Source organism: Streptomyces sp. NPDC002564 (assembly GCF_042889645.1).
Lineage (GTDB): Bacteria > Actinomycetota > Actinomycetes > Streptomycetales > Streptomycetaceae > Streptomyces.
The window spans coordinates 590,989-648,659 of record NZ_JBIARE010000002.1 but is presented as its reverse complement, the minus strand read 5'-3'; the positions used below and the strand labels follow the sequence as shown (position 1 = coordinate 648,659).

The following is a 57,671-nucleotide window of genomic DNA, read 5'->3' as shown; positions in this document are numbered from 1 at the left end:
GTTCTCGACCATCAGCATCGTGTCGAAGACCGCGCCGGGGCCGCCGACGGCCTGGATCTCGGCGAGGCCGGTGTGCTGGTGGGAGATCAGCGAGGCCTGGCGTTCCTGGAGCCCGGCGAGGAGGTCGAGGACGGGGCGGCGCGCGTCGAGGCGTACCCGTACCGGCAGCGTGTTGATGAACAGGCCGACCATCGACTCGACACCGGGGATCTCCGGCGGCCTGCCCGCCACGGTCGTGCCGAAGACGACGTCGGTGCGCCGCGCCAGCCGGGCGAGGACCAGCGCCCACGCGCCCTGCACGACGGTGTTGACGGTCAGCCCCCGCGAGCGGGCCAGCTCGGTGACGGCACGGGTCGCCGTCCCGGACAGGCGGACCGAGCGCTCCTCGGAGAGGACGAGCCCTCCCGCGAGATCGGCGGGGGCCACCAGGGTCGGCTCGTCGGCCCCGGCGAGCTCGTCGTGCCACGCGGCCCGCGCCGCCTCCTTGTCCTGCCGGTCCAGCCAGGCCAGGTAGTCCGCGTACGAGGAGGTCCGGACCGGGACGGGGACGGGACCGGGCGCCGCGTAGGCCGCCGACACCTCGTTGAGCATGACCGGCGTCGACCAGCCGTCGGCCACCACGTGGTGGCTGGTGACGACGAGCCGGTGCCGTTCCTCGCCCAGCCGGATCAGGAGCAGGCGCACCAGCGGCGGGGCCGCGAGGTCGAGCCGCCGCGCCGCCTCGTCCTCGGCGAGCCGGTCCGCTTCGGCGAGGGCGTCGGAGGGGTCGAGCTCCGACACGTCGGTCTCGCGCCACGGCAGTCGTACGTCGCGCGCCACGATCTGCACGGCGTCGCCCGACGCGAGGCGCCGGAAGCCGGCCCGCAGCGCCGCGTGCCGCGCGACCAGCGCCTCCCAGCACTGTCGCAGCCGCCGCGCGTCCAGCGGCCCGTCGACGGCGAGCACCCGCTGGCTCTGGTAGGCGTCGGGGCCGCCCTCGTCGTAGGTGGCGTGGAACAGCATGCCTTCCTGCAGGGGCGACAGGGGCCATACGTCGGCCAGCCCCGGGACCTCGGCGGTGAGCCCGTCGACGTCGGCCTGCGTCAGGACCGCCCCGACCAGGGGGAAGTCGGAGGGCGTGCGACCGCCCGCGGTGGGGTCGGCAGCGTGGGCCGCCAGCCCGGCCAGCATCGCGGCCCAGGTCCGGCCGAGCCGCTCGGCCTGCTCCTGTGCCAGTGCGCCGAAGGCCCAGCTGAGCCTGAGTTGCAGCTCGGGTCCGTCGGGCGTCTCGCGTACGGTCGCGTCGGCCTCCACGGTGTGGGGCAGGGGCATGTCGGGGGCGACGGTGCCGCCGATCGCGGTCTCGCCGCTCAACTGCCAAGCACCAGAGGCGCCTTCACCCGCACCGGCCGCCCCGAACCGGCCCATGTAGTTGAAGCCGACCTCGGGCGAAGGACAGTCCTGCAGCACACGGGCAGTGTCCGAGTTGAGATGACGCAACAACCCATGACCCAACCCATCACCCGGAAACGCCCGCACCTGCTCCTTGACCGCCTTGAGCAGCACACCGGCAGCAGGCCCACCCGCCAAAGCCTGAACAAGATCGATGCCCGCCACATCGGTCCGCACCGGACGCGCACCGGTGAACCAACCCACCGTCCGCGACAGATCCACATCCCCCAGCGCCTCACGACCATGCCCCTCGACATCCACCAGAAGCCCAGTCACCGCCCCGGGCCGCCAATGCGCCACCGCACCCGCCAAAGCGGCCAGCAGAACGTCGTCCACACCACAGTGGAACGCCGACGGCACCCGCCCCAGCAACACCTCCGCCTGCGCACAAGGCACGGTCCAGGCCTGTTGGCGCAGGGTGGCGACGGTATCGACCGTCGGGTCCAGATCCCGGTCCGCCAGGGGCTGTTGGTCATCGCCGAGGAGGGTCAGCCAGTCGTCGAGCTCCGCGACCCGGCTCTCGTCCACCGCCTGCGCGGCCAGCAGCTCCGCCCACTGACGGAAGGACGTCCCAACAGGCTCCAGCTTCGGCACCCGCCCCTCGGCCACCGCCTCACAGGCCGCCCGCAGATCCGGGACCAACACCCGCCAGGACACCCCGTCCACCACCAAGTGATGCGCTACGAGGACGAGTTGACCGAGCCGTCCGGGACCCGCGTCCACCCACACCGCACGTATCATCACGCCCGCCACCGGGTCCAGCCGCCCGGCCGCCTCCCGCGCGGCCCGCACCGCGATCCCGTCCAGCTCCCCGGCCCCGGCACCCGTGGCATCGACACGCGACACCAGCGAAGCCACGTCGACCGAGCCCCGCTCGCCCACGATCAGCTTCGCCGCACCCGGCACGCTCCGCGCCCGCACCATGTCGTGCGTGTCCAAGAGCGCACCCAGTCCGGCCGTCAGTGTGTCCAGACCCAGTCCTGCCGGGGCCCCGAGAAGCACCCACTGCGCGAACTCGGCGCTCGTGGCCCGCTCCCCCAGGGCGCGCATCACCGGGGTCCACGGCACCTCGCCGGTCCCCGTGCCGGTCTGTGGCGTCCCCCGTCCCACCGACTCCACGACTTGCGCGAGCCGTTCCGGGCTCTGCTCCGTGAACACCTGGCGGGGCGAGAGGACCAGCCCTGCACGCCGGGCCCGCGAAGCCAACTGCATCGAACTGATCGAGTCCCCACCCAGCTCGAAAAAGCCGTCCTCCACCCCGACCCGCTCAAGCCCCAACACCTCCGCGAACAGAGCACACAACACCCGCTCCCGCTCCGAACACGGCCCACGACCCGACACCCGCTCCCCAAAGTCAGGAGCCGGAAGCGCCGACCGATCCACCTTCCCGTTCACCGTCAACGGCAACCCGTCCAACACCACCACCACAGCCGGCACCATGAACTCCGGCAACCGGCCCCCCACGAACACTCGCACCTCATCACCCGACACACGCCGACCCTCATCACCCCCACACGCCCCCTCCGCCACCACATAACCGACCAGACGCTTCTCACCGGGACCGTCCTGACGAGCCACCACCACGGCCTGACCGACGGACGCGTGTTCGGCCAGGGCCGCTTCGACCTCGCCGGGTTCGACGCGGAAGCCGCGGACCTTGACCTGTTCGTCGGCGCGTCCCACGAACAGCAGCTCACCGTCGGCCGACCAGCGCACCAGGTCGCCCGTCCGGTACATGCGCGCGCCGCCGTCACCTCCGAACGGGCACGCCACGAACCGTTCCGCCGTCGCCCCCGGCCGTCCCGCGTATCCGCGCGCCAGACCGGCCCCGGCCAGGTAGAGCTCTCCCGTCGCACCGGGCGGGACCGGCTGCAGAAAGACGTCGAGCACGTACACACGGCGGTGGGGGAGCGGGCGGCCGATCGGCAGGGTCCGCCCGGCCGTCGCGCCGGCCGGGAGCAGGTGCCAGGTGGCGCAGAGGGCGGTCTCGGTGGGCCCGTACAGGTGCCGTACGGCAACGTCGGGGCACGCCTCACGGACGCGGGCCACGGCACCCGCGGGCACCACGTCCCCACCCGTCAACACCTCACGCAAACCCGCGAAACACTCCGGGGACTCCTCCGCAAGCACCCGGAACATCCCCGCCGTCACATGCAACGACGACACCCCACCCGCCACCGCCACACCCACAGCACGCCCATCCACCACACCCACAGGCGCCACCACCACACGCCCACCCACCACCAACGGCACCCACACCTCGAACAACGACACATCAAACGCATGCGGCGCATGCATCAACACCGCATCCCCACACCCCACCGACCAACCACCACCACCCACCAGACCCGCCACAGCCCCATGCGGGACCGCCACCCCCTTCGGCACCCCCGACGACCCCGACGTGTACATCACGTAGGCCAGATCACCCCCACCGACGTGGACATCAGGGCCTTCGGCCGGGCAGGTGCCGGTCTCCGCGACGACCTGCGCGTCGTCCACCACCACGAGTCGCCTGCCGGCCACCGCGCGGTCGGGCACGAACCGGCTCGTGTCACGGGTGCACACCACGGCCGCCGGGTCCGAATCCTTGAGAAGAAGCTCCACGCGCTCCGCCGGATACTCCACATCCACCGGCACGAACGCCGCCCCCGCACGCCACACCCCCAACAACACCACCACCAGATCCACCGACCGCTCCATCACCACCGCGACCCGATCACCCCGCCCCACCCCTGCACCCACCAAAAACGACGCCAACCGACCCGCCGCCGCATCCAACTCGCCGTAGGACAACGACCGCTCGGCATCGACGATCGCCACCGCGTCCGGCGTCCGCCGTGCGTGGCGTGCGATCAGTTCGGGGACGGAGACCGACGGCGACGGGGAGTTGGTGTCGTTCCATTCGTCCACCACCAGGGCCCGTTCGGCCGGGCCGGTCACGTCGATCCGGCCCACCGGGGCGGAAGGGTCGGCCACCATCTGTTCGAGGACGCGCGTCAGCCTGGCGACGACCGAGCGTGCGGTGGCGCCGTCGAAGAGGTCGGGGCGGTGGTCGAGCTTGAAGCCCATGCGTGCGCCCTCGGGGGCGACGACCAGGGTGAGCGGATAGTGGGCCGCCTCCTCGCCGCCGAGGAACCGGATGTCGAAGGTGTCGGGGGCCGGCTCCTCCTCGGGGGGACGCGGGTAGTTCTCGTACACGACGATCGTGTCGAAGGCGGCGCCCGGGCCCGCGAGGCGCTGGATCTCCGGGAGTCCGAGGTGCTGGTGGGGCATGAGGGCGGCCTGACGCTCCTGGAGGGCCGTGAGCATGGCCGACACGGGCTGCCCGCCGTCGAGGCGGACGCGGACCGGGAGCGTGTTGATGAACAGGCCGATCATCGACTCGACGCCGGGCAGGTCGGCGGGGCGCCCGGCCGCCGTCGCGCCGAAGACCACGTCGGTGCGGCCGGAGAGACGGGCCAGGACGAGGGCCCACGCGCCCTGGACGACCGTGTTCACCGTGAGGCCGAGGCCGCGGGCGAGCCAGGTAAGGCCCTGGGTCAGTTCCTCGGAGGCGTAGCTGATCAGGCTCTCCGGGGGCACGGGCGTGCGGGCCGGGTCGGCCGGTGCGACGAGCGTCGGCTCGTCCGCCCCGGCGAGCTCCGCCTGCCAGGCGGCCCGCGCGGCCTGCTTGTCCTGGCGGTTCAGCCAGGCCAGGTACTCCCGGTAGGAGGTCGTGCGGGGCAGGCCGCGGGTGTGGCCGCCCGCCGCGTACACGGCGGGCATCTCGTTGAACAGGACCGCCATGGACCAGCCGTCCATCACGACGTGGTGGCTGGTGACGACGAGCCGGTGCCGCTCCCGGCCGAGCCGGACGAGGAGCAGCCTGAGCAGCGGGGCGACCGCAGGGTCGAAGCGCCGGGCCCGCTCACGCGCGGCGAGGCGGTCGGTCTCGGCGACGGCTTCGTCCTCGCCGAGGCCGGAGGCGTCCACCAGGTGCCAGGGCAGTGTCGCCTCGCGGGCGACGACCTGGACGGCCTCGCCGGACTTGCGGCCCCGGAAGCTGGCCCGCAGCGCGCCGTGCCGGGCCAGCAGGGCCTCCCAGGTGCGGCGCAGCCGGTCCACGTCCAGCGGGCCGACCAGTTCCAGCATCCGCTGCCCCTGGTAGACGTCCGGTCCCTGGTCGTCGAAGGCGGCGTGGAACAGGAGCCCTTCCTGCAACGGCGACAGGGGCCAGACATCCTCGACTTGGGAGCGGGTCATCGTCTCTGTCTCCTCACGGCGGCAACGGCGTGCGGCGCCGGCCACGGCAGCGGCTGGTTACTTCTCGGGCGGTCGGAGGTGACGGGCGGAACGCGTCTCAGGCCGAGCCGTCGCCGTCGAACCTGCCGACCCTGCCGACCTCATCGACGTCGTCGATGTCATTGATGTCGCCGACGTCGTCGGTGCCTTCGGTGTATTCGGTGTCGTCATGGGTGTCGTCGAACTCGTCGATCTCGTCCTGTGCGAGGTCGAGGAGCGGGAAGTCGGACGGCGTGTGGCCGCCCGAGGCGGGCGCGTCGGTGTGGGCGGCCAGGCCGCCCAGCATCTCCACCCAGGTCAGGCCGAGCCGCTCGGCGTCGGCGTCCGCCACCAGGTGCCCGGGCCAGCTCAGGGTGAGCGTCAGTTCGGGACCGTGCGGGGTGTCGTGGACCATCGCGCCCGCGTCCAGGAGCCGTTGCAGCGGCGTGTCCGGGTCGGACGACCCGCCGATGGCGGAACCGCCGGTCAACTCCCATGCCCCGGCGGGGCCTTCGTCACCACGGGATGCGAAGCGTCCCATGTAGTTGAAGCCGATCTCGGGGGCCGGCCGTGCACGCAGGACCGGGCCGGTCTCGGGGTTGAGGTGGCGCAGCAGGTCGTGGCCGAGACCGTCACCGGGAATCGCCCGCGCCTGTTCCTTGACGCCCTTCACCAGCGCTCCCGCGGCGGCCCCGCCCGCGAGGGCCTGTGCCAGGTCGATGCCGGTCGTGTGCACACGTACCGGATGGGTGCCGGCGAACCAGCCGACCGTCCGTGACAGGTCGGCCTCGCCGATCGGCTCGCGGCCGTGCCCCTCGACGTCCACCAGGAAGCCCGATGCGCCGGAAGCCGTCTCCGGCCGCCAGTGCGCGACCGCGCCCGTCAGAGCGGCCAGCAGGATGTCGTCGACGCCGCAGTGGAAGGCGCTCGGGGTGCGGTCGAGCAGCGTCGCGACCTGGGCCGGCGGCACCGACCAGGTCCGGTGCCGCAAGGTGCCGACCGTGTCGAGGTACGAATCCAACGGCCGCCGCGCCAGGGGCGTTTGACCCTGGTCGAGGAGGGCCAGCCAGTCGTCGAGCTCCGCGACCCGGCTCTCGTCCACCGCCTGCGCGGCCAGGATCTCCGCCCACCGGCGGAACGATGTCCCGACAGGCTCCAGCTTCGGCACCCGCCCCTCGGCCACCGCCTCACAGGCCGCCCTCAGATCCGGGACGAGCACCCGCCAGGACACCCCGTCCACCACCAAGTGATGTGCTACGAGGACGAGTTGACCGAGCCGTGCGGGCCCCGCGTCCACCCACACCGCACGTATCATCACGCCCGCCACCGGGTCCAGCCGCCCGGCCGCCTCCCGCGCGGCCCCCACCGCGATCCCGTCCAACTCCTCGAACCCGGCACCCGTGGCATCGACACGCGACACCAGCGAAGCCACGTCGACCGAGCCCCGCTCGCCCACGATCAGCTTCGCCGCACCCGGCACGCTCCGCGCCCGCACCATGTCGTGCGTGTCCAGGAGGGCGGCGAGGCCCGCCGCGAGGACATCGAGGCCCAGCCCGGCCGGGGCGCGCACGATCGCCCACTGCGCGAATCCCGGCCGTGCGGCCCGCTCGCCCAGCGCCCGCATGGGCGGCGTCCAGGGCACCTCTCCCACGCCGATGTCGGCGGCCGTGTCCGCCGAGTCGGGCACCTGCGCCGCAACCGCCAACCGTTCCGGGGTCTTCTCCTCGAACACCTGGCGGGGCGAGAGGACCAGCCCCGCGCGCCGCGCCCGCGAAGCCAGCTGCATCGAGCTGATCGAGTCCCCACCCAGCTCGAAAAAGCCGTCCTCCACCCCGACCCGCTCAAGCCCCAACACCTCCGCGAACAGAGCACACAACACCCGCTCCCGCTCCGAACACGGCCCACGACCCGACACCCGCCCCCCGAAATCAGGAGCCGGAAGCGCCGACCGATCCACCTTCCCGTTCACCGTCAACGGCAACCCGTCCAACACCACCACCACAGCCGGCACCATGAACTCCGGCAACCGACCCCCCACAAACACCCGCACCTCATCACCCGACACACCCCGACCCTCACCACCCCCACACGCCCCCTCCGCGACCACATAACCGACCAAACGCTTCTCACCGGGCCGGTCCTCGCGGGCGATCACGGCGGCCTGCCGGACCCCGGGGTGGGCCGCCAGGACGGCTTCGACCTCGCCGGGCTCCACACGGAATCCGCGCACCTTCACCTGCTCGTCCGCACGCCCGACGAAGGACAGCTGCCCGTCGGCCGTCCAGCGGGCCAGGTCCCCGGTCCGGTACATGCGCCCGCCACCGTCACCCGCGAACGGGCACGCCACGAAGCGTTCCGCCGTCAAGCCGGGCCGCCCGACGTAACCGCGGGCCACACCAGGACCCGCGACGTACAACTCCCCCGTGATGCCGACCGGCACCGGCCGCAGGAAGCCGTCCAGGACGTACGTCCGTACGTTGCCCAGCGGGCGGCCGATCGGCGGTGGCCCGTCACCGGTGCCGGGGGCCACGGGTCCCGCGGTGGCCATGACGGTGGCCTCGGTGGGCCCGTACGTGTTCCACACGCTCGCGTGCGTGGTCCAACGGCGCGCCAGTTCCGCGGTCAGCAGCTCGGCGCCGAGGACCCAGTTCCGGATGCCGGGGACGGTCGAGGGGTCGAGCACCGCCAGCAGGGACGGCACGACGCTCGCCGTGCTCACGCCGGTCGTCCCGATCATCTTCGCGAGGGCCGACGGCTCGGCGCGCTCCTCGGCGGAGGCGATCACCAGGGTCCCGCCACCGGACAGCGTCACCGCCACATCCAGCACCGCCGCGTCGAAACTGAACGACGCGAACTGCAGCACCGACACACCCTCGGCAACCCCCAGCACCGGCCCCATCGCCGCCACCAGATTCGCCACACCGTCATGCGCCACGGCCACGCCCTTCGGCCGCCCCGACGAACCCGACGTATAGATCACATAGGCGAGTTGATCCGGACGCACCGAAACCCGAAGCGGCGCATCCGACTCCCCCGACAGGGCCCGCGCCGTCCGGGAGTCGTCCAGCCGCAGCTCGATGGCCGCACCCGAGGACAGCTCCGACAGCGTGTCGCCGAGGCCCACAACCACCTGCGCACCACTGTCCGCCACCATGAACGACAACCGCTCCGACGGATACTCCGGATCCAGCGGAACGAACCCACCACCCGCCCTCCACACCGCGAGCTCAGCCACGACCATGTCGACGCCGCGCGGCAGGCACAGGGCCACCCGCGACTCCGGCCCCACACCGAGCCCGGCCAAGTGCCGCGCCAGACGATTCGCACGGGATTCCAACTCCCCGTACGAAAGCACCCCTTCACCACAGCGCACCGCCACGGCCTCGGCACTCCGCTGCGCGTGCGCGGCGATCAGATCCGGGACCAGACCCGGAGAACGGGGCACGTCAGTGGCGTTCCACTCCTCCACGACCAGGCGGCGTTCCGGCGCGTCGGTGACGTCGATCCGGCCCACCGGGGCCGACGGATCGGCGGCGATCCGGCGCAGCACGCGGAGCAGGCGCCGGCCCATGGCGGCGGCGTCCTCGCGGGCGACCAGGTCGGGGCGGGAGGTGACGCGCACGTGCAGCCGGTCGGTGGCGAGGACGCCGAGGGTGACCGGGTAGTTGGTCGCCTGGTGGCCCGCCGTGGCGGCAAAGACGGGTTGGCCGGGCGATGCCGGTGCGCCTGCGGCGGCGGGGTAGTTCTCGAAGACCACGAGTGTGTCGAAGACCGCTCCGGGGCCGGCGATCTTCTGGATCTCGGCGAGGCCCAGATGCTGGTGGGGCATGAGCCCGGCCTGGCGTTCCTGCAGCGCGGCGAGCAGGTCGGCCACCGGCAGGGCGGGGTCCGGGCGGACGCGGACCGGGAGCGTGTTGATGAGGAGCCCGATCATCGACTCGGCGCCGGGGAGATCGGCGGGGCGGCCCGCGACGGTCGCGCCGAACACGACGTCCGTGCGTCCGGCGAGGCGGGCGAGGACCAGCGCCCAGGCGCCCTGGACCAGGGTGTTCATCGTGAGTCCGTGGGCGCGGCCCACTTCGGTGAGCGCCCGGGTGTCCTCCTCCGAGAGGCACAGCGAGGTCTCCTCCGGCAGGACGAGGGCGCCGCTCGGGTCCGCGGGAGCCACCAGTGTCGGTTCGTCGGCCCCGGCGAGGTCGGCCTGCCAGGCGGCCCGCGCGGCCTCCTTGTCCTGGCGGCCGAGCCACGCCAGGTACTCGCCGTAGGAGGCCGCGCGCTGGAGCCCGGACGGGTCCCCGGACGCCGCGTACACCCGGGAGAGTTCGTCGAGGAGGACCGGCATCGACCAGCCGTCCATGAGGAGGTGGTGGGAGGTCACGACGAGGCGGTGGCGGGTCGCGCCGAGGCGTATGAGCAGGAGTCGCAGCAGGGGCGGCACGGTGAGGTCGAGGCGTTGGGCGCGCTCCTGGGCGGCGAGCTTCTCCACCTGGTCGCTCAGGTCGGGTTCGGGGAGGCCGGAGAGGTCGGCCTCGCGCCAGGGGAGGGTGACGTTGCGGGTGATGAGCTGGACCGCTTCGCCGGTCTTCCTGCGGTGGAAGCTGGCGCGCAGGGCGGCGTGCCGGCCGAGGAGGGCCTGCCACGAGAGGCGCAGCCGGTCCGCGTCCACCGGTCCGGTCGCGTCCAGCATGAACTGGACGGCGTAGACGTCGGGACCCCGGTCGTCGAAGTCCGCGTGGAACAGCAGCCCTTCCTGGAGGGGCGACAGGGGCCACACCTCGGCCAGGGCCGAGCCGTGGGCGGCGGTTGAAGACTTCACCGGGACAGGCCTCCCTCGAGCTTCGCTGCGATCGCTTGGAACTGGTCGACCTCGTCCTGCTCCAGGTCGAGGAGGTGGAAGTCGGACGGCGTGTGGCCGCCCGCCGTGGGGTCGGCGGTGTGGGCGGCGAGCCCGGCGAGCAGGCGCAGCCAGGTCCGGCCGAGCCGTTCCGCGTCGGCCTCGGTCAGGAGCCGTCCGGGCCAGCTGAGCGTGACGGTGAGTTCGGGTCCCCGGGGGGTGTCCCGGACGACGGCGAGGCCCTCCAGGACGTGCGGGGCCGGGGTGTCCGGGCCGTCGGTGCCCCCGGCGCCGGTCTGCTGCCAGGGTGCTGCCGGTCCGTTCGGCGTTCCGGTGGCGAACCGGCCGAGGTAGTTGAAGCCGATCTGTGCGGCCGGTGCGGCCGCGAGGACCGGGGCCGTGTCCGGGTTGAGGCGGCGCAGCAGGCCGTAGCCGAGTCCGTCCCCGGGCACCGCCCTGACCTGCTCCTTGACGGCCTTCACCAACGTACCGGCAGCCCTGCCCCCGGCCATAGCGGCGTCCAGGTCCGCGCCGGTCACCTCCAGCCGCACCGGGTGTGCGCTGGTGAACCAGCCGACGGTCCGGGACAGGTCGGTGCCGTCCAGGGGTTCGCGGCCGTGTCCTTCGATGTCGAGCAGGAGGCCGGTGGCGGTGTCGGGGCGCCAGTGCGCGACGGCGCCGGCCAGCGTGGCGAGGAGCACCTCGTGCACCCCGCAGTGGAAGACGGCGGGGGTGCCGGTCACGAGCGTCTCGACCTGCTCGTGCGGCACGGACCACGAGCGGCGGCGCAGGGTGCGTGCGGTGTCGATGGCGGGGTCGGGGGCCCACCGTGCGAGGGGGCGGCGTTCCTCGCCCAACAGTTGGAGCCAGTGCGGGAGTTCGGCGGTGCGCCGGTCGTCGGCCGCCTGCGCGACCAGCAGCTCCGACCAGCGGCGGAAGGACGTGCCCACAGGCTCCAGGACGGCCGGCGTGCGGCCCTCGGCGGCCGCCTCGCACGCGGCGCGCAGGTCCGGCACGAGGACGCGCCAGGACACGCCGTCGACCACCAGGTGGTGGGCGACCAGGACCAGCCGTCCCGTACGGGCGGGCCCGGCGTCGAGCCACACCGCGCGGATCATCGTCCCGGCGGCCGGGTCCAGCAGCCGTGCGGCGTCGTGGGCCGCCCGGTCGGCGAGTTCGTCCATGGCGTCGTGCGCGGTGGCGTCGACGCGGGAGAGCAGGGTGGTCGCGTCGACGGTGCCGCGTTCGCCGACGAGCAGCCGCTGTTCGCCGGGCATCGTGCGGGCGCGCAGCATGTCGTGCGTGTCCAGGACGGCGGCCAGGCCCGCGGCGAGGGCGTCGAGGCCGAGCCCCGGCGGGGCGCCCAGCGTCGTCCACTGGGTGAATCCGGGGCCCGCGATCCGCTCGCCGAAGGCCCGCATGACCGGGGTCCAGGGCACCTCGCCGACGCCGTCGTCGTCCGTCGTGCTCCCGGGGTCCGCGGGCTCCGCGACCTCCGCGAGACGCTCGGGGGTCTTCTCCTCGAAGACCTGCCGGGGTGTCACGAGGAGACCGGCGCGGCGGGCCCGCGACACCAGCTGCATCGAGCTGATGGAGTCGCCGCCCAGCTCGAAGAAGCTGTCCTCGGCGCCGACCCGCTCCAGTCCCAGCATGTCGGCGAACAGAGCGCACAGGATCTCCTCGGCGGGTGTGCGCGGGGCACGGCTCGTGGCGCGGCCGCCGAAGTCGGGTGCGGGCAGGGCGGAGCGGTCGACCTTGCCGTTGGCGGTACGCGGCAGCGCGTCGAGGACCAGCACGGCGGTCGGCACCATGTACTCCGGCAGGAGTCCGGCGGCGTACTCACGCACGGTCCTGCCGTCCAGTGTCCCGTCGGCGGCGACGTAGCCGATCAGGCGGCGCTCGCCGGGGCGGTCCTCCCTGGTCGTCACGGCGGCCTGGCGGACGCCGGGGCAGGCGGCGAGGGCCGCCTCGATCTCGCCGGGTTCGACGCGGTGGCCGCGGATCTTGATCTGGTCGTCGGCGCGGCCCGCGAAGACGAGCTCGCCGTCGTGGGTCCAGCGCACGACGTCGCCGGTCCGGTACATCCGCTGCCCGGGGGTGAACGGGTCCACGACGAAGGGGTTGGCGACGAAGCGCTGCGCGGAGAGGCCCGGGCGCCCCAGGTATCCGCGGGCGAGCCCGTCCCCGGCGACGTACAGCTCCCCCGGCACGCCCACCGGCACCGGCCGCAGGGCCGCGTCCAGCACGTACGCCCGGGTGTTGGCGACCGGGCGGCCGATCGGCGGCGGGGCGTCGTCGTCCCGGATCAGGCCGGCCGTGGAGATGACCGTCGACTCGGTGACGCCGTACTGGTTGTACATGGCCCGGCCCTTCGACCAGCGTCGGCGGACCTCGGCGGGCATGGCCTCGCCGCCCGTGATCAGCAGGCGCAGCTCGGGCAGTTCGTCGGCGGGCATCTGCGCGAGGAAGCTGGGCGGGATCGCGGCGTGGGTGATGCGCCGGGTGCGGACGAGGCGGACCAGTTCGTCGCCGGAGATGTCGAGCCGGGTCGGGGCGAGCACGAGGCACGCGCCGGCGCAGAGGGCGGGCCAGATGTCCGCGAGGGACACGTCGAAGCCGGGGGAGACGAGTTGCAGGACGCGGCTGTCGGAGTCGACGGCGTAGCGGCGCATGTTCTCCGCGACGAGGTTGCGCAGGCCGTGGTGCGAGACGGTGACGCCTTTGGGGGTGCCGGTGGAGCCGGACGTGTAGATCACATACGCCGCATGATCCGCCCGCAACGGCGCCAACCGATCACCATCCCCCACCGGTCCCGACCCACACCTCCCCACCAACCCAACCGTCTCCGCATCATCGACCACCACCACCCGTCCCCCGAACCACCCCGGCACCACCCCGAAAAACTCCTCCACACACACCACCACCGACACACCCGCATCCCCCAACACAAACCCCACCCGCTCCACCGGCAGACCCACATCCACCGGAACAAACACACCCCCCGCCAACGACACCGCCAACAACGCCACCACCAACACCCCAGACCGCTCCCCCACCACCCCCACCCGCACCTCAGGACCCACCCCCACACCCACCAAAAACCGAGCCAACCGAGCCGCCTCCACCCCCAACTCCCCATACGACAAACCCCCACCACCCCACACCAACGCCAACCCACCCGACCCACGCCCCACCACCCCACCGAACAAATCGGGGACCAGGGCGTCCGGTACGGGTGCCGTCGTGTCGTTCCAGTGCTCGACGACGCGGGCCCGTTCGGCGGGCGAGAGGACGTCGATGTCGGCGAGGCGGATGCAGGGGTCGGCCGCCACCTGTTCGAGTACGCGGGTCAGGCGCTCGGCGAGAGAGCGGGCCGTGGGGTGGTCGAAGAGGTCGGTCGCGTAGAGGATCTCGCCGTCGAGTCCGGCCGGGGCGCCGCGTTCGTCGCGGCGCTCGACGACGGAGACCGCCAGGTCGAAGCGGGCGGAGAGCTCGGGCGGCAGGGGCGCGGGGGTGACGTCGACGCCGGGGAGTTCCCAGGTGACCTCGGGGACGTTCTGGAGGGCGAGCATCACCTGGAACAGCGGGTTGCGGGCGAGCGAGCGGGTCGGGTTCAGCTCTTCGACCAGGCGCTCGAACGGGACGTCCTGGTGGGCGTAGGCCGCGAGGTCGGTCGCCCGTACGCGCTCGAGGAGTTCCGCGAACGTCGGGTCGCCGCTGACGTCCGTGCGCAGGACGAGGGTGTTGACGAAGAACCCGGCCAGGTCCTCCAGGGCGGCCTCGCCGCGGCCGGCCGCCGGGGTGCCCACGGCGATGTCCTCTCCCGCCCCGAGGCGGGAGAGGAGCAGGGCGACGGCGGCGTGGACGACCATGAACATGGTGGCGCGGCCCTGCCCGGCGAGTTCCACGAGCCGCGCGTGGGTCTCGGCGTCGGCGGCGACCGGCACCAGGCGTCCCCGGAACGACGGCACGGCGGGCCGTGCCCGGTCCACGGGCAGGGTCAGCTCCTGCGGAAGGTCCGCCAACGCAGCACGCCAGTAGGCGAGTTGTCCGCTGAGCACGCTCGCCGGATCGTCCAGCTCACCGAGCATCTCCCGCTGCCAGAGCGCGTAGTCCGCGTACTGCACCGCCAGCGCGTCCCACCCCGGCCCGCGCCCCTCGCACCGCGCCGCGTACGCCACCTCCAGATCCCGTGCCAGTACGCCCATCGACCAGCCGTCCACCGCCACGTGATGCGCCACCACCGACAACACGCACTCGCCCGGAGCGATCACAACCAGGCACACCCGCCACGGCAGCTCCGTGCGCAGGTCGAAGCCGGTCGCCAGGAGGCCGGCGAGGGTCCGGTCCACGTCCCGCTCGTCGGCGCGCACGGTCATCAGCGGCGGACGTCCCGCCGCGCCGTGGCGGATCTGCTGGTGGGGGACTCCGTCGAGGTCGGGAAAGACGGTCCGCAGGCTCTCGTGGCGGTCGGCGACGTCGCCGAGCGCGGCTTCGAGGGCGGCCACGTCCAGGACGCCGGAGATCCGCAGGGCCAGCGGCAGGTTGTACGCGGAGGCGGAGCCCGGGACGGTCTCCTCCAGCCGGTTCAGGAACCACATCCGCTGCTGCGCGAACGAAAGGGGCACCACCTCCGGCCGCGCCCGCGGCCGCAGCACGGGCCCCTCCACGGTCCCGCGCTCCCCCAGGGCCGCGGCGAGGCCGGCCACCGTCGGCGCGCCGAACAGCGTCCCGATCCCCACCTCCACGTCGAGGACCGCCCGCACCCGCGCCACCAGGCGCATCCCCGACAGCGAGTCCCCGCCCAGGTCGAAGAACCCGTCGTCGACGCCGATCCACTCCAGGCCGAGGACCTCGCCGAACAGACCGCACAGGATCTCCTCGGTCTGGGTGCGCGGTTCGCGCCGGGTGGTGCGGGCGGCGAAATCCGGTGCGGGCAGCGCGGCGCGGTCGACCTTGCCGTTCACCGTGAGCGGCAGCGCGTCCAGGACCAGGACGGCCGCCGGGACCATGTACTCCGGCAGGACCCCGGCCGCGTATTCGCGTACCTCGCGGGGGTCCGGGACGCGGCGCTCCGGGGGGTGGGCGGGCGGCTCCTCGCGCGGGTCGTCACCGCGCGGGGGTGCGGCGGCGACGTAGGCGACGAGGCGTTTGTCGCCGGGGCGGTCCTCGCGGGCGACCACCGCCACCTGGCCGACGCAGGGGTGGCGGGCGAGGGTCGCCTCGACCTCGCCCGGCTCCACCCGGAACCCGCGGATCTTCACCTGGTCGTCCGCGCGCCCGGCGAACACGAGCTGTCCGTCGGCCGTCCAGCGGGCCAGGTCCCCGGTCCGGTACATGCGCCCTCCGGCCGGGCCGAAGGGGCAGGCCACGAAGCGTTCCGCCGTCAGGTCGGACCGCCCGACGTACCCGCGCGCGAGGCCGGGGCCCGCGATGTACAGCTCGCCCACGACGCCGGGCGGTGTCGGGTGCAGGAACTCGTCCAGGGCGTGGAGCCGGACGTTCGCGAGCGGGCGGCCGATCGGCGGCGGCCCGTCATCGGGGCCGGGGGCCACGGGTCCCGCGGTGGCCATGACGGTGGCCTCGGTGGGCCCGTACGTGTTCCAGAGGGTCGCCCCGGCGGTCCAGCGGCGGGCGAGGTCGGCGGTCAGGAGCTCGGCGCCGAGGACCCAGTTGCGCACGCCGGGCACCGCGGCGGGGTCGAGGACGCTCAGCAGGGAGGGGACGACGCTGGCGGTGGTGACGCCGGTCGCGCCGATCATCCGTGCGAGCGCGGCGGGCTCGGCGCGCTCCTCGGCGGAGGCGATCACCAGGGTCCCGCCGCCGGACAGTGTCACGGCCACGTCCAGGACCGCCGCGTCGAAACTGAACGACGCGAACTGCAGCACCGACACACCCTCGGCAGCCCCCAGCACCGGCCCCATCGCCGCCACCAGATTCGCCACACCACCATGCGCGACGGCCACGCCCTTCGGCCGCCCCGACGAACCCGACGTATAGATGACGTAAGCGAGTTGGTCCGGTCGTACGCGCACATCCAGGGATGACGCCTGCTGCGCCGCCAGCTCCCGTAGGACATCCGCGTCGTCGAGGAGGATCACGCGCGCCTGCCCCAGGGGCACCGCATCGAGGCTGTCCGCGACGCCCAGCACGACGCTCGCTCCGCTGTCCGCGAGTACGTAGCCGATGCGGTCGGCGGGGTATGCCGGGTCCAGCGGGACGAACGCGCCGCCCGCCTGCCACACCGCGAGCTCGGCCACGACCATGTCGACGCCGCGCGGCAGGCACAGGGCCACCCGCGACTCCGGCCCCACACCGAGCCCGACCAGGTGCCGGGCGAGCCGGTGGGCGCGTCCGGCCAGTTCCTCGTACGACAGGGCCGTGGACCCGCACCGCGCCGCCACGGCGTGCGGTGCACGGTCCGCACTCCGCTCGAAGAGCTCCGGCACCAGGACGTCCGGGACGGGGGTCGCCGGGGCGTCCCACCCGTCGACGGTCCGCGCGCGTTCAGCGGGCGTCAGGACGTCCACCGCGCCGAGCCGGATCCGCGGGTCGGCGGCGACCTGGTCCAGGACGCGGCGCAGCCGGTCGGCCAGCGCGCGGGCGGTGTCGTCGTCGAAGAGGTCCGTCGCGTAGCGGATCTCGCCGTCCAGTCCGGCCGGGTTCCCGTGGGCGTCGCGGCGTTCCGTGAAGGTCACGGCGAGGTCGAAGCGGGCGGCCGGGGCGACCATCGACGCGGAGCGGACGTCCACGTCACGCAGGCGCCACTCCGGTTCGGGGACGTTGTCCAGGGCGAGCATCACCTGGAACAGCGGGTTGCGGGCGACCGAACGCGCCGGATTCACCTCTTCGACCAGGCGCTCCAGGGGGACGTCCTGGTGGGCGTAGGCCGCGAGGTCCGTCGCCCGTACGCGCTCGAGGAGTTCCGCGAACGTCGGGTCGCCGCTGACGTCCGTGCGCAGGACAAGAGTGTTGGCGAAGAACCCGGCCAGGTCCTCCAAGGCCGCCTCGCCCCGGCCCGCGACGGGCGTGCCCAGCGGGATGTCCCGGCCGGCGCCGAGCCGGGAGAGCAGCAGGGCGACGGCGGCGTGGACGACCATGAACATGGTGGCGCGGCCCCGCCCGGCGAGTTCCACCAGCCGCGCGTGGGTGGCGGCGTCGGTGGCCAGGGCCGTCGACCACCCTGCGAACGAGGGCACCGCCCGTCGCGGCCGGTCCACCGGCAGGGTCAGCTCCTGCGGGAGGTCCGCCAAGGTGTCGCGCCAGTGGGCGAGTTGGCCGCTGAGCACGCTCGCCGGATCGTCCAGCTCACCGAGCATCTCCCGCTGCCACAGCGCGTAGTCCGCGTACTGCACCGCCAGCGCGTCCCACCCCGGCGCATGCCCGTCGCACCGCGCCGCGTACGCCACCTCCAGATCCCGTGCCAGTACGCCCATCGACCAGCCGTCCACCGCCACGTGATGCGCCACCACCGACAACACGCACTCGCCCGGAGCGATCACGACCAGGCACACCCGCCACGGCAGCTCCGTGCGCAGGTCGAAGCCTCGCGTGGACTGTTCCGCGAGTGCCGCTTCGAGCTCGTGCTCGGCGCACTCGACCGTCAGCAGGGTCGGCCGGGCCGCTTCGCCCGCCAGGACGTCCTGGCGGGGCACGCCGTTCACCTCGGGCAGGACGGTACGGAGGCTTTCGTGGCGGTCGGACACATCACCGAGCGCCAGCTCGAGGGCGGCCACGTCCAGGACGCCCGAGATCCGCAGGGCGAGGGGCAAGTTGTACGCGGCGGACGCGCCCGGGACGGTGTCCTCCAAGCGGTTCAGGAACCACATCCGCTGCTGCGCGAACGAGAGCGGCACCACCTCGGGTCGCACCCGCGGCCGCAGCACGGGCCCTTCCACGGCCCCGGTGCGCCCGTCGACCAGCCGTGCCAGGCCCGCCACGGTCGGCGCGCCGAACAGTTCGCCGATCCCCACCTCCGCGTCGAGGACCGCCCGCACCCGCGCGACCAGCCGCATCCCCGACAGCGAGTCCCCGCCCAGCTCGAAGAAGGAGACGTCGGCGGGGACCCGCCCGAGCCGCAGCACCTCCGCGAACAAGCCGCAGAGCACGTCCTCGACCGGGCTCGCGGGCCCGCGCCCGGCGCCCTCGAAGTCGGGCGAGGGCAGGCCCGCGCGGTCGAGCTTGCCGTGGGCGGTGAGCGGCAGCGCGTCCAGGACCAGGACGGCCGCAGGGACCATGTAGTCCGGCAGGAGCTCCGCGAGGTGTGCCCGGAGGTCGCGCGGGTCGAGGGCGCCGCGCTGCCGCTGCTCCTCGTCCGGGACGACATACCCGATCAGGCGTTTCTCGCCGGGACCGTCCTGGCGGGCCACCACCACGGCCTGACCGACGCCGGGCTGTCCGGACAGGGCCGCCTCGATCTCACCGGGTTCGACGCGGAAGCCGCGGACCTTGACCTGTTCGTCGGCGCGCCCCACGAACAGCAGCTCACCGTCGGCCGACCAGCGCACCAGGTCACCGGTCCGGTACATGCGTCGCCCGTCCTTGCCGAACGGGCAGGCGACGAACCGTTCGGCCGTCAGGGCATGACGCCCGAGATAGCCGTGCGCAAGGCCCTCCCCCGCGATGTACAGCTCCCCCACCACACCGGCCGGGACGGGCTGCAACGCCGCGTCCAGGACGTACGCCTGACGGTTGGCCAGGGGGCGGCCGATGGGCAGGACCTGGGTGACCTCGTCCTGCGGTCGCAGCAGGTGGGCGGTCGCGCAGAGGGTGATTTCCGTGGGCCCGTAGAGATGGCGTACCGCCACATCCGGGCACGCCTCACGGACGCGGGCCACAGCACCCGCGGGCACCACGTCCCCACCCGTCAACACCTCACGCAAACCCGCGAAACACTCCGGCGACTCCTCCGCAAGCACCCGGAACATCCCCGCCGTCACATGCAACGACGACACCCCGTCCGCCACCGCCACACCCACAGCACGCGCATCCACCACGCCCACAGGCGCCACCACCACACGCCCACCCACCACCAACGGCACCCACACCTCGAACAACGACACATCAAACGCATGCGGCGCATGCATCAACACCGCATCCCCACACCCCACCGACCAACCACCACCGCCCACCAGACCCGCCACAGCCCCATGCGGGACCGCCACCCCCTTCGGCACCCCCGACGACCCCGACGTGTACATCACATACGCCAGATCACCCCCACTGACCGACACGGCGGGCCCGTCGGCGCGGGAGACGGCGACGGCCGCCCGGACCTCGGGGTCGTCGAACACGACAGGAACCGGCCCGGAGGCCTCGGGGATCAGGTGCCGGTACGCCTCGGTGCACACCACCGCGGCCGGCTCCGCGTCGTCGAGCAGGAACGCCACGCGCTCCGCCGGATACTCCACATCCACCGGCACGAACGCCGCCCCCGCACGCCACACCCCCAACAACACCACCACCAGATCCACCGACCGCTCCATCACCACCGCGACCCGATCACCCCGCCCCACCCCCGCACCCACCAAAAACGACGCCAACCGACCCGCCGCCGCATCCAACTCCCCATACGACAAAGACCGCTCGGCATCGACGACCGCCACCGCGTCGTACGACCAGGGGAGATGGCGGGCCAGGAGTTTCGGCACCGAGTCGGCCGGGTTCGCGGAGTCCACCGGCCCCATCGGGGCTGCCGGGCCGAGCTGTCCCATGGGGGCCGTCGCGTCGGTCGCCCCGGAGCCGGTGCCGTCGAGGACCGGGACACGGCCGATCTGCCGGGACGGTTCGGCGGTGAGCCGTTCCAGGAAGCGCAGGAAGGCGCGGTGACTCCCGCGCAGCCACGCGGTGTCGTACAGCGCGGAGTTGGCCTCGAAGGTGACCTCCATCCGCCCGTCGGGTCCCGCGCCGCCGACGAGGACGCCGAACTCCTCGACGCGACGGCTCGACAGGTCGTGGACGACGGAGTGGTGCCCGGCGAAGGAGAGGGTCTCCCCGGCCATCGGCAGGACGTTGACGTACGGGCCGAAGTGCCAGCGGTCACCGGTCGGCCAGCCGAGTTCACGGCGCAGCCGCTCGCCGCGGAACGCCTGGTGGTCGAGGAGGGCGTCGATCTCCCGGCCCGCCGCCCGTGCCAGGTCCAGGAGGCTGGTGGCGGGGTGCACGGGGAGGCGCAGCGGCAGGATGTTGGCCGTCGTGCACGGGGTGCGGCGGGCCTGATCGCCGGTGCGGGCGGCGACCGGGAGGCTGAGGACCGCCTCGTCCGCTCCGCTCATCCGGCCGACGAAGGCGGCGACCGCGGCGACGACGAGCCGGGGCCAGCTCACCTCGGCGCGGGTGGCGGCCGTGCGGAGCGCCGTGACGGTGTCGGGGGTCAGGTGGCCGGTCTCGCGCAGCACTTCGCCGGGTCCCGCGGGTGCGGCGCCGGGTGTGCGGTGGCCGGGGATGCCGGTCAGGTCGGGGCGGTCGGCGAAGTGCTCGTGCCAGTAGCGGCGGTCGGCCTCGTGGCGGGGGGACGCCCGGTAGGCCTCCTCCTGGTCCTTCAGGTCCGCCAGGGCGGCGTGGCCGGCGGGGGCGAAGGGCCGTCCGGCGAGGAGCGCGGTGTAGACGTCGGCGGCGCGGCGGGCGAGCAGGGAGCAGCCGAGGGCGTCCATGAGGAGGTGGTCGTAGCGCTGGTACCAGATGTGGTGATCGGGCGTCAGGCGGACGAGGGCGTGGGCGAGGAGGTGACGCGCGTGGGCGGGGATCTCCTGGTCGAGCTCGGCCCGCATCCACGCCTCCGCGGTCGCCCTGGGGTCGGCCTCCGCGGTGAGGTCGAGGAAGGTGAAGGGCGGTGCGGCATGCTCCGCGCGGTGTTCCTCGTCGCCGCCTTCCGGAGTGGCGGCGGGGGTCGCCCCGGGGAACGTCATGCGGGTTCCGCCTGCGCCGTCGTCCTCGAATCGCGCGCGCAGGATTTCCGTCTCGTCCGTCATCTGTCGCAGGGTGCGGCCGAATGCGTCCCGGTCGACGGGTCCGTATATCTCGACGTACTGCCCGACGCTGTACAACCGGCGCGAGCCCGCCACGCGTTGCGCCAGCCAGATTCCCTCCTGGGCGTCCAGAAGGGGCAGGGTGCGAGCAGCGTTGCCGTTCATGTATTTCCCCCTGGCCGAGCAATTCCCCTCGGCTGCTGCGTCTGTTGTCCGGGCCATGTGATCGTCGGGGACAGGTGGCTGTCCACGTCGTACGAGCCGTCCAACCGCGCACTTTCCGCACTTGGACACGGAGACGGCATGCGCTCAGGCATTCCGTACGGGCGTGCGCAGGGAAATGCGCGCTGCCTCGCACGGAGATTCCGATGCTATGGCCGAGGGGGAAAGGAAGCGACCGTCCGCCTTTCGCGTTCCGGTCGGGGGGAGGTCGTCGGTCGCGCCCCTATTCGGGAAGCGATTTCGGGGTGGCGCGCGCGGGGCGGAAGCGGCCGTCCCTGGAGGAGGGTTCGGACGGTTCCGTGAAGTGGGGTGCGGGGGGTGCCGGGGTGCGCAGGGGGAAGCCGACTTCGACGACGAGCCCGCCCTGGGGGCGGGCGTGGGCGCTCAGGGTCGCGTCGTGTGCCGCGGCGATGGAACGCACGATGGACAGGCCGAGGCCGTGGTGGCCGTTGTCGGCCGTGCGGCCGAGGCGCTGGAACGGTTCGAAGAGGCGGCTCACCCCGGCCGCCGGGATCTCCGGGCCGGTGTTGGAGACACGGACGAAGGCCCGGCCGTTCTTGGTGTCGGTCACGACCCGTACCCAGCCGTCGGGCACGTTGTAGCCCATGGCGTTGTCCAGGAGGTTGGCGACGAGCCGCTCGACGAGGGCGTCGTCGCCCCAGATGGCCGCCGGGCCGGTGCGGGGCTCCACCCGCACTCCGTGCCGTGCCGCCTCCTTGGCGCAGCCGAGCAGTACGTTCCCGGTGAGTTCCGCCAGGTCCAGGGGGTCTCTGCGGTCGAGGCCGCGCTCGCTGCCGGAGAGGGTCAGGAGGGACTCCAGCAGGCGGGCCTGCTGTTCGCTGAGGGTCAGGAGCCGCTCGAAGTTCGACCGGAAGGAGTCGACGGTCGCCTCACGGTCGATCAGGGACTCCTCGAGGAGGGCGTGTTCGACCGTGAGGGGCGTGCGCAGTTCGTGCGCCGCGTTGGCGACGAACCGTTTGTGGGAGTCCAGTGCCGCTTCGAGGCGGCCGAGCAGCCCGTCGACCGTGTCGGCCAGGTCCTTCAGTTCGTCGCCCGGCCCTTCGACGGCGAGCCGCTCGTGGACGTTGTGGGCGGAGATCCGCTGGACGCTGGTCGTGATGGTGCGCAGGGGGCGCAGCACCCGCCCGGCGACCAGCCAGCCGAGGCCTATGGCGATCACCGTCATGATCGCCAGGGCGATGCCGGACTGGGTCAGCAGATGCTGCATCTCGGCCGCGTGCTGGCGTACGGCCTGTTGCTGCTGCGCCTGGGCGAAGCGGTCGACGCCGCCGGGGATCTGGTCGCGGGTGTACATGTGGACGCCGGCGTCACCGGGCGGCCCCGTGCCGCCCTGACGGCTGATGAGGACCGTGTTGTCGGGCCGGTTGACCAGCAGGTAGGTGATCGTCAGGAGGACCGCGCCGGACACGACGAACAGCAGGCCGTACAGCAGGGTGAGCCGCATGCGGACGCGGCGGGGCAGGAGGCGGGACAGGAGTCCGGTCCGGGACAGGGCCGCGCGGGCCGCACTGCGCAGACGCATCGGCATCTCGCCTCACCTCGTCAGATCCGGTAGCCGCCGCGGGGCACGGTCTCGATCACGGGCGGGGAACCGAGCTTGGGCCGCAGCCGGTTGATGGTCGCCTTGACGGTGGTGGTGAACGGATCGGTGGCCTCGTCCCAGACGCGTTCGAGCAGTTCCTCGGCGGAGACGACGCGGCCGCGGGCCGCCATCAGGTACTCCAGGACCGAGAACTCCTTGGGGGTGAGCGTCAGTCGCTGCTCGGCGCGGGTCGCGATCCGCTGGGCCGGGTCGAGCCGCAGGTCGCCGTGGACGAGGACCGGCGGCACCGCGGGCTGGGCGCGGCGGGCCACGGCGCGGATGCGGGCGACCAGTTCGGCGTAGGCGAAGGGCTTGGGGAGGTAGTCGTCGGCGCCGAGGCTGAGCCCCGCCACCCGGTCCGCGATCGTCCCGGACGCGGTGAGCATCAGGACCCGGGTGCGGGCGGGCTCGGCCATCAGGACGCCGCACACCTCGTCGCCGTGCACGGTGGGCAGGTCACGGTCGAGGACGACCACGTCGTAGTCGACGACGGAGGCGCGCTCCAGCGCGCCCTCGCCGTCGTAGACGACGTCGACCGCCATGCCTTCGCGGCGCAGCACCCTGGCCACGGAATCCGCCAGTTCGGTCTGGTCCTCGACCACCAGCACCCGCACAGCCCCACCCCCCGATGGATCATGGCTGACCAGGATCTCCGAGCGGGGGTCACACACTGGTCACAGCCCGCCCTCGCTCAGCGTACCGGCGGGGCGTGCGCTCCGGGCCGGTACGACGGCACGGCATCCGGGCGGCGGGGGTGCCGCCGCCCGGATGCCGTGGACGGGCCGTGGCGGGAAGCGCGGGCAGGGCGCGGGCGGGTTACGAGGGCCGGCGCCGGGGCGTCGGCCGGTTCCGTGTCACCCGTGGCCCGGGGGCGGTGGGCCGCCGGGGCCGCGGTGGCCGCCGGGAGGTCCCCCAGGTCCGCCGGGAGGTCCGCCCGGCCCACCGGGGCCGCCCGGTCCGGCCAGGAAGACTCCCGGTCCACCGGGGAAGGCGCCGTGCGGGCCGCCGCCTGGGCCACCGGGTCCGCCGGTCAGCACCGGGCCGGGGCCGTGCGGCCCTGGCGGTGCGCCGACCGGTTCGGGCACGGGCGCCTCACCGTTCCTGGCGGGCTGCCGGGAGAACTGCGTGCGGTACAACTCGGCGTACAGGCCGTCCAGTTGCATGAGCTCCTCGTGGGTGCCGCGTTCCTGGACGCGGCCCTTGTCGACGACGAGGATCTGGTCGGCGTCCCTGATGGTGGAGAGGCGGTGCGCGATCACCAGGGAGGTACGCCCCTTCAGCGCGGTCTTCAGGGCGCGTTGGAGCGCCGCCTCCGACTCGGAGTCGAGGTGGGCGGTCGCCTCGTCGAGCACGACGATGGGCGGGGCCTTGAGCAGCAGCCGGGCCATGGCCACGCGCTGTTTCTCGCCGCCGGAGAAGCGGTAGCCGCGGTCGCCCACCACGGTGTCGAAGCCGTCCGGCAGCGAGTCGATCAGGTCCCAGATCTGGGCGGCCTTGCAGGCGTCGACCAGCTCCTGCTCGGTGGCGTCGGGCCGCGCGTAGGTGAGGTTGTCACGGATGGTCGCGTGGAAGAGGTGCGCGTCCTGCGTGACCATGCCGACGGTCTCGTTCAGCGACTTCAGCGTCACGTCGCGGATGTCGTGGCCGCCGATCCGGATGGCGCCCTCCACCGGGTCGTAGAGGCGGGGCACCAGATGCGTGATCGTGGTCTTGCCGGCGCCGGACGGGCCGACGAGGGCGGTGAGTTTGCCCGCGGGGGCGGTGAAGTTCAGGTCGCGCAGGGTCCAGGTGTTCTGCGCGCGTTCCTGCGAGGGCAGCGCGATCGACTCCAGCGACGCGAGGGAGACGTCCGCGGCCTTCGGGTAGCGGAACGACACCCCCTCGAAGGTGATGTCCGGTGCCGTGCCGGTGCCGTCGGCGGCCTTCGTCGCCGCCGCGGCCGGCAGCGGCACCGCGTCCGGCTTCTCGGAGATCAGCGGCTTGAGGTCGAGGATCTCGAAGAGCCGGTCGAAGCTGACGAGGGCCGTCAGGAAGCTCGTCTGGGCCCCCGACAGCTGGTTGATCGGGCCCATCAGCCGGGTGAGCAGCGTCGCGAGGGCCACCAGCGTGCCGATCTGGAACGTCCCGTCGATGACGAGGGCGCCCCCGATGCCGTACACGAGCGCGGTCGCCAGGGCGCTGACGAGCGTCATCGTCAGGAAGAGCAGCTTTCCGTAGACGGAGGTCAGGACCCCGAGGTCGCGGCCCTTGCGGGCCAGGCGGGAGAACATGCCGGTCTCGCTCGCGGGACGGCCGTACAGCTTGGCGAGCAGCGCGCCGGTCACGTTGAAGCGCTCATTCATGAACGAGCCGACCTCGGCGTTGACCATCATGTGCTCCCGCATGATCCGCTGCAGCCGCCGGCCGACGACGCGGCCCGGCAGGATGAACAGCGGGATCACCACGAGGGAGATCAGGGTGACGATCCAGGACAGGTAGAACATCGCGCCGAGGACGAGCAGCAGGGTCAGGCCCGCCGACACCACCGTGGACAGCAGTGCCGTGACCGCCTGTTGCGCGCCGACGACGTCGGTGTTGAGGCGGCTGACCAGGGAGCCGGTCTGCGCGCGGGTGAAGAACGCCAGGGGCTGGCGCTGCACATGGTCGAAGATCTTGGTGCGGAGGTCGTAGATGAGCCCCTCGCTGACCCGGCCCGAGTACCAGGCCTCCGCGAAGCCGAAGCCCGCGCTCAGCAGCGCGAGGACGGCGACCGTCACGGAGATCCACACGACCACCGAGGTGTCCCGGGCGACGATGCCGTCGTCGATGAGGTACTTGAACAGGATGGGGATGGCCACCACGTTGCCCGCGCTGAGCACGGTGACGACGAGGAGAACGCCTATGTTGAAGCGATACGGTTTCGTATAGGGGAGGATTCGCTTGGCCGTGCCAGGCTTTATCTTCTGCTTGGTCACCGAATCGTCGGGTCCCATCCCCCGCATCAGTACCGGCCCCGGGCCGCCGATCATGGCCACGAAAACCTCCTGTTTCGTTGTCGTTTCGGTCGGGGCGTGCCTAGCCTGCGGCTTCGAACTTCGCCATCTCGTCGATGAGGCTCTTGGGACGCATGTCCGTCCAGTTCTCCTCGATGTAGTCCAGGCAGGCCTTGCGGTCGTCTTCTCCGAACACGGCCTTCCAGCCGGCCGGGATCTCTGCGAAGGCCGGCCACAGCGAATGCTGGTTCTCGTCGTTGACGAGAACCAGGAAGGTGCCGTTTTCGTCGTCGAACGGGTTCGGCATAACCACTCCGATCAATTTCCGTCGGCAGGACGTGTTTCACGCTATCGGCGTGTTTCGTGACCGACAAGGCCGTCCAGAAAGGGGGGCCGCGGGCCGGGGAATTCATGGCTGTCGGACGGCGAGGAATCCGGTGATCGCGGAATTCACCGCTTCGGGGCGCTCCAGATATCCGTAGTGGCCGCAGCCCGGGATCTCGGTGTAGGAGCTGCCGGGAATGCTCCGCGCGACCTCGCGGGACAGGTGGGGGCGGATGACCAGGTCGTCCTGGAATCCGATGACCAGGCACGGCCTGCTGATGTGCCGGTAGGCGGCGAGCCGGTCCGGGATGAGCTGGAGGGCGAGCTGGCCGCGTGCGCCGGCCGGGTCGACGGCCGACATCTCGAGGACGGCGAGCCAGTCCCGCAGCCGTTCCTCGTCGTTCAGGGTGCGCGGGGAGAGGTTCTGCAGGGCCTGGACGTAGGCGGCGAAGCGGGGCGGGAGTTTCCCGCCGCTGTCGCCGAGTTCGACGTCGGCGGCGGTCATCGCGGCCGTGAGGGCGTCGGTGCGGCCGCTGGTCGCCATGAGGACGGCGCGGTGTACGAGGCCGGGGCGGGCCAGCAGGAGTTCCTGGACCGCGACGGCGCCCAGCGAGTAGCCGACGATCCGGCAGGCGCCCTCGCCGAGGTGCTCGATGAGCCCGGCGATGTCCGCGGCCATGTCGGCGAGGGTGAACCCGTCGGGGCACGGATCGCTCGGCGGGATCCCCCGGTTGTCGAGGGTGATCACCCGGTGCCCGGCGGCCGTGAGGGCGGGCACCTGGTGGGTGCGCCAGATCCGGCCGGGGGCGCCGGTTCCGGTGACCATGACGACCGGCTCCCCGTGGCCGTACGTGTCGTAGCCGAGGCGGGTCCCGTTGATCCGGGCGATCGGCATCGCGGTGTCCCTCCCCCCGTCAGCCGCGCGGTGGCGCGGGGACGTCCGCCGGCCCCGGCGGGGCGTCCGGGGGCGTGGCGCCGAACCGGCCGACCTTGGCGATGACGTCCTGGCCGTAGATGCGCAGGGCCTGTTGGAGCGCGAACTCCGCGACGTACGCGCGGAACGCGTCCGGCGGTTCCTCGGCGAGGTTGAGCATCCGCCGGTTGGCGAGGACCGCGGCGCCGTCGAGCCGGGCCAGGCTCCGCTCGACGGCGGTGTCCATGGCATCCGGCTCGACGACCTCGTCCACCAGCAGGCGCGCGTCGGGTTCGGCGGCCCTGATCCTGCGGCCGCCGAGGACGATCTGGCGGGCCGTGCGAGGCCCCACGTACCTGCCGAGGCGGTGGTTGGCGACGCCCGGGATGATGCCCTCCTTCGCCGCGGGCAGGCTCAGGTAGGCGTCCGACGCGGCGAGCACGTGGTCGCAGACCAGCAGGATCTGCATGCCGCCGCCGATGGCGAACCCGTCGACGGCGGCGACCCACGGCTTCGCCACGTACGGCGTGTGCCACGTGCCGGGGTGGTCGGTGCGCAGACCCCGCACGAGCTTGTGCAGGTAGCCGAGTTCGCGGCGCAGCAGGAAGCCGACCAGCGGGATGTCGCCGGAGCTGAGGCTCTTGAGGTTGATGCCCGCGCTGAACACGCGCCTGCCCCGGTGGCGGGGATGGCTCATCACCCCGCCGCGCAGCAGCCCGACCCGTACGGCGGGATCGAGCAGCGCGAGGTCGACGGCGGTCTCCATGTCGTCGACCTGGCGGACGTCCTCGGCGTTCAGGCAGTCGTCCCGGCAGAGCGTCAGCCGGGCCACGCCGTCCGCCCGCCGTTCCAGGCGCACGGCCGCCATCTCCACCACGCCGGTACGGGTGAAGTCGTCGAGGAGGGCCAGGGCGCGGGGCGTCGGCCGGAGCATGGCGTCGAGCAGGTGGGGTCCCGCGGTCGGTGAGCGCAGCACGGACCGCAGGAAGATGCCCTGGTCGATCTCGTGCCCTTCCTTGGCGGCCTGCGGCCTGCCGCTCTCGGCGGCGAGCAGGGCTGCGTCCGGCACCAGGCCGGGGAAGGCGTCGGCGGCCGCGTCCAGGAGCGCGTCGATGCGCAGCGAGGTGGTGCGGTGCGCGGTCAGCAGGTCGTAGACGGCGTCCGCGTACGTGTCGAGGAAGCCGGCCCGCAGGGTCCGTGCCGCGTCCTTGGCGGCGCCGATCGCGGCACGCTGCTCGGCACTGCGGGCGGGCGGCTCCGGCAGGGCGGCCGCCAGCGCGTGGACGCGGGAGAGGACGTCGCGGGACGCGGTGAGGCCGGACCAGATCGCACGGACGTCGGCGGTGGCGCCGGGCGCGGCGCGGGTCACGTCCATCGCGCGCGTACCCGTCACGTCCGTCGCGCCCGTACCCGTCACGTCCATCGCGCCCGTACCCGTCACGTCCGTCGCGCCCGTACCCGTCACGTCCGTCGCGCCCGTACCCGTCGCGTCCGTCGCGCCCGTACCCGTCGCGTCCGTCGCGCGCGTGCCGGTCGCGGCCTGCGTGCGGTGGCCGTCCGGCGGCTGCTGTCCCGGGAGGACCGTCGTCATCGGGCTTCCTCCTCCGCGCCTTGGCGCAGCGCGCGGTCGCAGGCCGCCAGGTGCGCGCCGAGCGCGTCCTCGAAGCCGGTGGTCGCCGCGTCGAACATCAGCTGCCGCCGGATCGCGACCTCCTTGCCCGGCACCGTCCCTGCCAGGCCGGCCGTCGCCGCCACCACGGCCGCCGGATCGTCCGTCAGTTCGTCGACGACGCCGAACGCGAGGGCTTCGGCGGCCTCGATCGGGTGGCCGAAGAGGACGGCCCTGCGGATCCGGGCGGTGCCCGCGAGCCGGACCAGGCGGTAGGCGGCCATGCCGGGCCAGGGGGCGGTGGCGCCGCGCGGGAGCAGCAGCCGGGTGCCCGGCGCGGCGACGCGGACGTCGGCGGCCAGGAACGTCTCGAGTGCGGTCCCGCCGCAGTCGCCGCGCGCCACCGCGACCGTGACCAGGGGCAGCCGCTCCAGGCGGCGCAGCGCCCGCTCCCACTTGGTGACCAGCATGACGTCGAGGCCGGTGGACCAGCCGTCGGCCGGGGCGCCCGAGACGCGGAAGGCGACGGCGCTGCGGCCGGCCGGGCCGGGCGGCCCGCCCTCCGTCCGGGTACCGGCCCGGTCCTCCGCCCGGTCGCACAGGCCGCCGACCGCCTTGACGGCCGTCGCCGACAGGGGCTCGGTCCCGTCGAGCTCCAGCGCGTACAGGGGTTCCCTGGTCTCTCGTGTCGTCGGCATCGGCCGGTCCCCGCCCTTCGTCACCATCGGATCAGCGCCGTCTCGATCGTGGAGCCCGGCCCCATGGTCATGAGCACCCCGTACTCGCCGGGCCGGGTGACCTCCTCGTCGAGGAGGCGTTCGTACGAGAACAGGAACGAGCCGCTGGACACGTTCCCGTGGTCGCGCAGCACACCGACGGTGTGGCGCACGTCGTGCCGGGTCAGTCCGAGGTTGACGACGACGGCGTCGATGACCTTCTTGCCGCCGGAGTGCACCAGCCAGTGCCGGATGTCGCTCCTGCGCAGCCCGGTTCCTTCGAGCAGCCGGTCGACGACGAGTTCGGCGTGTGCGCCCACCACATAGGGGATCTGCGGGTCCAGGAAGAAGCTGAACCTGTTCTGGTCGCGGTCCCAGTCGTAGCGCATGGCGTCGACGGCCTCGGGGATGACGCAGCTCGCGAACTTCAGGACCGTGGGGGCCTCGCCCGCCGAGGGTGCCGGGTCGGTGTCCGTGCCCGCGTCGGTGAGCAGCGCGACGGCGGCCGCGCCGTCGCCGAAGAGGCTGTTGACGACGGCCGTCCGCATCGTCGAGTCCACGGTGTACGCGGCCGAGCACGCCTCCACGCAGAGCACGACGGCGAGTTCGCCGGGGTGGGCGGCGGACCAGCCGGCCACCACGCCCAGGGCGTTGAGCCCCGCGTTGCAGCCCATGCCGACGATGTCGGTCCTCGCGCAGTGCCGGTCGATGCCGAGCTCCTTGATCAGCAGGGCGCTGATGCCGGGGGTGAGCAGTCCGGTGGAGGTCACGCAGCACAGGTGCCGCAGGTCGGCGAGCTCCGCCCCGGCCTTCTTCAGACAGGCGCGCAGGGCCTCGCCGCCCATCCGCAGGGCCAGTTCCTTGTGCTTGTCGAGCAGGTCGCCCTGCGGCTCCGGGACGCGGACGCCGTGGGCGTCGGCCGGGGGCAGGACGAGGTTGCGCCGTTCGATCGCGCTGTTGAGGAAGACCGAGCGCACCTTGGGGTCGGTGATGCCGAAGGCGTCGAGCACTTCCTGCTGCGAGTAGGAGGCGGCGGTCACGGCGGTGCCCACACCGACGATGCGGGGGTGCAGGGCCGCCGGGGCGGGTGCCGTCGTCCGGGCGTCGCGCCTCGCGGGCGAGGGGGCGGCCGGGATGTCGTCGAGGACTCCGGGCAGGGCTGTGTCGATGGTCATCGGAAGGTCCACCCCCACATTCGTGGCTTGCTGCGCGGGTACGGCATGGAGTTGGTGCCGGTCACTGTCCCTGTTCCTTTCTGGAGGTCCCGGTTCTGGAGGTCCCGGTTCTGGATGTCCCGGTTCTGGAGGTCCCGGTTCTGGATGTCCCGGTTCTGGAGGTCCCGGTCAGGTGGTGCGCGCGCTCTCCGCCTCGATGAACCGGGCGAGGCGCCCGGTGCCCTCGGCGATCTGGGCGGGCGTCAGATAGCTGGTCGACAGGCGGATGCCGTGCAGGCCGCCGCCGCCGGGATAGAAGTACGTCATCGGCGTCCAGATGACGCCGAAGTCCTGGGCCGAGCGCTCCAGCGCCGCGTTGTCCGCCCGGAAGGGCACCCGCAGGGTGAGGAAGAAGCCGCCGGTGGGTTCGTTCCAGCGCACGCCCAAGGCCTCGCGTCGGTCGGCGGGCAGGTGGGCGTCGAGTTCCCTGAGCGTGGCCCGCATCGCGTCGCCGTAGTAGGCGGACGCGGCGGTGTTCAGCTCCGAGACCCGGCCGCCCGCCGCGAGGAGCGCGCCCGCGACGACGGCCTGGCTGAGGCTGGAGGTGTTGACCGTCACCATGCTCTTGATCTTGGCGAGTTCGTCGGCGAGCAGCCCGGTGCGGCCGCCGGCGTCGACGACGGGCTGGTCGGCGACGACGAAGCCGACGCGGGCGCCGGGGAACACGGTCTTGGAGAAGGATCCGAGGTGGACGACCGTGCGGGCGCGGTCCTGCGACTTCAGCGTGGGCAGCGGAGGCCCGGGACTGACCAGCCGGTAGGGGCTGTCCTCCAGGATGAGGATGCCGTGCCGGGCGGCGAGGTCGAGGAGTTCGGTGCGGGCCCGTGGCCCCAGGGTGGTGCCGGACGGGTTGGAGTGGTCGGGGACGACGTAGAAGGCGCGGGGGCGGCGGCCGCGGGCCCGTTCGTCCCTGATCACCGCTTCCAGGTCCGCGCAGGAGAGGCCGTCCTCGCGTTCCTCGACGGGGGTCACGGCGATGTCCAGGAGGCGGGCCGCGCCGGTGATGCCGACGTAGCAGGGGCTGGAGACCAGGAGGACGTCGTCGGGTCCGCTGATCAGCGCCCGCAGCACGAGAAGCATGGCTTCCTGCGCGCCGACGGTCACCACGATCGACTCGGCGGGTACGTCGATGTCCTCGTCGGCGCGCAGCGAGTCGGCGATGATCTCGCGGATCTGCCCGGCGGTGGGCCCGTACTGGTAGAGGGCGGTCCGCACCTGCTGGGGCGAACTCCCCTGCTCCTGGAGGTGGTTCAGGTAGCGCCGCAGGTGCGTGAAGATCTGCTCGCTGTCGAAGAAGCCGTCGTAGGGGCGGCCGGGGGCGAACGAGATCGCCTGCGGGTGGCGGGAGGTGATCTCGTTCAGGAAGGTCATGGTGTCCAGGACCGGGTCGGACACGCCCGCGTGCAGCTCGGCCTTGTGCAGCGGCCGCGCGACCGCGGTGGGCGGCGGGTCGGCCGGGCGCGGACCGGTGCGCACGACGCCCGGCGCGATGTCCGCGACGGTGGCGCTGCCGGTGAAGGCCATGGCGTCGGCCAGTTCCCGTACGAGGCCGGCCAGCGCCTCCGCCACGCCCGCGCGCCCGCCGGCCCGCAGCCCGTCGAGGACGGGGCGGCCCGCGAAGACGGCGTCGGCGCCCGCCGCGACCGCCGTCAGGATGTCCGCGCCGCGCCGCACTCCGCCGCTCAGCAGGACCGGACAGCGGCCCGCCACCGCCTCCGCGATCTCGGGCAGCGCGTCGAGCGAGGTGACCACGATGCTGTCGGCGCCGCTGTCCACGGCGCGCAGCGCGTCGGCGGCGGTGCGCACCCCGGCGACCAAGAGTCGCAGGTCGACGGCCGCGCGCAGCCGGTCCACGGCCGGCCAATCGGCGCGGGCGTCGAGCAGGCTCCGGATGTCGCTGAGCGGCCCCGGCCGCCCGAGGTTGGCGGGGGCGGCGACCTTCCTGACCCGTACGTCCTCGTGGCCGTGCAGGGCGAGGACGACCGCCCCGAACCCGGCGTCGCGCGCGGCGGCGGCGAGCCGCCGTTCGGTGTCGTGGTCCCGGAAGGCGTACGTGCGCAGCCACGGCGGGACCTCGGCGGCCGAGGCGAGCTCGGCGAAGGTCCGTTCGGCGAAGGCGCCGACCACGGCGGGGAGCCCCGCCGCACCGGCGGCCCGGACGACGGCGAGTTCGCCGCCGGGACGGGCCGGGGCGGCGAGCGGGCCGACGACGAGCGGCGCGGACCAGACCCGGCCGAGGATCTTCACGGCGGTCTCGGGCGGGCCCGGGGTGCCGGGACCGCCCTGCCGCAGCCCCCTGCGGTCGAACGCCGCGCGGTTGGCCGCCGACGCGCCACCTCCGTCGGCGGCGTGCTCGGCGCCCTCGGCCATCTGTCCCGGCATGAAGTGCCCCCAGGCGTGCGGAAGTCATCGGGAATGTGTCGTCCGTCGCTCAGAGTCACACGGTTCCCGGCGGTCCAACAACGCCGTCCAACCGGCCGATTCGCACACTTGGACAGGCCGGGACGGGCGTGTGCGCGCATCGGCGGGCGCGTGTGCCCGCGTGACCGTCCCCGGCGGCGATTACAGCGGGCGACGACCCGCCCGCACGCCGGGGCGGCTCCGCCGAGGGAGGGTGCGGACGGCACGGTCAGGCTCTGCCCCGTACCGCATCCTTCCGTACGGCCTCGCCCCGTCCCGCGTCCTTCGGTACGGCCTCGCCCCGTCCCGCCTTCTCCCGTACACCCTTTTCCCGTACACCCTTTTCCCGTACGGCCTCAGTCGTTCGTACGGCCTGCTCGCGTACGGCATCCCATCCGCCCGCCCCGAGCACCGTCACGAGCCGGTCCGCGAGGGGCGGCGGGACGGTGAAGCGCACGACGAACCGCGCGGCGTCCAGGGAGTCCGTGCCGCCGGGCTCCCCCTCGCCCCCGGCACCCTCACCCCCCGCGCCGCCCGCCGGCTCGACCAGCGCGTCGTCCGCCGTCACCCCCAGGTCCGCCACGGCCGCCAGGAGCCGGGCCAGGGCGCCGGGGCGGTCCGCGACGGCGACCCGGACGCGCACGTCGTCGGGCGTGGCGCCGGGCCGGGGCGCCGGGATCTCCGCGAGTCCGTCGATGCCCCGGTCGAGCAGGTCCACCAGCGTCCGCATGCCGTGGTCCCGTTCGCGCCCGCCCGGCCCGGCGAGCGCGTCGAGGGCCGGGACCAGGCGAGCGAGGTCCGTGTGGAGGTCCCTCAACACCCCCGCGATCGCCGGGGCGTTGGACTGCAGGATGTCGCCCCAGAGCCGGGAGTCGCCGCCCGCGATCCGGGTGGCGTCGCGCAGGCCCTGCCCGGCGAGGCGCGGCAGGTCGGCGGGGCCCTCGCGCAGCCGCGCCGCCATCAGGCTGGCCATCAGGTGGGGCACGTGCGAGGTCACGGCGACGGCCGCGTCGTGGTCCTGACTGCGCATCACCACCGGTACGGCATCGCACAGGGCGACCAGTTCGAGGGCCCGGTCGAAGGCCGCGTCCGAGGTCAGCCGGGAGGGCGTGAGGACCCAGGTGCGGCCCTGGAAGAGATCGGCGCGGGCAGCCAGCGGGCCCGAGCGCTCCCGGCCCGCCAGCGGGTGCCCGCCGACGTAACGGCAGGGGTCGGGCGCACGGCTCAGCGCAACCCGCTCCGGCTCGGCCTTCACGGACGCCACGTCGGTGTAGCACTGGGCGAGCCGACGCTCCTGCGCCTCGGCGAGCACGGCGCCCACCTGGCTGGGCGGCACGGCGATCACGACGAGATCCACCGGGGCCGCCGGTTCGCCCGGGGCCCGCGCGAGCCCGGCGCCGAGCGCGGCCGCCGTGCGGGCGGCGGCGGGGTCGCGGTCCTCGAGGAAGACGGTGACGCCCCGCCGCCGTACGGCCAGCGCCACCGACGTACCGATCAGGCCGGTGCCGATGACGGCCATGGTGCGCATCACAAGTCATCACCCGCTCAACACAAGTCGTCACCGGTTCGAAAGGCCGTCGACCGCGAACCGAAAGGCCCGCCGATTTTATGCGCGGGCCGGCCTGCCCCGATTACCGGCCGACTTCTTGGACAACACCTGCCCTGGACAGGGAAGTCGGCCGTCCACACGTCCCGTAGCCAGATTCGAGACCGGGCTCGTAGAGTCCCCAGCAGCTCATTTCTCTCCGGAACTGGAGACACTCATGAGAGATTTATCAGAATCGGCCGATCCGCTCGCGGATCTCTCCATCGACTACGTGGAGATGTACGTCGAGGACCTCGACACCGCCGTGGCCCACTGGACCGAGCAGTACGCCTTCACGGTGGTCGGCACCAGCACGTCCGCGGAGCACCGCGGGGTCGCGGTGCGGCACGGGCAGATCACGCTCGTCCTGACGCAGGCCACGTCCGAGCTGCATCCCGCCGCCACGTACGTGCTGGGCCACGGGGACGGCATCGCGGACATCGCGCTGCGCACCGCCGACCCGGAAGCGGCCTTCCACGCGGCGCTGGCGCGCGGCGCCGTCGCCCACCGGCACCCGGAGCCGCGGACCGCGCGGCGCCCGGCCGTCGGCGCGGCGCTGCGCGGCTTCGGCGACCTGGTCCACACCCTGGTCCGGCGCCGGCCCGGCGAGGGCCCCGGACTGCCCGCCGGATACCTGCCGGTCGAGGCCCCGGAGTCCGAACGGCCGCGGGACGTCGACCTGTTGGAGCTCGACCACGTCGCCGTCTGCCTCCCCGCGGGCGACCTCGACCCGATGGTCGCCTACTACCGCGACGCGCTGGGCTTCCGCTTCATCTTCGAGGAACACATCGTGGTCGGCACGCAGGCCATGGAGTCGAAGGTGGTGCAGAGCCGCTCGGGGACGGTGACCCTGACCCTCATCGAGCCCGACACCTCGGCCGCCACGGGTCAGATCGACGAGTTCCTCAAGGGCCACCAGGGAGCGGGAGTCCAGCACCTGGCGTTCTCCACGGGGGACGCGGTGGCTTCGGTGCGCGCCCTGTCCGCCCGCGGCGTGGCGTTCCTGCGCACCCCGGCGTCGTACTACGACCTGCTCGGCCGGCGCATCGGGCACCTCGGCGACGAACGGCTCGCGGACCTGCGGTCGACGAACGTACTCGCCGACGAGGACCACAACGGCCAGCTCTTCCAGATCTTCACCGCGTCGAACCATCCGCGCAAGACGCTGTTCTTCGAGGTCATCGAACGCCAAGGGGCCGCCACCTTCGGCAGCGCGAACATCAAGGCGCTTTACGAGGCGGTGGAGTTGGAGCGGACCAAACAGCGCGGATTCGACCAGCGCTGAGAAGCGGAGAATGAGAAGCGGAGAAGGGGGCGAGACCTTTTCGCCCTTTCTCCATCCGCTCCCCCTCCTTCGCCTTTCCCGTCAGCTGTCCCCTTCGCTTTACTTCCTGGGCCCGCCCTTCCGGTGCTTCTGGCCCTTCCCGCTCTTCCCGCTCTTCCTCAGAAGCTCACTCAGCCACTCAGCCACGCGGCCACGCGGCCGAAGGTCACTCAACCAGCCATCCGGTAGCCGTAGTTGCCGCCGCCCGCAGGGCCGCCGACGTTCCCCAGGTGGAAGCTGGTGGCACCCTCACCGGTGACGCCGGAGGCTCCGGTGGCCAGCTTCCAGACCCGGCCCTTGTACCCGTCCTCGCCGTTGCCGCCCACGTACAGCTCCATGGAACCGTCCCGGCCCGCCCCGACCACGGCCGCCGAGGCGCCGAAGTGGTCGTCGTTCTCCGACGTGCTGGGGATGCCGCGGGAGTTCTGCGTGAACGAGGCGGCACCGGTCGTCGTGATGCCGTCGGCGCCGCCGCGCAGCACGGTGACCGCACCCGACCGCGCGGTGGTGGCGGCGTCCGCGCCGGTCTCGTACGAGGCGCCGATCACCAGGTCCGCGTAACCGTCGCGGTCGGTGTCGCCGACGGCGACCGCCGACCCGAACCGGTCGCCGGCCTCGTCCACGCCCGGCACGCCGGCGCTGGCCTGCGTGTACGTACGCGACTTCACGCTGCCCGAGACGCCGTTCGGGCCGCCGTAGGTCACGTACACCTTGTTCTGCTCCGGATAGCCGGTGACCAGATCCTGGTAGCCGTCCTTTTTCAGGTCGCCGAAGGCCGAGGGCAGACTGCTCTGGTACTGGTACGGGCCGGCGAAGGAACTGCCCTTGACCAGGCTGTCGGCGGAGCCCTTGAGGATCACGCCGCCGGGCTTCCCGTTGCCCAGGACGACGCCGCCGCTGGCCACGACGTCCGCCTTGCCGTCGCCGGTCAGGTCGCCGACATACACCGTGCCGAGGACGAGGTCGTCCTGCTGGGCCGTGCTCCGGTTCCAGACCGCGGCGGGCAGGCCCGTGCCGCGGTTCAGCGGGCCGAGCAGGACCGAGACGCCGATGCCGGAGCCGTTGTGGGCACGGCTGACGAAGTCGTCGACGCCGTCGCCGTTGACGTCGCCGACCCCCATGCCGCCGCCGAGCAACTTCGGTGATCCTGCGGTGTAGTTCCCGGCGGGCAGGACCGTGCCCTCTCCGGTGATGCCCTCCTTGCTCCCCCAGAGCACGGTGGTCTTCTCGAGCCAGTGGACGACCAGGTCGTCGTACCCGTCGCCGTCCAGGTCACCCGCGGCGCTGACCTCACGCCACTTCCCGTCCGGCACGGGCTCCCCCGGGACGCCCGGGTCGGCCTGGCCGAGGATCTTCGAGGTCTCGTACTTCAGGCCGGTGGCCGAGCCGTAGGCGACGGTGACGACACCGGCGCGCTCGACGTCGCCGACGGACGCGGTGTGGGCGCCGATCGCGAGGTCCTGGTAGCCGTCGCCGTTGAAGTCGGCCTTGTCCCCCGCCGGACGGGCCGCCGCACCGGCTGCCGGTGCGGCCGAGGCGACGGACGTCACTCCCGTCGTGACGACGAGCGCGGCCGCGCAGACGGCGGCCGTCGTGAGCGCTCCATGGCGCATGTGGTTCCCCCCACTTCCCATGACGGCAGGTCCGGTCGGACGGCGATGCCGCGCTCCGGAAAAACCGCCAAAAGATCAAATTACGCGAGATGATAAACACAGCGGGTCGAGAATGCTCATCGCCGTGTTCCTCGGGGTTCCGAACGGTCCGGAACCGGCGTCGGGCCACCGGACGTCTCGGGGTCCGGGACGCGGCTGATCTTTCTCGCCGTGTCCCGGCGGTACGGCGCGCTCCGGGGGGAGGGAGGTCCGCCGGAAACGGAAGGGGACGGTGCGATGACGGCGTCGCTCGCGGAGCTGCTGCGGGACCTCAAGGAGCGTTCCGGGCTGAGCTACGGAGTGCTGGCCGGACGGCTCCACATGAGTACGTCGACGGTGCACCGCTGCTGCAACGGCGCCGCGGTGCCCGCGGAGTTCGCCGTGGTGGAGCGGTTCGCCCGCCTCTGCGGCGCGACACCGGAGGAACTGGTGGAGGCCCACCGGAGATGGGTCCTGGCGGACGAGGGCCGCGGGCGCGCGCGGGGACCCGAAGGCGAACGCGCCCGTCGGCCTTCACCTGCCTCATCCATCTCACTCACCTCACCCGCCGAATCCGCCGCACCACCCGCAACCACCACACCCGGCGCCCCGGCATCCGCGCCTCCCACCCCGCCGGGCCCCGCGACCACCACGTCCTCGCTCTTCCCCGCCCGCAGGCGCCACGCCTGTCTCCTCGCCCTCTCCGTCGCCGCGGTCGTCGCGGCCGGTTCCGTCGCCCTCGGCGTGAGCGGCGGCACGGACGGCGACCCGCACCGGCAACTGGCCGGCCCGATGCCCCCGCCGGCCCTGAGCGCCGCCCCCGCCCCGCGCCCCGGCGAGCACGGCGCCGAGGACGGGCCCGGGGAATCCGCACGGCCGAAGCGGACCCACGGCACGGACGGCGCAGGAAGCCCGGACGCCCCGCACACGGCGGGTGGGCAGCGCACGCCCGCCGCCCGTACCCCGTCCGGCGCCCGCCCCTCCGCCGGGGCCCGCACGGGACCCGGCGTCCCGCACGGCGGCGGCGAGGGTCCCGCGTCCGTCGGCAGGGGCGCCGAGCCCCCCGGCCTCGCGCTGACCGCACGGACCAGGCCGTACGCCGACGAGTACGAGGACGACTGCGCCCAGAGCTTCCTGGTGGACCGCGAGACCGCCGACGTGCCGATGCCGCCCGCGCGGCAGGACATCCCCGCCTGGGTGGGCGAACTCGGTGCCGTCCCGGCCGGTGGCCAGTACGTCCAGGTCACCGTGCAGGGCCTGGGCAAGGCCCCCGTCGTCCTGGAGGACATGGCCGTCCGTGTGCACGGCACCGGCGCTCCGCCCGCGTGGAACGTCTTCCACCTCGCGACCAACTGCGGCGAGACGGTGGAGACCAAGGCGTTCAGCGTCGACCTCGACGCGGCGGCCCCGCGCCTCGCGCCGATCGCGGGCCAGCGCGGCTTCCCGTACCGGATCAGCGAGAGCGACCCCTTGGTCTTCTACGTCGACGCCCGGGCCGAGCGGCTCGACGTCCGCTGGCACCTGGACCTGCGGTGGTCCAGCGGCGACCGGCGGGGCACGCTCCGCATCGACGACCAGGGCAAGCCGTTCCGCACCAGCGGCACCCGAGGACGCCCGTCGTACCACTGGAGCGGTGCGGACCGCTGGGAGCCGGGTCCCCGGCCGGAGGGCCCGGGCCTCTGAGGCGCGGGCCACCGGGCACCGGACCGCCACCGTCGGCAGTACGCTGGCCCCCCGCCTCGCGTACCTCCCCCGGAGTCACCCTTGCACACCCCGCCCCAGGACCTGCTCGCCGAGAACCCGGTCATCGCCTCCGTGAACGACGAGGACGGACTGCGGGCGGTGCTGACGTCGTCGTGCCGCATGGTGTTCCTGCAGTACGGGTCCGTCCTCGACCTGCCCGACGTGGTGCGGCGCATCAAGGACACCGGGCGGACGGTCCTCGTCAACGTCGACCTGATCGAGGGGTTCAGCAGCAAGGAGGTCGTCGTGCGCTACGTGCGCGAGCGGACGGCCGCCGACGGCGTGCTCAGCTCCAAGGGCTCCATGGTCCGCGCGGCGCACGAGCTGGGGCTGATGGCGGTGCACCGCTTCTTCCTGATCGATTCGCTGTCCTACCGCAACCTCGCGGCGCAGGTGAGCCGGTCCAAGGCGGACTGCGTGGAGATCCTGCCGGGCTGCATGCCCCGGGTCATCGGCTGGGTGGTCGCCGACATCGACGTGCCGCTCGTCGCGGGCGGCCTCGTCTGCGACCGGGACGACGTGTTCGCCGCGCTCAAGGCGGGCGCCGCGGCCATCGCGTCGTCGAACCAGGACGTCTGGGAGATGTGAGCACGGCGGGACGTTCGTCCCGTGTTCCGGTAGGGGGTTGACTCCGCCGAAAGGTCACCTTTACCGTGATCACGCGGCTCACTGCTGAGCCGTCCCACAACCTCATATCGGTTTCCGCCGTCACCGGCGGAAACAGTTACTAGAGACCAGAGAACAGTAACTCCACCTCACCGAGGGGATTACTGTTCTTTTTTGTTTGCCCATTTTGTCTGCTCTACGAAGAGGTAGTGCCGCATGAGCAAGGCCCGGCGATGGACCAGTTTCGCGATTCTGGCGATGTCCTGCGGCATCATTTTCCAGGTCGCCTACATTCGCTTCGTCTTTCTCGGGCCGACGGCCGCGGCACTGGATCTGACGGCGCAGGAGTACGGGAACATCATTTCGGTCTTCGGCGCCGTGGCCACCGTCATGTACTTCGTCGGCGGCTGGTTCGCGGACCGGTTCCCGCCCCGCCTCCTGATCGCGGTGGCCCTGGCGGGGACCGGCGCGGCCGACCTGTTCCTCGCCCTCGGGCCCGGCTACTGGGGGGTCCTCGCGGCACATGTCCTGATGGCCGTGATGGGCATGGGCCTGTACTGGTCCGCGCTGGTCAAGGCGATCGGCATGCTGGGTGACGCGGGGACGCAGGGTCGCCTGTTCGGGTTCCTCGAAGGCGTGCGGGGCGTGACGTCGACCGTGGTCGGCCTGATCGGCGCCGCGGTCGTCGCGGCCGCCGTGGTGGAGAGCGCGGGCGTATTGTGGCTCATCCGCGTCTACGGGGTCCTCTGTTTCGTCTTCGCCGCCGCGGTGTGGTTCTTCGTCGCGGAGGACCGTGACCGTCTCGCGGAACTCGGCAGTTCCGCGGTCACCCTCCGACAGTTGGCGCGGGCCGCGCGCAACAAGTACACCTGGCTGATCGGTCTGACCGCGATGCTGATGTACTGCTTCTACACGACGCTCGGGTATTTCTCGCCGCTCCTGGAGAACAATTTCGGGGTGTCGGCCGGTCTGATCGGCGTCATCGGAGTCGTCCGCACCTATGTGTTCCAGTTCGTGGCGGGCCCTGCCGGTGGATTCGTCGTCGACAAGGTCACCAAGTCGTCGCCGAAATTCCTGCGTTGGATGTTCGCGGGCAGTGCCGCCGTCGCCCTGGCCTTTTTCCTCATGCCGCACGAACCGGCTCTGATGGCGGTGGCCGTCGCCCTCATGTTCGTGCTCTGCCTCTTCGTCTTCGCCAGCCGTGGCGTGTACTTCGCGACCGTCGGCGAGGTCGAGGTGCCGGAGAACGAGCGCGGCGGGGTGATCGGCCTGGCGTCCGGCATCGCCTTCCTCCCGGACGCGTTCCTGCCGTCGCTGTGCGCCTGGTGGATCGGCGACCCCGCCGCGCGCCCGGCCGTGCCCGAGCGCGGCGGCGGCTACCTCACCCTCTTCGCCGTGCTGTTCGGCGTCGCCCTGCTCGGCGTACTGCTGACCACCCTCACCACCCGGGTGCGCCGGCGCGAGCTCGCCGCCCGCGCGACGGCCGACGCCCGTCAGGAGCTCGCCCTGGCCTGATCAACCCGCCTCCCCCACCCCGCCCCGCTCCCGTGTCGCACGGCTCCACCCGCACCTCCCCGCACCGATCCGAGGAATCCGCACCATGGACATCACCGAATTCAACCGGGACTTCTTCTCCCTCGACGGCAAGAACGCCATCGTCACCGGCGGCAACACGGGCCTGGGCCAGGCCTTCTCGCTCGCCCTCGCCAAGGCCGGCGCCAACGTCTTCGTGCCGTCGGTCGTCGAGGACGACGGCACCACCCGCAAGCTGATCGAGGCCGAGGGGCGCCGCATGGAGTTCCTGGCGGCGGACCTCACCGCCCCGGGAGTGCCCCGCCGCATCGTCGAGGGCTGCGCCGAGGCCTTCGGGTCGGTCGACATCCTGGTGAACTCGGCCGGCATCTGCAAGATCGCCGACGTGTCGGAGTTCGGGCGGGCCCAGTGGGACCCCATGGTGGACCTGAACCTCACCGCGCCGTTCGAACTGAGTCATGAGGCCAGCAAGTTGATGGTGCCGCAGCGCTCCGGAAAGATCATCAACATCGCGTCGATGTTCTCCTTCCTCGGCGGCCAGTGGTCCCCCGCCTACGCCGCCACCAAGCACGGCATCGCCGGCTTCACCAAGGCCTACTGCGACGAGCTCGCCCAGCACAACGTCCAGGTGAACGCCATCGCGCCGGGCTACTTCGCCACGAAGATCACCGAGGCGACGCGGGCGGACCCCGAGACGAACCAGCGCGTCCTCGACCACATCCCGGCCGGCCGCTGGGGCGACGTGGCGGACCTGATGGGGGCGACGGTCTTCCTCGCCTCGCGCGCCTCCGACTACGTCAACGGCCATGTGCTTCCGGTGGACGGGGGCTACCTGGTCCGCTGAGCCCCACCCGCACCCCCACCGTCCCCCACTTCTCACCGGGCAAGCCCCACCACCCCACGCAGCGAGGTAGAACCAGCATGACCAAGTCGCTCTCGAAGCTCACCCGCGAAGACATCGTCGCCCAGCTCTCCGGCCTGGTGCCCGCCGACCGGATCGTCACCGACGAGCGCGAGCTGGAACTGGCCAGCGTGGACCGCTTCAAGAAGTACCAGTCGGTCCACGGCATCTTCGACGGCCCGATCCCGGCCGCGATCGTCAACGCCCGTTCCACCGAGGACATCTCCAAGGTCCTCGCCTTCGCCGACGCCCACCGCGTCAACGTGGTCGCCCGCACCGGCCGCACCGGCACCGAGGGCGGCCTGGAGACCGCGGTGGACGACACCATCGTGCTGGACGGCTCGGGCATGGACGAGATCATCTCCGTCGACCCCGAGAACATGACGGCCACCGTGCAGTGCGGCGTCCCGCTGCAGGTCCTTGAGGACCGGCTGCGCGCGCAGGGGCTGACCACCGGACACTCCCCCCAGTCCAAGCCGCTCGCCCAGTACGGCGGCCTCGTCTCCACCCGCTCCATCGGCCAGTTCTCCACGCTGTACGGGGCGATCGAGGACATGGTCGTCGGCCTGGAGGCGGTCTTCCCCGACGGCACCGTCACCCGCGTCAAGAACGTGCCGCGCCGCTCGGGCGGCCCGGACATCCGGCACATCGTCATCGGCAACGAGGGCGCGCTGTGCTACATCACCGAGGTCACCGTCAAGGTCTTCACGTACCAGCCGGAGAACAACGAGTTCCACGGCTTCCTGGTCGACGACCTGGACACCGGGATCAAGATCATCCGTGAGGTCGTGGTCAACGGCTTCAAGCCGTCCGTGGTCCGCGTCTACTCCCCCGAGGACGCCCGCCAGCACTTCGCGCACTTCTACGACGGCAAGGTCGTCGTCGTCTTCGTCGCCGAGGGGCCCCGGGGCATCGTCCGCGCCACCAGCGAGGAGATCGGGCGGGTGGTCGACCAGTACGCGCACACCAAGGTCGACCCGGCCCTGATCGAGGCCTGGTTCGACAACCTGAACTGGGGCGTCGACAAGATCGAGGCCGAGAAGCGGCACATGCTGGAGCACCAGGAACTCGGCTACACCACCGAGGTCTCCGTCGACTGGTCGCGCACCACCGAGCTGTACGAGAACGTCATGCGGCGCATCCGCGCGGAGTTCCCCGCCGCCGACGACCTGACGATGCTCGGCGCCCACTCCTCGCACAGCTACCAGACCGGCACGAACCTCTACTTCGTCTACGACTACAAGATCAACTGCGCGCCGCGCGAGGAGATCGAGAAGTACCACGTCCCGCTGAACGCGATCATCGTGGAAGAGGCCCTCAAGGTGGGCGGCTCGATGTGCCACCACCACGGCATCGGCAAGTACCGCGCCCCCTGGACCACCCGGGAGCACGGCAGCGCGTACTACATGCTGGCCGCGCTCAAGCAGGCCTTCGACCCGAACGGGATCATGAACAAGGGGACCATCTTCCCCCTGGACAGCTGACCCGACGCCGCATGCCCGACGGGGTGTGCGCCCGTGGCGCACACCCCGCCCCCTTCCCTCTTCCGCCTCCTCCCCCGGGGATCCGCCCATGCCCAGCTACTTCATCGGCATCGACAACGGCTCGCAGTCCTCCAAGGTGACCGTCTTCGACGAGCACGGCCGCGCCGTCTGCGAGGGCCGCCAGAGCCTGAGCCCGTACGACACCCCGCGCCCCGGCGTCGTCGAGCACCCCGACGACGACCTGTGGACGTCCATCGGCGCGGCGGCCCGGCAGGCCATGGCCGCCTTCCCCGGGGACCCGGCGGAGATCGTGGGGGTGGGCGTGTGCACCATCCGCTTCTGCCGGGCGGTCCTCACCGCGGACGGCACCCTCGCCCAGCCCGTCATGAGCTGGATGGACGAGCGGGTCTCGCGCCCCTACGAGCACACCGACGAGCGGGCGGCCTACGTCACGACGTCCTCGGGCTACATCGGCCACCGCATGACGGGCGAGTTCAAGGACACGGCGGCCAACTACGCGGGCATGTGGCCGCTCGACCCCGACACCCTCGACTGGACCAAGGACGAGGAGGTGCTTGCCGCGCACGGCATCCCCCGCGCCATGCTGTTCACCCTGGTCCAGCCCGGCGACGTGCTCGGCACGCTCACCCCGGAGGCCGCCGGGCACACCGGCATCCCGGCGGGCCTGCCCGTCGTCGCCACCGCCAACGACAAGGCCGTGGAGGCACTGGGCTGCGGCCTGCGCTCCACCGACACGCTGCTCGTCTCGCTCGGCACCTACGTCGCGGGGATGACCACCGGTCCCGCCAACCGGCCCGGCGCCACGTCCTTCTGGACGAACTACGCCTCCACACCGCACGACTACCTCTACGAGAGCGGCGGTGTGCGGCGCGGGATGTGGACCGTCAGCTGGTACCGCGACCTGCTCGGCGAGGAGGCCGTCGCGGGCGCGCGTGCCGCCGGTCTGTCCGTGGAAGACCACCTCAACCGCGAGGCCGCCAAGATCCCGCCCGGCAGCGACGGGCTGATCACGGTCCTGGACTGGCTCGCCCCCACCGAGGCGCCCTTCCGCAAGGGCTCGCTCCTCGGCTTCGACGGCCGTCAGGGCCGCTACCACGTCTACCGCTCGATCCTGGAGGCGCTCGCCCTGACCCTGCACGGCACCTGCGGCGACATGGCCGCCGAACTCGGCGTCGAGTACCGGGAGGTGGTGGTGTCCGGCGGCGGCTCCAACTCCGACCTCATGATGCAGATCTTCGCCGACGTCTTCGGCGTGCCCGCCCGCCGCCCGCAGGTCAACAACGCGGCCGGGCTCGGTGCCGCCCTGTGTGCCTCCGTGGGCCTCGGGGTGCACCCCGACTTCGACACGGCGGTGGCCGCGATGGTGCGGCCGGGCCGCCGCTTCGAACCCAGCCGGACCCACCACGCCCTCTACACCCGTCTGGGCGAGGTGTACCGGGACGTGCGCACCCACACCGACGCGATCTACCGCCGCACCCGCCCGCTGTTCGGCTGACGCCGGGCCGCCCGCGGGCCGGGTGCGCGACGCCACCGCCGCACACCCGGCCCGCGGGCGGGGCACCTCCCGGCTCGCGGATTCGCCCGCGGCCTAGAATCGTGGGGTTTGTCCCCGAGCCGCGTACGGAGCCCCGCCCATGCACAGCCCCCACGATCCGTTCGTACGCGTCCGCGGTGCCCGGGAGCACAACCTCCGGGGCGTCGACGTGGACATCCCGCGCGACGTGCTCGCCGTCTTCACCGGCGTCTCCGGCTCGGGCAAGTCCTCCCTGGCCTTCGGGACGATCTACGCCGAGGCCCAGCGGCGCTACTTCGAGTCCGTCGCGCCCTACGCCAGGCGGCTGATCCACCAGGTGGGAGCCCCGAAGGTCGGCGAGATCACCGGCCTGCCGCCCGCGGTCTCGCTCCAGCAGCGCCGCTCCACGCCGACCTCGCGCTCGTCCGTCGGCACCGTCACCACGCTCTCCAACTCGCTGCGGATGCTCTTCTCCCGCGCGGGCAGCTACCCGCAGGGCGCCGAACGGCTCGACTCGGACGCCTTCTCGCCCAACACGGCGGCCGGCGCCTGCCCCGCCTGCCACGGCCTGGGCCGCGTCCACCGCACCACCGAGGAGCTGCTGGTCCCCGACCCCTCGCTGTCCCTCCGCGAGGGCGCCATCGCCGCCTGGCCCGGCGCCTGGCAGGGCAAGAACCTGCGTGACGTCCTGGACGCCCTGGGGCACGACGTGGACCGCCCCTGGCGCGAGCTGCCGCAGCAGGACCGCGACTGGATCCTCTTCACGGACGAACAGCCGGTGGTGACGGTGCACCCGGTGCGCGAGGCGGGCCGGATCCACCGCCCGTACCAGGGCACCTACATGAGCGCCCGGCGCTATGTGATGAAGACCTTCGCCGACTCCAAGAGCCAGACCCTGCGCGCCAAGGCCGAGCGGTTCCTGACGAGTGCGCCCTGTCCGGCGTGCGGCGGGAGCAGGCTGCGCCCGGAGGCGATGGCCGTGACGTTCGCGGGCCGCACCATCGCCGAGCTCGCCGCGCTGCCCCTCTCCGACCTCGCCGAGGCCCTCGCGGGCGCCGACGAGGCGTCCGAGACCGCACGGGTCCTGACCGAGGACCTGCTGGCCCGCATCGCGACCGTCACCGAGCTCGGCCTCGGCTACCTCAGCCCGGACCGCGCCACGCCCACCCTGTCGGCGGGCGAGCTGCAGCGGCTGCGCCTCGCGACGCAGCTGCGCTCGGGTCTCTTCGGGGTGGTGTACGTCCTGGACGAGCCGTCGGCGGGGCTCCACCCCGCGGACACCGAGGCGCTGCTCACGGTCCTCGACCGGCTGAAGTCCGCGGGGAACTCCGTCTTCGTCGTCGAGCACCATCTCGACGTCATGCGGCACGCGGACTGGCTCGTCGACGTGGGCCCGCAGGCGGGCGAGCACGGCGGGCAGGTGCTGCACAGCGGCCCGGTGGCGGAGCTCGCGGGCGCGGCCGGGTCGGCGACGGCGCGCTTCCTCTTCGGCGGGTCGCCCGCCCCGGTACGCGCCGTGCGTCCGGCGCGGGGCCGGCTGACGGTCGGCCCGGTGAGCCGCCACAACCTGCGCGAGGTGACCGCGGAGATCCCGCTGGGCGCGTTCACGGCCGTCACGGGCGTGTCCGGCTCGGGCAAGTCCACGCTCGTCGGCGCGATCACCGAGGACCTGCCGGGCGTCGGACGGCTGGTCAGCGTCGACCAGAAGCCGATCGGGCGTACGCCGCGCTCGAACCTGGCCACGTACACCGGCCTCTTCGACGTCGTGCGCAAGGTCTTCGCGGCCACGGACACGGCGAAGGAGCGCGGCTACGGTGTCGGGCGCTTCTCCTTCAACGTGGCGGGCGGCCGCTGCGAGACCTGCCAGGGCGAGGGTTTCGTCAGCGTCGAGCTGCTGTTCCTGCCGAGCACCTACGCGCCCTGCCCGGACTGCGCGGGCGCGCGCTACAACCCCGAGACGCTCCAGGTCACCTACCAGGGGCGCGACATCGCCCAGGTGCTCGACCTGACCGTCGAGGCCGCCGCGGAGTTCTTCGCGGACACCCCGCCCGTCGTCCGCAGCCTGCGCACGCTCCTCGACGTGGGCCTCGGCTATCTGCGGCTCGGCCAGCCCGCCACGGAGCTCTCGGGCGGCGAGGCCCAGCGCATCAAGCTGGCGGGCGAGTTGCAGCGGGTGCGGCGCGGCCACACGCTCTATCTGCTCGACGAGCCCACCACCGGGCTGCACCCGGCCGACGTCGAGATCCTCACCCACCGGCTGCACGAACTCGTCGACGCGGGACACTCGGTGGTCGTCGTCGAACACGACATGGCGGTGGTGGCGGGCGCGGACTGGGTGATCGACCTGGGCCCCGGAGGCGGTGAGCAGGGCGGCACGGTCGTCGCGGCGGGTCCGCCCGCGGAGGTCGCGCGGTCCGCACGGAGCCGGACGGCACCGTATCTGGCACGGGCCCTGGCACCGAACCCGTGAGGGTCGGCGCGCGTCCCGGCACCGAACCCGAGAGATCCGGCGCGCGATCCGGCACCGAACCCGAGAGGTTGGTCCGCACCAACTCCTTGACGGGGTCTCGGGGGCTGCCTTAAATCAAGTACTGAACAAAGCGGTGCGACCGGTCGCCCGCCGCGTTCAGTTCTCGACCGTACTTTGTCATGCGCATGCCTAACAGGTCGTCCGGTGCGCCAGACGGTCCGCACGCCGGTACGCCGGTCCCCCACCCGCATTACCGCCCCCACGCGAAGCGATGTGATGACAGTGCACACCTCCCTCCGACGCCGGACGGCGCTCACCGCCGCCGCCCTGGCCTGCTGCGCCGCCTCCCTGGTCGCGCTCCCCTCCGGCGCGTCGGCCGAACCCGCGCCGCGCGCGGCCGCGCCCCGGGCCGCCACCTTCACCGACGACTTCAACGGCCCCGCCGGGTCGGCCGTCGACGGCTCCAAGTGGCAGATCGAGACGGGCGACAACGTCAACAACCACGAGCGGCAGTGGTACACCTCCGGCAACCGGAACGCCGCCCTCGACGGCCAGGGCAACCTGGTCATCACCGCCCGCAAGGAGAACCCCGGCAACTACCAGTGCTGGTACGGGCGGTGCGAGTACACCTCGGCCCGCCTGAACACCGCGGGCAAGTTCACCCAGACCTACGGGCACGTCGAGGCCCGGATGAAGGTGCCGCGGGGGCAGGGCATGTGGCCCGCGTTCTGGATGCTCGGCGCCGACATCGGCAACGTCGGCTGGCCGCAGAGCGGCGAGATCGACATCATGGAGAACGTCGGCTTCGAGCCCGGCACCGTGCACGGCACGCTGCACGGCCCCGGCTACTCCGGCTCGGGCGGCATCGGCGCCGGCTACACCCTGCCCGGCGGCCAGGCGTTCGCCGACTCGTTCCACACCTTCGCCGTGGACTGGTCGCCGAACAAGGTGACCTGGTCCGTCGACGGCACGGTCTACCAGACCCGCACCCCGGCCGACCTGGGCGGCAGGCAGTGGGTCTTCGACAAGCCGTTCTTCGTGATCCTGAACCTCGCGGTCGGCGGCTACTGGCCCGGCGACCCGGACGGCAGCACGAGCTTCCCGCAGCAGCTCGTCGTCGACTACGTCCACGTGAGCACCAACAACTAGCGGACGCGGTCCGATCGGGCCCCGGCCCGTGTCGCCTCACACGTCCTGACGTGCCCCGTCCGCGTGCTGACGGGCCGCCAGGACGTGTGCGGCCTCGCGGGTCGCCGGATACAGGTCGAGGTAGACCGCGTAGAGCTCGTCGTAGACGGCCGCGGCGGCGCCGTCCGGGGTGACGACCTCGACGGTCGGATTCCAGTGCGCGATGTCGCCGGGCACGGCCAGCCCGGCTCCGACGGCGGCGAGGAACGCGTCGCCGTACGCGGCACCGATGGTGTGCCGCGGCAGGTGCTGGGCGCGCCCGGTGACGTCGGAGACGATCCGCGTCCACAGCGTGCGGGCACCGCCGCCGACCGCGACCAGGCGCTCGGCGGTGGCGCCCGCCTCGCGCATGGCGGCGAGGTTGTGCCGCACGCCGTAGGCCGTGGCCTCCAGGGCCGCCCGGTACAGGTGTCCGCGGCCGTGCCGCAGCGTGAGCCCGTGCACCAGCCCCCGGGCGTCCGGATCGAAGATGGGGGTGCGCTCCCCCGCGAAGTACGGGAGCATCACCAGGCCCTCGGCACCGGGCGGCAACCGGTCCGCCTCGGCGGTGAGCCGCTCGTACGAGGCACCCGTGAGGTCCCGCAGCCAGCCGGTGACCGCCCCGGACGTCGCCATGCCCGCGGCCAGGCAGTACGTCCCGTCGAAGGCGCCCGCCGTGCCCCACAGGTGAGGGCTCGTCAGCGGGCGCTCCACGATGCCGACGAGGAACATCGTCGTGCCGTACATGAGCATGAGGTCGCCGGGGTCCGCCACGCCGACCCCGGCCGCCTCCGCCCACGCGTCGACCGTGCCCGCGACCACGGGGGTGCCCGCGGGGATGCCCGTGCGCTCCTGTGCCTGCCGGGTCACGGTGCCCACGACGTCGGCGGGCCGGACCAGTTCGGGCCACTCGACGCCCGGCGCGATCTCCTCGCAGCGCTCGGTGATCCAGGTGCGGGCCGCCAGGTCGTACAGCGGTGTGCACTGGCTCGCCGAGTGGTGGTCGAGGACGTACCGCCCGGTGAGCCGGTGCACGAGGTACGAACTCGCCATGTACCAGCGGCGCGTGGCCTCGAACACCGTCGGCTCGTGGCGGCGCAGCCAGGCCAGCTTCGGGCCGACGGCCTGACTGGTCAGCGGCGCACCGCAGCGGGCGATGATCGCGTCGGGGCCGTAGCGCTCGTTCTGCTCGGCCAGTTCGGCACCGGCCCGCGTGTCGATCCCGTAGAGGATGGCGGGGCGCAGCGGGCCGTCCCGCTCGTCGACGGGCAGCAGGCAGGGGCCGATGCCGCTGACGCCGACCCCGGCGAGGGGCTCCCCGGCGGGCAGCTCCGCGAGCAACTCCCGTGCCAGGGCGCGGAAGTCGGCCCACCACACGTCCTCGGCGTCGTGCTCGAACCGGCCGGGGCCGGGCGTGGACGTGGTGTGCTCGCGCTGTGCCCGGGCGACGAGGGTGCCGTCGGGGCGGACCAGGACGCCCTTGGCGGAGGACGTGCCGATGTCGATGCCGAGCAGCAGCCCGGCACGGGGAGCGGCGGCGGTCATCGGTTACGGGACGATCGAGTCCACGTACCCGCCGTCGACGCGCACCGCGCCGCCCGTCGTGGCCGAGGCCAGCGGGGAGCTGAGGTAGACCACCATGTTGGCGATCTCCTCCGGCTCGATGAGCCGCTGGAGCAGCGACTGCGGCCGGTGCTTGATCATGAACTCGCGCTGCGCCTCGTCCCACGGCAGCGACCGGTCCACCAGTTCGTAGACGAAGTCCTCGACGCCGCCGGTGTGGGTGGGGCCCGCGATCACGGAGTTCACGGTGACGCCGGAGCCCGCGGCCTCCTTCGCGAAGCCCCGGGAGACGGCGAGCAGCGCGGTCTTCGACATGCCGTAGTGGATCATCTCGGCGGGCGTGACGAGCGCCGAGTCGCTGGCGATGTTCAGGACCCGGCCCCACGAGCCGTCCTTCATCCCCGGCAGGTAGTGGCGGATCATCCGGACCGCGGTCAGGACGTTCACCTCGAAGTAGCGGCGCCACTCGTCGTCGCTGATCTCCAGGGCGGGCTCGGCGCCGAAGACGCCCAGGTTGTTGACCAGGATGTCGGCCTGCGGGACGGCGTCGAAGACCTGCGCGACACCCTGGTCGGTGGAGATGTCGCCGGGCGCCCGCAGGAACGGGACGCCCGGGTGCTCCTGCGTGAGGCGGTCCACGGCCTTGTCGACCGATTCCGCGGTCCGTCCGTTCACCGCGACCCGCGCGCCCGCCCGGGCCAGGCCGGCCGCGATGGCGGCTCCGATGCCCTGGGTCGAGCCGGTGACGAGGGCGGTCTTTCCGGAGAGATCGACGAGCATGTTGCGTACCTCCTGCTGTGGCCTGACAGGCCCTGCCGTGTCGTCCGTGTCCAGTAGATCACTCATGTGGCGAGCCGGATCGCTCATGCGGCGAGCGTCCGCCGCAGGGCGGCGAGTCCGTCGCCGAAGATGCCGTGGAAGAGGGCGACGGCCTCGGCGTCGTCGACGCCGACGGGGGTGAAGACGCCGGACCACTCCACGCGGGAGGCGTCCTGGCCCGGCACCTCGTGCACGGTGAGGGTGGCGACGTAGTCGGTGACGGGGAAGGGCGCGCTCAGGATGGCGTAGCTGTAGGTGCGTGCCGTGTCGTCGAAGGCGAGGAGGCGCTCGACGATGACGCCTCCCTCCTCGTTGGTCAGGCTGCGCACGCGCCCGCCCTCGCTCGCGGTGCTGGAGGTGATGTACGGGAGCCAGTCGGGCAGGGCGTCGAAGCCGCCGACGAGCTGCCAGACGCGGTCCGCGGGCACGGGGATGTCGAGGGATGCGGCGGTGGATGCCATGGTTTTCTCCTTGCGGCTTGAAGGGTCTCGGCCGGGGTGCGGCGGCGGGTCAGGCGGACGGGACCGGGGCGTCGGGGGCGATCAGCTTCTCCTCGCGCAGGTCCGTCCAGAACGCGGCGGGGATCCGCTCGCCGAGCGCGGCGACGTCCTCGGCGATGCGGCTGGGCCGGGTCGCGCCGGGGATCGCGGCGGCGGTCGCCGGGTGGGCGAGGGAGAACTGCAGCGCGGCCGACTTGATGCCGACGCCGTGGCGCTCGGCGAGCGCCTTGATGCGTGCCACCTTGTCGACGATCTCCGCGGGCGCCTCCTGGTACTCGAAGTGCCGGCCGCCCGCGAGGATGCCCGAGCTGTAGGGGCCGCCGACGACGACGTCGACGTGCTGGGCGGCGGCGTCCGGCAGCAGGCGCTGCAGGGCGCGGTCGTGGTCGAGGAGGGTGTAGCGGCCGGCGAGCAGGAACGCGTCGGGCTTCGGCTCGTCGAGGTCGAGGGTGAGTTCGAGCGGCTCGACGCGGTTGACGCCCAGGCCCCAGGCCTTGATGACGCCCTCTTCGCGCAGCCGGTCCAGGACGCGGAAGGCGCCGGTGCGGGCGCTCTCGTACGCGGCGAGCCACTCGTCGCCGTAGAAGTCCTGGGCGACGTCGTGCACCCACACGATGTCGAGCCGGTCGGTGCGCAGCCGTCGCAGGCTGTCCTCGATGGAGCGGAGCGTGGCGTCGGCCGTGTAGTCGTTGACGATCTTGTTGGGGCGGCCGTGCGCGAAGAGGCCGCCCTTCTCGCCGAGGTCGCGGGCGGCCGGGTCCTCGACCTCGTCGAGGATGACGCGGCCGACCTTGGTGCTCAGGACGTAGGCGTCGCGCGGGTGCCGGGCGAGGACCTCGCCGAGGCGCAGCTCGGAGAGTCCGGCGCCGTAGAAGGGGGCGGTGTCGAAGTAGCGGATGCCCTGGTCCCAGGCGGCCTCGACGGTGGCGGCGGCCTCGTCGTCGGGGATGGCGCGGAACATGTTGCCGAGCGGGGCGGTGCCGAAGCCGAGCGAGCCGGGCAGGAGGGAGGTGATGCTCATGAGGGGGGTCCTTGCGGTGGTGGTTTTCCGACGGTTCCGGTGGTTCGGGGTGATCCGTCGGCCTGGTGGGTTCGAGGTTAGGATCGGAGCTTGAGACTGTCCAAGACTCGCTTGGACACACTTGAGTCCTCCGAGGTCTTACATGCTTGACCTGCGACAACTCCGCTATTTCGTGGCCGTCGCCGAGACGGAACACGTCGGGAGGGCGGCGGAGGCCCTGCACATCTCGCAGTCGCCGCTCAGCCGCCAGATCGCCCAGCTGGAGAAGCAGCTCGGCCTCGCGCTCTTCGAGCGCAGCCAGCAGCGCATCCGGCTGACGTCCGACGGCCGGGTCTTCCTCAGCGAGGCCCGCGCGCTGCTGCGGCACGCCGACCGCCTGGAGAACCTCGGCCGCCGCCTGGGCCGCGGCGAGGAGGGCGGCCTGTGCATCGGGTACGTGGGCGACGCCATGCACACCGGCATCCTGCCCGGCGCGCTGCGCGCCCTGCAGGACGAGCGGCCCGGCATCCACGTCGCGCTCTACAGCCTGTCGACGGCGGAGCAGTTCGAGGGGCTGCGCCAGCGCAGCCTGGACATCGCCCTGGTCCAGGAGCCGCCGGCGCGGGACGACCCGGACCTGGTGGCGGCGCCGCTCCTGGAGGACCCGCTGCTCCTCGCGCTGCCCGCGCACCACCCCCTGGCACAGCGGGCCGAGGTCACCCCGGCCGACCTGGACGGCCAGCCGTGGATCGCCGTGGAGGACGCCGGTGATCCGGCCTGGCGCGACGCGTTCGTGGGCGCGTGCGTGACGTCCGGCTTCACCCCGGACATCAGGCTGGACGCGGCCGAACCGCTGACCGCGCTCGGTCTCGTCGCCTCGGGGCTCGGCCTCGCGCTGATCCAGCGGAGCATGGTGCGCGGCACCACGGAGGGCGTGGCCGTGCGCGAACTGCCCTGGCACGAGGCGTCGGTCCAGCTCTGGGCCGCCTGGCACCACATCGACCTGCGGCCGGTGGTGGCGTCCTTCCGGGAGACGGTACTGGCGGGCGGCGCGCCGGCCGCGTGACTCGGCGGCCCGCTCACTCCCCGTACGACGCGCGCAGCCGGGACTTGGCCAGTTTGCCGGTCGGGGTGCGCGGCAGGGCGTCGGTGAAGTCCACCGAGCGCGGCGCCTTGTAGTGGGCCAGGCGTGCGCGCGCGAAGTCGACGAGTTCGCGCTCCAGGCCGGGGCCCGGCGCGATCCCCGGCTCCACCTGGACGATGGCCTTGACCGACTCCCCCATCTCGGCGTCGGGCACGCCGATCACCGCGACGTCGGCCACGGCCGGGTGCATGACCAGCACGTCCTCGGCCTCCTGCGGGTAGACGTTCACACCCCCCGAGATGATCATGAACGCCTTGCGGTCGGTGAGGAAGAGATAGCCGTCCTCGTCGACGTGCCCGATGTCGCCGGTGGTGGTCCAGTTCGGGTGGTCGGGGTGCTGGGCCGCACGGGTGCGGGCCTCGTCGCCGTGGTAGCGGAAGGGCGTCTCGTCCCGCTCGAAGTAGACCGTGCCGGTCTCGCCGGGCGGCAGGACCCGCCCCTCGTCGTCGCAGATCCGCAGTGTGCCGAGGAAACCGTCCCGGCCGACCGAGCCCGGCTTGCTCAGCCACTCCTCGGGCGAGATGAAGGTGATGCCGTTGCCCTCCGTCGAGGAGTAGTACTCGTACAGGACGGGTCCCCACCACTCCATCATCCGGCGCTTGACCTCGACCGGGCAGGGCGCGGCGGCGTGGATGGCCACCTTGGTCGACGACACGTCGTAGCGTTCACGCACCTCGGGCGGCAGCTTGAGCATGCGCACGAACATGGTCGGCACCCACTGACTGTGCGTCACCCGGTGCCGCTCGACGGCCGCGAGGGCCGCTTCGGCGTCGAAGGACTCCATCAGGACGACGGTGCCGCCGAGCGCCGTCACCACGCCGCAGAAGCGCAGCGGCGCCGCATGGTAGATCGGCGCGGGACAGAGGTAGACGGTGTCCTCGCCGAAGCCGTACATCGTCTGGAAGACGACGGTGTACGTGGTGGGCCGGGTGCGCACGTCCCCCTCGGGGAGCGCGGGCCGCACGCCCTTGGGGCGGCCGGTGGTGCCCGAGGAGTAGAGCATGTCGGCACCCAGCGGCTGCCGGTCGGGCGGTACGGGGGAGGCCGCGTCCAGGGCCTTCTCGTACGTCCCGTCGTCGAGGCCGAGTACCAGCGCGGGGCCGCCCGCCGTCTCCCGTACCCGCACGCCCAGTGCGGTCAGCGAGCCGGACACGATCAGGGCGCCCGCACCGCAGTCCCGCACGATGTAGGCGGCCTCGTCGGCGCTCAGGTGGTGGTTGACGGCGGTGAGGTAGAGCCCCGACCGCATCGCGGCCCAGTAGACCTCCAGGGCGCGCGGGTCGTTGTCGCAGAGGAGCGCGAGGTGGTCGCCCCGGCGCAGGCCCACGGACCGCAGATGGACCGCGAGCCGCAGGGAACGCTCCTCCAGCCGTCCGTACGTGAGGGTCCGCGTGCCGTCGGCGCTGACGACGGCCGTTCTGGCGGGGTCGTACGCTCCCGGATACATGCGCCGACGGTACGCGCCCCCGGGGGCTCGGGGAACCGGGCGGTGGCTAGCGGCCGACCTTCCGGGTCGCGCGCAACCACTCCTTGTTCATGGCGGAGATGGACGGAAGCGGGATGCCCTTCGGGCAGGCGGTGGCGCACTCACCGGTCAAGGTGCACCCGCCGAAGCCCTCCTCGTCCATCTGCGCGACCATGTCGAGCACCCGCGTCTCACGCTCGGGCGCGCCCTGCGGGAGCACGTTCAGGTGGTTGACCTTGGCCGAGGTGAAGAGCATCGCCGACCCGTTGGGGCAGGCGGCCACGCACGCCCCGCAGCCGATGCACTCGGCGTGCTCGAAGGCGAAGTCCGCGTCGGGCTTCGGCACGGGCGCCGCGTGCGCCTCGGGCGCCGCGCCGGTCGGCGCGCTGATGTAGCCGCCGGACTGGATGATCCGGTCGAAGGCCGAGCGGTCCACCACCAGGTCCTTGACGACCGGGAAGGCGGCGGCGCGCCACGGCTCGATGTCGATGGTGTCGCCGTCCTCGAAGGACCGCATGTGCAGCTGGCAGGTGGTGGTGCGCTCGGGGCCGTGCGCGTCGCCGTTGATGACGAGCGAGCAGGCGCCGCAGATGCCCTCGCGGCAGTCGTGGTCGAAGGCGACGGGGTCGTCGCCCCGGACGATGAGCTCTTCGTTGAGGGTGTCGAGCATCTCCAGGAAGGACATGTCGGACGAGATGCCGTCCACTTCGTACGTGGACATCGCTCCGTCGGCGTCGGCGTTCTTCTGGCGCCAGACGCGCAGGGTGAGCTTCATGCGTAGCTCCGCTGAGTGGGGTGGACGTACTCGAAGACGAGGTCTTCCTTGTGCAGGACGGGCGCGACGCCGGTGTCGGTGAACTCCCAGGCGGCGGCGTACGAGAACTCCTCGTCGTGGCGCGCGGCCTCACCGTCGGGGGTCTGGGACTCCTCGCGGAAGTGGCCGCCGCAGGACTCGGCGCGGTGCAGCGCGTCGAGGCACATGAGCTCGGCGAGCTCCAGGTAGTCGACGACGCGGTTGGCCTTCTCCAGGGACTGGTTGAACTCCTCACCGGTGCCGGGGACCTTGATGCGGCGCCAGAACTCCGCACGGATCTGCGGGATGCGCTCCAGGGCCTTGCGCAGTCCGCTCTCCGTGCGGGCCATGCCGCAGAACTCCCACATGACCTCGCCCAGTTCGCGGTGGAAGGAGTCGGGGGTGCGGTCGCCGTCGACGGACAGGAGCAGGTTCAGCCGGTCCTCGGTCTCGGCGACGGCCTCCTGCACCACGGGGTGGTCGTCGCCGACCTCGTCCCGGTGCGGGTGGCGGGCGAGATAGTCGTTGATGGTGGAGGGCAGCACGAAGTAGCCGTCGGCGAGGCCCTGCATGAGGGCGCTCGCGCCGAGCCGGTTGGCGCCGTGGTCGGAGAAGTTGGCCTCGCCGACCGCGAAGAGCCCGGGCACGGTGGTCTGCAGGTCGTAGTCGACCCACAGGCCGCCCATCGTGTAGTGCACGGCGGGGTAGATCCGCATCGGCACCTCGTACGGGTTCTCCGCGGTGATCCGCTCGTACATGTCGAAGAGGTTGCCGTACTTCTCCTCGACCTTCTTCTTGCCCATCCGCCGGATGGCGTCGGCGAAGTCGAGGTACACGCCGTGGCCGCCGGGGCCCACGCCCCTGCCCTCGTCGCACACGTTCTTCGCGGCGCGCGAGGCGATGTCGCGGGGCACGAGGTTGCCGAAGGAGGGGTAGATGCG

General features: G+C 72.6%; 31 protein-coding genes (2 of these 31 only partly in view). 10 read left to right on the top strand and 21 right to left on the bottom strand.

All coding sequences use genetic code 11. From position 1 onward, the window contains the following. From ACFYXE_RS09250 to ACFYXE_RS09190, 13 genes are all read right to left on the bottom strand, one after another. Window positions 1-5,676, bottom strand: the 5' end (the start) of a protein-coding gene (locus tag ACFYXE_RS09250) for an amino acid adenylation domain-containing protein (protein WP_389310569.1). It extends 8,418 nt beyond the left edge of the window; only the first 5,676 of its 14,094 coding nucleotides appear in the window; its start codon is at window positions 5,674-5,676; its stop codon lies beyond the left edge, outside the window. Window positions 5,677-5,773: 97 nt separating this feature from the next. Continuing rightward, window positions 5,774-10,510 carry an amino acid adenylation domain-containing protein gene (locus tag ACFYXE_RS09245; protein ID WP_389310566.1) on the bottom strand — a complete coding sequence of 1,579 codons (4,737 nt, stop codon included), beginning with the start codon at window positions 10,508-10,510 and terminating at the stop codon, window positions 5,774-5,776. Continuing rightward, complete coding sequence (locus ACFYXE_RS09240) at window positions 10,507-21,660, bottom strand: amino acid adenylation domain-containing protein (RefSeq protein WP_389310564.1); 11,154 nt, start codon at window positions 21,658-21,660, stop codon at window positions 10,507-10,509. Before ACFYXE_RS09240 ends, ACFYXE_RS09245 begins: the two co-directional genes overlap by 4 nt. A gap of 280 nt (window positions 21,661-21,940) precedes the next feature. After that, the gene (locus tag ACFYXE_RS09235; RefSeq protein WP_389310562.1) at window positions 21,941-23,266 is read right to left on the bottom strand and encodes a sensor histidine kinase; all 1,326 of its coding nucleotides are present in this window, start codon (window positions 23,264-23,266) and stop codon (window positions 21,941-21,943) included. A gap of 14 nt (window positions 23,267-23,280) precedes the next feature. After that, entirely contained in the window at window positions 23,281-23,934 is a 654-nt protein-coding gene (locus tag ACFYXE_RS09230; RefSeq protein WP_389310560.1) for a response regulator transcription factor, read from the bottom strand. A gap of 240 nt (window positions 23,935-24,174) precedes the next feature. Then, the gene (locus ACFYXE_RS09225; protein WP_389311395.1) at window positions 24,175-26,328 is read right to left on the bottom strand and encodes an ABC transporter ATP-binding protein; all 2,154 of its coding nucleotides are present in this window, start codon (window positions 26,326-26,328) and stop codon (window positions 24,175-24,177) included. A gap of 46 nt (window positions 26,329-26,374) precedes the next feature. Further along, window positions 26,375-26,599 carry an MbtH family protein gene (locus ACFYXE_RS09220; RefSeq protein WP_389310558.1) on the bottom strand — a complete coding sequence of 75 codons (225 nt, stop codon included), beginning with the start codon at window positions 26,597-26,599 and terminating at the stop codon, window positions 26,375-26,377. 102 nt (window positions 26,600-26,701) lie between these two features. After that, on the bottom strand, window positions 26,702-27,511 hold the full coding sequence (locus ACFYXE_RS09215) for an alpha/beta fold hydrolase (protein WP_389310556.1): 810 nt from the start codon (window positions 27,509-27,511) through the stop codon (window positions 26,702-26,704). 19 nt (window positions 27,512-27,530) lie between these two features. Beyond that, window positions 27,531-29,120 carry a (3,5-dihydroxyphenyl)acetyl-CoA 1,2-dioxygenase DpgC gene (gene dpgC, locus ACFYXE_RS09210; protein ID WP_389310554.1) on the bottom strand — a complete coding sequence of 530 codons (1,590 nt, stop codon included), beginning with the start codon at window positions 29,118-29,120 and terminating at the stop codon, window positions 27,531-27,533. Further along, window positions 29,117-29,836, bottom strand: coding sequence for an enoyl-CoA-hydratase DpgB (dpgB, locus tag ACFYXE_RS09205; protein WP_389310552.1), 720 nt, complete (start codon window positions 29,834-29,836; stop codon window positions 29,117-29,119). Before dpgB ends, dpgC begins: the two co-directional genes overlap by 4 nt. 20 nt (window positions 29,837-29,856) lie before the next feature. Continuing rightward, window positions 29,857-31,029, bottom strand: coding sequence for a 3,5-dihydroxyphenylacetyl-CoA synthase DpgA (dpgA, locus tag ACFYXE_RS09200; RefSeq protein ID WP_389310550.1), 1,173 nt, complete (start codon window positions 31,027-31,029; stop codon window positions 29,857-29,859). A 168-nt stretch (window positions 31,030-31,197) separates the two neighbouring features. Then, entirely contained in the window at window positions 31,198-33,438 is a 2,241-nt protein-coding gene (locus ACFYXE_RS09195) for an aminotransferase class I/II-fold pyridoxal phosphate-dependent enzyme (RefSeq protein ID WP_389311393.1), read from the bottom strand. A 259-nt stretch (window positions 33,439-33,697) separates the two neighbouring features. Beyond that, entirely contained in the window at window positions 33,698-34,996 is a 1,299-nt protein-coding gene (locus ACFYXE_RS09190) for a prephenate dehydrogenase (RefSeq protein ID WP_389310548.1), read from the bottom strand. A gap of 235 nt (window positions 34,997-35,231) precedes the next feature. On the opposite strand from ACFYXE_RS09190, the gene hppD reads away from it, so the two are divergent. Beyond that, window positions 35,232-36,338 carry a 4-hydroxyphenylpyruvate dioxygenase gene (gene hppD, locus ACFYXE_RS09185; protein WP_389310546.1) on the top strand — a complete coding sequence of 369 codons (1,107 nt, stop codon included), beginning with the start codon at window positions 35,232-35,234 and terminating at the stop codon, window positions 36,336-36,338. Between the two features lie 209 nt (window positions 36,339-36,547). On the opposite strand, the gene ACFYXE_RS09180 is transcribed toward hppD, so the two are convergent. Further along, window positions 36,548-37,990 carry an FG-GAP and VCBS repeat-containing protein gene (locus ACFYXE_RS09180; RefSeq protein ID WP_389310544.1) on the bottom strand — a complete coding sequence of 481 codons (1,443 nt, stop codon included), beginning with the start codon at window positions 37,988-37,990 and terminating at the stop codon, window positions 36,548-36,550. Between the two features lie 276 nt (window positions 37,991-38,266). On the opposite strand from ACFYXE_RS09180, the gene ACFYXE_RS09175 reads away from it, so the two are divergent. The 8 genes from ACFYXE_RS09175 (at window position 38,267) to ACFYXE_RS09140 (ending at window position 49,428) form a co-directional block, all read left to right on the top strand. Next, entirely contained in the window at window positions 38,267-39,691 is a 1,425-nt protein-coding gene (locus tag ACFYXE_RS09175; RefSeq protein ID WP_389310542.1) for a helix-turn-helix domain-containing protein, read from the top strand. An 81-nt stretch (window positions 39,692-39,772) separates the two neighbouring features. Continuing rightward, window positions 39,773-40,339, top strand: coding sequence for a glycerol-3-phosphate responsive antiterminator (locus ACFYXE_RS09170; protein ID WP_389310540.1), 567 nt, complete (start codon window positions 39,773-39,775; stop codon window positions 40,337-40,339). Window positions 40,340-40,573: 234 nt separating this feature from the next. Continuing rightward, the gene (locus tag ACFYXE_RS09165) at window positions 40,574-41,872 is read left to right on the top strand and encodes a nitrate/nitrite transporter (protein ID WP_389310538.1); all 1,299 of its coding nucleotides are present in this window, start codon (window positions 40,574-40,576) and stop codon (window positions 41,870-41,872) included. Window positions 41,873-41,957: 85 nt separating this feature from the next. Continuing rightward, the gene (locus ACFYXE_RS09160) at window positions 41,958-42,734 is read left to right on the top strand and encodes an SDR family NAD(P)-dependent oxidoreductase (protein ID WP_389310536.1); all 777 of its coding nucleotides are present in this window, start codon (window positions 41,958-41,960) and stop codon (window positions 42,732-42,734) included. A gap of 77 nt (window positions 42,735-42,811) precedes the next feature. After that, window positions 42,812-44,275, top strand: coding sequence for an FAD-binding oxidoreductase (locus ACFYXE_RS09155; RefSeq protein ID WP_389310534.1), 1,464 nt, complete (start codon window positions 42,812-42,814; stop codon window positions 44,273-44,275). 88 nt (window positions 44,276-44,363) lie between these two features. Then, on the top strand, window positions 44,364-45,791 hold the full coding sequence (locus ACFYXE_RS09150) for an FGGY-family carbohydrate kinase (RefSeq protein WP_389310532.1): 1,428 nt from the start codon (window positions 44,364-44,366) through the stop codon (window positions 45,789-45,791). A 139-nt stretch (window positions 45,792-45,930) separates the two neighbouring features. Beyond that, the gene (locus tag ACFYXE_RS09145) at window positions 45,931-48,279 is read left to right on the top strand and encodes an ATP-binding cassette domain-containing protein (protein WP_389310530.1); all 2,349 of its coding nucleotides are present in this window, start codon (window positions 45,931-45,933) and stop codon (window positions 48,277-48,279) included. A gap of 276 nt (window positions 48,280-48,555) precedes the next feature. After that, on the top strand, window positions 48,556-49,428 hold the full coding sequence (locus ACFYXE_RS09140; protein ID WP_389310528.1) for a family 16 glycosylhydrolase: 873 nt from the start codon (window positions 48,556-48,558) through the stop codon (window positions 49,426-49,428). Between the two features lie 36 nt (window positions 49,429-49,464). Here the strand turns inward: ACFYXE_RS09140 and ACFYXE_RS09135 are convergent, their stop codons facing one another. The 4 genes from ACFYXE_RS09135 to ACFYXE_RS09120 form a co-directional block, all read right to left on the bottom strand. Then, window positions 49,465-50,991: an FGGY-family carbohydrate kinase gene (locus tag ACFYXE_RS09135; RefSeq protein WP_389310526.1), complete on the bottom strand. Its 1,527-nt coding sequence runs from the start codon at window positions 50,989-50,991 to the stop codon at window positions 49,465-49,467. 3 nt (window positions 50,992-50,994) lie between these two features. Then, window positions 50,995-51,789, bottom strand: coding sequence for an SDR family NAD(P)-dependent oxidoreductase (locus tag ACFYXE_RS09130; RefSeq protein WP_389310524.1), 795 nt, complete (start codon window positions 51,787-51,789; stop codon window positions 50,995-50,997). Between the two features lie 83 nt (window positions 51,790-51,872). After that, window positions 51,873-52,289: an SRPBCC family protein gene (locus ACFYXE_RS09125; protein WP_389310522.1), complete on the bottom strand. Its 417-nt coding sequence runs from the start codon at window positions 52,287-52,289 to the stop codon at window positions 51,873-51,875. A gap of 49 nt (window positions 52,290-52,338) precedes the next feature. Further along, window positions 52,339-53,349 (bottom strand): aldo/keto reductase, encoded by a 1,011-nt coding sequence (locus ACFYXE_RS09120; protein WP_389310520.1) that lies wholly within the window; start codon window positions 53,347-53,349, stop codon window positions 52,339-52,341. A gap of 142 nt (window positions 53,350-53,491) precedes the next feature. On the opposite strand from ACFYXE_RS09120, the gene ACFYXE_RS09115 reads away from it, so the two are divergent. Then, window positions 53,492-54,394: a LysR substrate-binding domain-containing protein gene (locus ACFYXE_RS09115; RefSeq protein WP_389310518.1), complete on the top strand. Its 903-nt coding sequence runs from the start codon at window positions 53,492-53,494 to the stop codon at window positions 54,392-54,394. Window positions 54,395-54,407: 13 nt separating this feature from the next. Here the strand turns inward: ACFYXE_RS09115 and ACFYXE_RS09110 are convergent, their stop codons facing one another. The 3 genes in view from ACFYXE_RS09110 to ACFYXE_RS09100 are tightly spaced (at most 46 nt apart) and all read right to left on the bottom strand, a layout consistent with a single transcriptional unit that may run on beyond the window. Further along, on the bottom strand, window positions 54,408-55,919 hold the full coding sequence (locus tag ACFYXE_RS09110) for an acyl-CoA synthetase (protein ID WP_389310516.1): 1,512 nt from the start codon (window positions 55,917-55,919) through the stop codon (window positions 54,408-54,410). Window positions 55,920-55,965: 46 nt separating this feature from the next. After that, window positions 55,966-56,712, bottom strand: coding sequence for a succinate dehydrogenase/fumarate reductase iron-sulfur subunit (locus ACFYXE_RS09105; protein ID WP_389310514.1), 747 nt, complete (start codon window positions 56,710-56,712; stop codon window positions 55,966-55,968). Continuing rightward, a protein-coding gene (locus tag ACFYXE_RS09100) for a fumarate reductase/succinate dehydrogenase flavoprotein subunit (RefSeq protein WP_389310512.1) crosses the window boundary here: on the bottom strand, window positions 56,709-57,671 show its end. Its footprint extends 996 nt past the window's final position; the window shows 963 of its 1,959 coding nt (coding positions 997-1,959); its start codon lies beyond the right edge, outside the window — the gene reads right to left on this strand; it ends in the stop codon at window positions 56,709-56,711. The genes ACFYXE_RS09105 and ACFYXE_RS09100 overlap by 4 nt, the downstream gene beginning before the upstream one ends.

What these genes read in the sequence shown, in the direction of transcription:
- ACFYXE_RS09240 (WP_389310564.1), bottom strand. Translation starts at nt 21,660, where the DNA reads ATGAACGGCAACGCTGCTCGCACCCTGCCCCTTCTGGACGCCCAGGAG.
- ACFYXE_RS09235 (WP_389310562.1), bottom strand. Translation starts at nt 23,266, where the DNA reads ATGCCGATGCGTCTGCGCAGTGCGGCCCGCGCGGCCCTGTCCCGGACC.
- ACFYXE_RS09225 (WP_389311395.1), bottom strand. Translation starts at nt 26,328, where the DNA reads ATGATCGGCGGCCCGGGGCCGGTACTGATGCGGGGGATGGGACCCGAC.
- ACFYXE_RS09220 (WP_389310558.1), bottom strand. Translation starts at nt 26,599, where the DNA reads ATGCCGAACCCGTTCGACGACGAAAACGGCACCTTCCTGGTTCTCGTC.
- ACFYXE_RS09215 (WP_389310556.1), bottom strand. Translation starts at nt 27,511, where the DNA reads ATGCCGATCGCCCGGATCAACGGGACCCGCCTCGGCTACGACACGTAC.
- dpgC (WP_389310554.1), bottom strand. Translation starts at nt 29,120, where the DNA reads ATGACGACGGTCCTCCCGGGACAGCAGCCGCCGGACGGCCACCGCACG.
- dpgB (WP_389310552.1), bottom strand. Translation starts at nt 29,836, where the DNA reads ATGCCGACGACACGAGAGACCAGGGAACCCCTGTACGCGCTGGAGCTC.
- dpgA (WP_389310550.1), bottom strand. Translation starts at nt 31,029, where the DNA reads ATGACCATCGACACAGCCCTGCCCGGAGTCCTCGACGACATCCCGGCC.
- ACFYXE_RS09195 (WP_389311393.1), bottom strand. Translation starts at nt 33,438, where the DNA reads ATGGCCGAGGGCGCCGAGCACGCCGCCGACGGAGGTGGCGCGTCGGCG.
- ACFYXE_RS09190 (WP_389310548.1), bottom strand. Translation starts at nt 34,996, where the DNA reads ATGCGCACCATGGCCGTCATCGGCACCGGCCTGATCGGTACGTCGGTG.
- hppD (WP_389310546.1), top strand. Translation starts at nt 35,232, where the DNA reads ATGAGAGATTTATCAGAATCGGCCGATCCGCTCGCGGATCTCTCCATC.
- ACFYXE_RS09180 (WP_389310544.1), bottom strand. Translation starts at nt 37,990, where the DNA reads ATGCGCCATGGAGCGCTCACGACGGCCGCCGTCTGCGCGGCCGCGCTC.
- ACFYXE_RS09175 (WP_389310542.1), top strand. Translation starts at nt 38,267, where the DNA reads ATGACGGCGTCGCTCGCGGAGCTGCTGCGGGACCTCAAGGAGCGTTCC.
- ACFYXE_RS09165 (WP_389310538.1), top strand. Translation starts at nt 40,574, where the DNA reads ATGAGCAAGGCCCGGCGATGGACCAGTTTCGCGATTCTGGCGATGTCC.
- ACFYXE_RS09160 (WP_389310536.1), top strand. Translation starts at nt 41,958, where the DNA reads ATGGACATCACCGAATTCAACCGGGACTTCTTCTCCCTCGACGGCAAG.
- ACFYXE_RS09155 (WP_389310534.1), top strand. Translation starts at nt 42,812, where the DNA reads ATGACCAAGTCGCTCTCGAAGCTCACCCGCGAAGACATCGTCGCCCAG.
- ACFYXE_RS09150 (WP_389310532.1), top strand. Translation starts at nt 44,364, where the DNA reads ATGCCCAGCTACTTCATCGGCATCGACAACGGCTCGCAGTCCTCCAAG.
- ACFYXE_RS09145 (WP_389310530.1), top strand. Translation starts at nt 45,931, where the DNA reads ATGCACAGCCCCCACGATCCGTTCGTACGCGTCCGCGGTGCCCGGGAG.
- ACFYXE_RS09140 (WP_389310528.1), top strand. Translation starts at nt 48,556, where the DNA reads ATGACAGTGCACACCTCCCTCCGACGCCGGACGGCGCTCACCGCCGCC.
- ACFYXE_RS09135 (WP_389310526.1), bottom strand. Translation starts at nt 50,991, where the DNA reads ATGACCGCCGCCGCTCCCCGTGCCGGGCTGCTGCTCGGCATCGACATC.
- ACFYXE_RS09130 (WP_389310524.1), bottom strand. Translation starts at nt 51,789, where the DNA reads ATGCTCGTCGATCTCTCCGGAAAGACCGCCCTCGTCACCGGCTCGACC.
- ACFYXE_RS09125 (WP_389310522.1), bottom strand. Translation starts at nt 52,289, where the DNA reads ATGGCATCCACCGCCGCATCCCTCGACATCCCCGTGCCCGCGGACCGC.
- ACFYXE_RS09120 (WP_389310520.1), bottom strand. Translation starts at nt 53,349, where the DNA reads ATGAGCATCACCTCCCTCCTGCCCGGCTCGCTCGGCTTCGGCACCGCC.
- ACFYXE_RS09115 (WP_389310518.1), top strand. Translation starts at nt 53,492, where the DNA reads ATGCTTGACCTGCGACAACTCCGCTATTTCGTGGCCGTCGCCGAGACG.
- ACFYXE_RS09110 (WP_389310516.1), bottom strand. Translation starts at nt 55,919, where the DNA reads ATGTATCCGGGAGCGTACGACCCCGCCAGAACGGCCGTCGTCAGCGCC.
- ACFYXE_RS09105 (WP_389310514.1), bottom strand. Translation starts at nt 56,712, where the DNA reads ATGAAGCTCACCCTGCGCGTCTGGCGCCAGAAGAACGCCGACGCCGAC.